The sequence below is a fragment of the Streptomyces purpureus genome (genome assembly GCF_014648195.1).
Taxonomy (GTDB): domain Bacteria; phylum Actinomycetota; class Actinomycetes; order Streptomycetales; family Streptomycetaceae; genus Streptomyces; species Streptomyces purpureus.
In genome coordinates, this window is record NZ_BMQQ01000008.1 from 69,738 (window position 1) to 117,983 (window position 48,246).

The following is a 48,246-nucleotide window of genomic DNA, read 5'->3' on the forward strand; positions in this document are numbered from 1 at the left end:
TCCGGTCTTGGGTACGCGTGGCCTGGTCCCTGCCCGGTCCTGGGCACGGTCGTGGCCCGGTCCCTGCCCGGTCCTGGGCCGGCCCGGGACCCGATCTCTCCCTTCCGGCGGGGTCCCAAGAGCCGTCCGGGGCCGTAGCCTTACTCCGGAGTCAGGACGGTCGCGCAGGCGCCCGTCCGCGCCGCTCAGCACGCAACGACGTACGACCTCAAGTCACTTCGACGACCGAGGAGCCGCACGTGTCCGTCGCCGCCGGAGCCCCCGGTCCGGACGGAACGCCGCCCGGCCAGCCGGAACGACCAACGGGCGGCCGGGGCGGACCTCCGGCCGGGCCTCCGGCCGGGCGCGCGGCCGGAACGGCGGGCTGGTTTCACGGTGGGTACCCGGCCGGACCGCCGGAACGACCCGCGGGCGGGCCGCCGGCCTCACCTCCGGCCGGACCGGCGAGCGAATCCCCCGCCAGGCGCCCGGCCGCGCCCGAACCCGGACCCCCGCCCGACGTTCCCGCCCCGCCCGAGCCGCGCCTGGTGCGAGTCGGCGGGCGGGTGCGGGAGGTGCACGTGCCCGCGCTCGTACCCCGGCCCCGGGGCGGCTCGCTCGCGGACATTCCCTTCCACAACGCGCGTGCCGACCCCGACGCGGTCGCCGTCGCCCGCCGCCAGGACGACGGTTCCTGGGCCGACATGAGCGCCGCCGAGTTCGCGGCCGACGTACGGGCCGTCGCCAAGGGCCTGATCGCCGAGGGGCTGCGGCCGGGCGACCGGCTCGCCATCATGGCCCGTACGAGCTACGCGTGGACCCTGCTCGACTTCGCCGCCTGGGCCGCCGGACTGGTCACCGTCCCCCTCTACCCCACCGCCTCCGCCTTCCAGGCCCGCTGGATCCTCCAGGACTCCGGCGCCGTCGCCTGCGCCGTCGAGGACGCCGAACAGGCCCGGCTGATCAGCGTCGAACGCCGCCAGCTCCCCGGCCTCGCCCATCTGTGGGTCTTCTCCACCGGCGCCCTGGACAGCCTGCGCCGCGCCGGCGCGCGGGTCCCGGACGCGGTCGTCGTCGCCCGGCGCGCCCTGCTCGGCCCCGAGCACCTCGCCACCCTCATCTACACCTCAGGCACCACCGGCCGGCCCAAGGGCTGCGCCCTGAGCCACGGTAACTTCCTCACCGAGGTCGACAACGCCGTCGCCCTGCTCCACCCCGCCTTCCGGGCGGTCAGCAAGGAGCCGGCCTCCACGCTGCTGTTCCTGCCGCTGGCGCACGTCTTCGGGCGGATGGTCGCCATCGGGTGCTTACGGGCCCGGGTCCGGCTCGGGCACGCGCCCTCGATCGAGACCGGTGACCTCCTCGCCGATCTCGCCGGTTTCCGGCCGACCTTCCTCGCCGCGATCCCGTACGTCCTGGAGAAGGTCTACAACACCGGCCGCGCCACCGCCGAACGCCTGGGCCGCGCCGCCTCCTTCGACCGCGCCGCGCGGGTCGCCCAGCGCTACGGGCGGCTGCGCGAGGCGGCCGGCCACGGCGAAGGTCCCGAACCCCCGCTCCCGCTGCGGGCCGCCCGCGCGCTGTACGACCCGCTGGTCTACCGCCGGATCCGCGCCGCCCTAGGCGGCCGGGTCCGGTACGTGATCTGCGGCGGATCGCCCCTCGGGCCGCGCCTGAGCACGTTCTTCGCGGGCGCGGGCATCGAGGTGTACGAGGGGTACGGCCTGACGGAGACCACCGCGGCCGCCACCGTCACCCCGCCCCTGCGGCCCCGCGCCGGCACGGTCGGCCTGCCGTTGCCCGGTACGGGCGTGAGGATCGCCGACGACGGTGAGGTGCTGCTGCGCGGCGGCCATGTCTTCGGCGGCTACTGGGACGCGCAGCGCGGCAAGGTCACCCCGCCCGCCCTGGAGGAGGGCTGGCTGGCCACCGGCGACCTGGGCGTGCTCGACGAGGAGGGCCACCTCACGATCACCGGCCGTAAGAAGGACATCGTCATCACCTCGGCCGGCAAGAACGTGCCGCCGGCCCCGCTGGAGGACTGGCTGCGGGCGCATCCGCTGGTCGCGCAGTGTCTGGTGGTCGGCGACAACCGCCCGTACGTCACCGCGCTGATCACGCTCGATCCGGACGGGCTGGCCCACTGGCGGCGGATGAAGCACAAGGAGCGGTTGTCGCCGGGGGAGTTGGTGACGGACGAGGACCTGCTGGCGGGGCTGCGGCGGGCGGTGGACGACGCCAACCGGCTGGTGTCGCGCGCGGAGGAGATCCGCCGGTTCACCGTCCTGACCGCCGATTTCACGGAGGTGGGCGGCTATATGACGCCGAGTCTGAAGTTGCGCAGGTCGGCGATCGTGCGGGACTTCGCCGCCGAGATCGAGGCGATGTACGAAGGCGGTGAGGACTGAGTGATGCATTTGGCGTGCGATGCCTCCATGCGCTTAGGTGTGCACGTCAAGTGATCATTGGAAGCAGAGGGGTTGACAGTGTTCAAGGCAGTACGGGGGATAGCGGTGGGTGCCGCGCTGGTGACGGCACTGACGGCGTGCGGCAGCGACGACGGCATGGACGCCTTCCGCGGCACCGACGAGCAGCCCCCGATCACGTTCACGCCGGACATGGTCCGCACGGCGCTCCCCAGCAAGGCCAGCGCCCCGAAGCCTTACGAGGCCGACGACATCGACATCACCACGGGCGAGCGGGCCGTGGAGACGTGCTCGGAGAGCACGGAGGCGAACTGCGGCGGGCTCTCCACGATCGGAGTGACCGAGTTCGACGTCGTGGACGAGAAGGGCGACAACGTCGGCGGCGAGGGGGACATCGACTTCGCCATCATCGCCTTCGCGACACCGGACGACGCCAAGGCGACCTTCAAGGCCATCGTCACCGAGGAGCGCAAGAAGGCCGGCGCCGGCTCCAAGGACCTGGAGATCGACGCGGGCGCGGAGGAGACCCAGGCGTTCACGGGCGAGGACGACACCGAGGTGATCATGCGCCTGGGCAGCCTGGTGATCAACATTCAGGGCGACGGCAAGTTCACCAAGGAGCCCGACTACAACGCCCTGGCGAAGCTCCAGATCGACCGCATCAAGAAGACCGCCGAGGGCAAGAACCCCGACGCGTGACCCAGTCCCCGAACCCCGGGGACAGGATGGGAGCCGGGGGCGCGGGCAGCGGTCCGCTACGGGAGCCCGTCCTCAGGCGCGTTCCAGGACGCCCCGGATGAAGGCCGCCTGGCCCGCGTGTTGAAGGTCCTCCGCCACCACGCTGATCAGGCGGACTCCCAGGGTCACCGGGGGTGACCAGGCCTCGTCGACGATGCGGTCGAGATCGGGGTCGGTCAGGGGCTGGACGTAGGTGAGGCTGCGGGCGTGGACCGCGTCGTAGTAGCCGAGCAGCAGGTCTGCGGAGGCGCGGACCTTGGCGACCTGCTTGGTGGAGTGGCCGTAGCCCGTCGCCTTCTTGGGGAAGGGGAGTTCGAATCTGCCCGCCCAGTCGTCGCTGAACCACAGCTGTTCCTCGTCGGCCACGTCGGAGACGTGGTCGTCCTGGATCCGGGTCAGGTGCCACACCAGCCAGGCGATCGAGTTGGCGTCCGGGTCGAGCCGGGTGGCCAGTTCGTCCGGGGACAGATCCTCGACGGCCGCGTGGACCGCCTCCTGGATGCGGCCGAACGCGTCCGTCAGCAGGTCAGCGGTCCTCATCGGCACTCCTCGTCAGCGCTCTTCTCACGGCGGATCTCCTCCCAGTGGGCCACCGAACAGGCGCCGACGGGAGCCGAACGGCCGGGAAAGGCCCTGACGACCGGGTGCTTTCACCTGGGCGGCGCAGACCCCGTACCGCCCCCGGCCCGCTCCGCCCGCCACCGTGCCACCGTCGCCTCCACGTCGAACGGCGTGACGTTCAGCGGCGGTCCCGGCGGCGGGCGCCGCAGGGCCGCCTCGATCTTCGCGTTCACCGTCGTGAGGATGTGCCGTACGCGCGCCTCCGTACCGGCCCGCGCGATCTCCTCCACCGCGTCCTCGGCCTCCTTGCGCAGGGCCAGCGCGGGCGGCAGCACGGCCACGCCCTCGCGGTGCAGCTTGCCCTTGATCCACCACAGCTCGTCGTAGGGCGCGGTGTCGTCGGCGAGCGGTTTGCCGAAGCCCGGCAGCCGCCGGAAGTCGCCGCGTTGCTCCGCCTCGCGGATCTGCTTGTCCACGAATGACTCGAAGCTCACGCCGGGGGGTTTGCGCTCGGTCATACGTTCCAGCGTAGAGGTCGCGGCGGCGGGCGGCCGGGACGAAGCTGGAAGGGGTGCCCTGTCGACACCAGAGGAAGGGGTACGCCATGACGGCAACCTCACGCGCCGACGCTCCGATCGAGGTCGAAGGCGACGGTGTGGAAGTCCGAATGAAGGAACTCGGCGGAGACATGTGCGTCGCGTTCATCACCCTGCCCAAGGGCACGGACATGGCGCCCGCGCTCAAGGGCCTGCCCGACGACCGCTGCCAGTGCCCGCACTGGGCCTACATCGTCTCGGGCAAGGTGAAGATGACGACGGCGTCCGGCGAGCAGGTCTACGAGACGGGGCAGGCGGCCTACTGGGCGCCCGGCCACGTTCCGGAGGCGCTGGAGGACAGCGAGTTCATCGACTTCTCGCCGACGGTGGAGTTCCAGCGGGTGATGGACCACATCAAGGCCCAGGGCTGACCGGGGTCGGGCGAGGGCTCGGCGGGGGGCGTGCGCCCGTACGGGGTCCCGCCGTACGGGCCCGCCCGCCCCGTCCGGTCAGCAGTCGCCGTTCGTGGGCTCGCCCGCGAACCGGTCGGCCAGCCAGTTCTGGACCGCCGACGCCTCCGTGATCACCCCGGAGACGTGTTCACCGAGCGCGATCGTGCGCCAGCGCACGTTCGCGCCCCGGCCGCACCAGTCCGCGCGCAGCCGCTTGCCCTGCGCGTACGGGATCAGCTCGTCGCCCAGCGCGTGGTACAGGTACACCGGGTGGTCCGGGGTGCGCGTGCCCAGGTCGGACTCGTGCAGCCGCCGCTGCCACTGCGGGGTTTCGAGTGGGTTGCGGACCGTCAGGTCGGAGATCTTCTTGAAGGATCCGACGATCGTGTCGGCGGCGACGCAGTTGTCGCGGAAGAAGCCGACGAGTGCCTTGCCGGCCGGGTTCAGGTACGAGTCCAGGTTCAGCTCGGGGAAGGCCGCGTCCTGCCCGGCCGCCGCCATGAAGAGCAGCCCGGAGCCGTACGAGCCGTCGTGCACAGGCGCCAGCCCGTCGAGGCGGGCCGGCACGCCGCCGGTTGCCGTGCCCTTCACCGCCAGCTCCGGGGCGTACGAGCCGTGCAGCTCCGCCGCCCAGCCGGCGGCCTGACCGCCCTGCGAGTAGCCCATGATCCCGACGGGGGAGTCCGCCGAGAGGCCCGCCTGGGGCAGCCGGATCGCGGCCCGCGCGGCGTCGAGGACGGCGTGCCCGGCGGAGCGGCCGGCGGTGTAGGTGTGCTCGCCGGGGGTGCCGAGGCCCTCGTAGTCGGTGACGACGACGGCCCAGCCGCGCCAGGTGAGCTGCTGGATGAGGTTGGCCTCCGCGGTGGTGCCCTTGGGGAAGCCGTTGCTCGGGGCGCAGGAGTCGCCGAGGCCGACGGTGCCCACGGCGTAGGTGACCAGGGGGCGCGGGCCGGTGCGGCCGTCCTGGGGGACGACCACGGTCCCCGAGACGGTGTTGGGGGCGCCGGTGGCGCTCGTCGAGCGGTAGTGGATCTTCCAGGCCTTGGTGGGAGTGGGCTGGCCGGGCAGCGGATGGAAGGCGGACTCCCGCACGGAGACGAGCTCGCCGGGCCGGCCGGTCTCCTCGGCGGTGGCGGTGGCCGACGGCAGGACGAGCGAGAGGGCGAGCGCGGCCAGACAGGCCGGCACCCGGGTGCGTACACGCATTGCGGCTCTCCCAACGGACGTGGGGGCGGGGATGGGGAGACCGTAGTGACTGACCGGTAGATACGGCGCTGACCGGGATGCTCAGCTTCACTGACCGGGGTACGCACCCTCCCCGACCGCGGTACGCACGGGACGGATCCCGGCCATCCGCGCCGCCCGCCCGCGGCCGCTGCGTACGCTGGCGTCATGGCTGAACCACCGTACGTACGCAACGACATGAGCGGCCGTGTCGAAGGCCATGTCGTGCAGGCGGGCGCCATCCACGGTGACGTGGTCTTCCCGCCGCCGAGTCCCGTCGGCCCCGAGCAGGCGGCTCTGCAGCGGCGTATGGATGAGCGGGCGCGGCGGCTCCTGGACGCCGAGGACGCCGAACGTGCCGCGGCCGCGCACCAGCGGGAGCGACTGCTCAGGATGACCCGGATCCGGAAGGTGGTCTGCGCCTGGATGACCGCGGTGTGCCTGGTGGCCGTCGGGCTCGGGCTGCTGGAGGTGGTCCCGGCGGGGCTGCTCTGGGTCCTGCTCGGCGGCCTGTACGGCGCCATCGGCCTGGCCGGATGGGTGCACAACGGCCTGCTGCTGAGGCGACTCACCCGGGGGCGCTGAACCCCGCCATCCGCCGGCCGACGAGGCCGCCGCCGGGCCTCACCTCCCCCGGTACGCCCCCGGCGTCGTCCCCGTCCAGCGCCGGAACGCCCGGTGGAAGGACGTGTCCTCGGAGAAGCCGAGCCGGGCCGCGATCGACGCGATCGGTTCGCGGCCCTCCGCCAGCCCGGCGATCGCCGCGTCCCGCCGGACCGCGTCCTTGAGCCGCTGGTACGAGGTGCCCTCCTCCTGGAGCCGGCGGCGCAGCGTCGCCGGGCTGACCGCGAGCCGGGCCGCGAGGTCGCCGAGCGACGGCAGCCGGGGCGAGGCCCGCAGCGCCTGGGCCAGCGCCCGGTGGGCCTGTTCGCCCGTGGTCGTGCCGTACGCGCGGCGGCTCAGCAGCTCGAACGGCGAGCGCCGCAGCATCCCGGCCAGCTCCTCCTCGTCCCGTACCAGCGGCGCCGCCAGCCAGTGCGCCTCGAAGGCGGCCCCGGTGACCGGCGCGCCGAAGTGGACCGGGCAGCCGAACAGCTCCTCGTACTCGTCCTTGTGCGGCGGTGGCGGATAGCCGAACCCGGCGCGCAGCAGCGGGATCCGCCGGCCCACCAGCCAGCTGCACAGCCGGTGCCAGATGATGACCAGGCACTCCGCGAGGAACCGGTCCTCGTCCCGCCCGAGGTCGCTGCGCACGACGAACAGCGCCTGCGAGCCCTGCTGTTCCAGGCCCAGGTCGGGGCCGCCGGGGAACAGCCGGTAGAAGTCGGTGCCGCGGGCGATCGCCGCGCCGAGGTCCCGGCAGCCCAGCGAGGCGTGGCACATCATCGCGAACGTGCCGGGCCGGCTGGGCGCGGAGCCGAGGCCGAGGAACTCGTCCTCCGTGGCGCGGTACAACGCCCGGAACAGCAGCGCGAACTGATCGGGGGTCACCCGTGCCCGGTCGTCGCCCAGGAGCAGCGGGGGAATGCCGGCGGCCTGGAGCAGTGGCGCCGTGTCCAAGCCTCGCCGCCGGGCCCCGCGCAGCACGGCCCGCACACGGTGCACGGTGATCGTCCGCCTGGCCATGGTCATCGACGGTAGCGGGGTTGAGCGCGGAGGTCAGCGGGGGTGACGTCTCCGGTCAGGGCGGGGGCGGGCTGGGGTTGCGGGCCAGCCAGGCCTGGAGCTCACGGTGCCGGAACTGGTACGCCGGACCGGACAGCCGCAGCAGCCCGGCCTCGCAGGCCCAGTCCATGAACTCGCCGAGCCGCAGCGGGAGCCGGGGCGCGGCGCAGAACAGGAAGACGGCGTACCGCCGGGAGGCCGCCCCGACCGCGAGGGCCAGCCCCACCAGTGCGGCCGCGCCCAGACAGACGCCCACGGCTGCCCCGTGGAAGGCCGTGCTCAGCACGCCGAGCCCCACACCGTAGGGCAGTGCCACGGCAAGGGCGTTGCGGGTGTCGTCACGGATCAGATCACGGGGTCCTGACATCTCCGAGGGGCTTTGGCTCAGCTCGGCGCCCAGGGCGAGCAGCGCGCCGCAGACCGTGCCCGGCACGATCCCGACCAGCAGGGTTGTTCTGAGGGAGAGCTCCAGATCGCCGTTCAGCGCGTCCGCGAGAACGGAGAGGACGCCGACGAAGGCGCCGCCTGCGGCGCCCACAAGGAGCCCGATGAGGACCTGGCCGAGCCCCTCGGCGGTGCGCAGCCGCTTCCAGGAGGTGCGCCGAGGTGACTCGGTGGCCGGACCGGAGCGGCCCCATGCCACCGCGAAGGCCGCGAGGGCGGTGAACACCAGGACGCGCGTGGCGAGGTGGGGGATCTTGATGTCCATGGTCAGGTGCCAGAAGGTGTCCGGGGTCAGGGCGATGCGCAGCGCCAGCATCGGCCCCATCAAGACGAGCATGGTCATCAGCCCGTCCATGATCCGTACGTCCCTGCGGCCCTCCAGCGGCCACAGCCGGTGCAGCACGAGGTCTGTGCCCATCGCCGCGCCCGGCCCGGCGGTGGCCGGGTCCGGCAGCGTCGCCTTGTTCAGATGCGCGAGCCAGCGGTGCACCCGCTGCGCCGTGTATCCCCGCGGGTTCGGCGCCAGGTCGGTCGCCGCGGGGATGAGCCGGGCCAGCAGGTGGTCGTCGAGGTCCGCCGGGGTGGCGTGCTGCAGCAGCTCGCCCGGGTCGCCGTGGCGGCGGTAGACGACGGCGGTCAGCGAGAGCCGCCACGGCGTCGACAGCGACTGGGCGAGCGTCCCGGCCGGGTCGGTCCGCAGGTGCCGGAGCAGGGGCCGCCAGCGGGCCGAGCCCGCGCTGCGGCGCTCCAGGTACGCGGCGGCGTCCTCGCGGCCGACGGCGTCCACCCGGATCTCGGCGGCGGTGCGCAGCCGGTCCTCCTCCGGCAGGGCGTCGTAGTGGGCGCTGCGGCAGGTCACGACGAGCGGGCCGCGGTCGGTGGCGTCCTGGTAGGCGTTGAGCCGGTCCAGGGCCGCCCGGGCGCGGGGCGCGGCCGGGTCGGGCAGCGGGTGCCCGTCGGCGTCCAGGAGGGCGGTGCCGGCGTGGCTGAGGGTGGTGTCCATCTCGTCGAGCCCGTCGAGGACCGGCAGGACCATGCCGTGGTCGATGAGCTGGCGGGCCCGTTTGGGATGCCAGTCGAGGGCGTGTACGAGATGGTCGGCGACGAAGTCCTTCAGGCGGGGCAGGGCGTGCGTGTCCCACTCGGCGAGGGAGAGCCGCACGGGTACGGGATCGGTGTCGGCCCGGCTCTTGAGCAGGCCGAGGATCAGCTCCAGGGCGAGCACGGTCTTTCCGGCGCCGGGTGCCCCGGTGACGACGAGGCGCGCGGGCCGGGTGCCGCGGTAGAAGGCGGTGATGTCCGGCAGCGGCGCGCCGGCCGCGCCGTCCGGTTTCGTGTAGAGCCGGCCGGCCGGTGTGGGGGCGAGCGCCGCGGCGGGGTCGGCGTTCGCATGCAGGCTGTAGTGCAGATTGATCCGCTCGACCTCGCCGCCCACGAGCCGTTTCCACTGCTCGGCCTCAGCGGCCCGGATCTGCCCGGCGAGGGTGGTGGCCGCGGAGCGGGCGGCGGCGGCCGCGTCGGCGGGCTGGCCGAGGGTGGCCAGGGTGGCGCGGAGGCTGATGAGGGCGACGACCAGACCGGTGAGCCCGATCGGCACGCCGATCAGGGTGGCGACGTCCGTCGCGGACTGGCCGGCTTTCAGATGCGAGGCGACCCAGACGGTCGCCCCGACGACGGCCGCGGTGCCGACCACGACCAACCACACGGATAACCGGCGCGACCGGCGTGCCCCCATCACCCCCCGGATCATCCAGCGCCCGGCGTGTCTCCCGCAACCGAGGCCCCACAACGCAAGGCGGGCCACCCGAAAATCCCGTAGAACAAAAGGCAGGAGCCCCATTCCACGCACGAGGCGTGGACGGGGCTCCTTGGGTACTGCTATCAGCTGACGATCGCCGACCCGGGCACCTTAGGCCGGGGTGACGTTCTCCGCCTGCGGACCCTTCGGGCCCTGCGTGACGTCGAAGTTCACGACCTGGTTCTCCTCGAGGGAGCGGAACCCGGACGCGTTGATCGCGGAGTAGTGGACGAAGACATCCGGGCCGCCGCCGTCCTGGGCGATGAAGCCGAAGCCCTTTTCAGCGTTGAACCACTTGACGGTTCCGGTAGCCATAAGCCCTCCTTGGGCCAAAGGGTTGCCCTGCTCCAGAACCTGAAACAAGTCTGAAAACTACAAAAGCCTGCGGGTCACATGCTCCGCAGGCTCTGTACTGCAAGGGAAACCAAACTGCAACTTGCGTCGAGCGTAGCACGCAGGGTGTCGGAAGCGGTAGAGGGAAAGATCACGTCACTCGCACGTTTGATGCGACCCCGATGTGCTGACGAAGATCGGGCGAACGCGCCACAACCGCGGATCGCAGGCCCCCCAAGGACGGCGGGGCCCTCACGGAGGTCTAGCCTCACGATGTGGACAAATCTTTCACCGCCGGCGAAGCCAGGACCCGGCCCAGGGTCGGCCACATCCAGTTCCTGAACTGCCTGCCGCTCTACTGGGGCCTCGCCCGCACCGGGACGCTGCTCGACCTGGAGCTGACCAAGGACTCCCCGGAGAAGCTGAGCGAGCGGCTGATCGCCGGAGATCTCGACATCGGCCCGGTCACCCTCGTGGAGTACCTGCGCAACTCCGACGATCTCGTGGCCTTCCCCGACATCGCGGTCGGCTGCGACGGCCCGGTCATGTCCTGCGTGATCGTCTCCCAGCGCCCGCTGGAGGACCTGGACCGGGCGCGCATCGCGCTGGGCTCCACCTCGCGCACGTCCGTACGCCTCGCGCAGCTGCTGCTCGCCGAGCGGTACGGCGTGACGCCCGACTACTACACGTGCCCGCCCGACCTCGGCCTGATGATGCAGGAGGCCGAGGCGGCCGTGCTGATCGGGGACGCGGCGCTGCGCGCCTCGCTGCACGACGCGCCCCGGCTCGGCCTCCAGGTCCATGACCTGGGGCTGATGTGGAAGGAGTGGACGGGGCTGCCGTTCGTCTTCGCCGTGTGGGCCGCCCGCAAGGACTACCTGGCGCGCGAGCCGGAGGTCGTGGGGAAGGTCCACGAGGCGTTCCTCGCCTCACGGGACCTGTCCCTGGAGGAGGTCACCAAGGTCTCCGAGCAGGCGGCCCGCTGGGAGTCCTTCGACGCCGAGCTGCTGGAGCGCTACTTCACCACCCTGGACTTCCGCTTCGGCGCCGAGCAGCTCGCCGGCGTACGGGAGTTCGCCCGCCGGACCGGTCCGACGACGGGCTACCCCGCCGACGTACGGGTCGAACTGCTCGGCGCCCACGGCACCATCAGCGGCGCGCGCTGACCTCGGCTACGACGCCGGGATCGGGGCCTGCATCTGCTTGCTGATCCACTCGATCGAGCCGTCGCCCATGCCCTTCACATACGTGCGGGCGTTGTGGGAGCCGTCCTGGATGACCTGGAGGCGGGTCTTCACCGGGCCCTTGGTGTAGTTCTTCATGAACTTCCTCAGATTGGCCACGCCGCCTTCCTTCGTGCCGATCTGGAAGGCCACGTACACGTCCTTGTCCTTGCCGCCCGGGGTGGCGGCGAGCGCCTTGGCCAGCTTCTCCGGGTTGTTGGCCTGCTTCTCGGCCTCATGGCCCGCCCAGAGCGGCGAGTCCGGCACGGTGTCCGGGCCCGAGGCGATGACGGCCTTGAACTTGTCCGGGTGCTTCAGCACGGACTTGAGGCCCACGAAGCCGCCGGACGACGAGCCCATGAAGGCCCAGCCGTCCCGCGATGCGAACGTACGGAAATTCGCTCGTACGAAATCCGGGACGTCCTCGGCCATCCAGGTGCCCATTTTCGGCTGCCCCGGAATATCACTGCCGTCGTAGTAGTGGTCGGCGTCCGGGTTGAGAACAGGCATCACGACGATGAACGGAAGGCTCTTTCCCTCCTCCGACCACCGGCTGATGCTGCTCTGCAGCTTCAGGTCCGTGCCCATCCAGTAGTTGTTGGGATAGCCGTTTCCGCCCGGCAGGGCGATCAGGACGGGGAATCCGCTGTTCGCGTACTTCGGGTCGAAATACTGCTTGGGCGCCCAGACCCACACCTTGCCCGTGAAGCCGGACTTCTCGCCGCGCAGGGTCGTGACACCGATCTTGGTGCCGTCGTCGAGGGTGTTCTGGGTACGGAACTCGGCCTTGGGGCCGGTGGGCATCACCGTCTTGGCGGCGGCCTCCTTCGCCTTGCCCGTCGGGGGCTTGCCGGGCGCGGGCGGCGAGACGCTCGGGCCGTCGAAGGAGACGGGGTCCCCCTCGCCCGAACAGCCCGAGACCAGCACGACAGAGCCGAGGGCGACGGTGGCTATGAGGGCCTTGGTGAGGCGTTTCATGGCAGTGACTCCGAGTCGGGGTTCCAGGACAAGGGGGGTGATTACGGAACCGAAGAGTGGTGGCGGCCGGGATCGGTTGGTCCGGCCGGGCGACCAATCCCCGTGATCCGCCCCACGCGGGGGCTCTACGCTGCTGAACTGACTCAGGAGCGGGAGCAGGGGGACACACATGCAGCCGCTGGAAGCCGGCGAACCGCGGACCATCGGCGCCTACAGGCTGCTCGGCAGGCTCGGGGCGGGCGGCATGGGCCGCGTCTACCTCGCCCGCAGCGAAGGCGGCCGTACGGTCGCCGTGAAGGTCGTCCATCCGCATTTCGCGCTGGACGAGCAGTTCCGGGCCCGGTTCCGCCGCGAGGTGGCCGCCGCCCGGCGCGTCGGCGGCGCCTGGACCGCGCCCGTGCTCGACGCCGACCCGGACGCGCCCGTGCCCTGGGTCGCCACCGGCTATGTCGCCGGACCGCCGCTGAGCCAGGCCGTCACCGAGCACGGCCCGCTGCCGGAGGTGACGGTACGGGCCCTGGGCGCCGGGCTCGCCGAGGCACTGACCGCCGTCCACGCCCTCGGGCTCGTCCACCGCGACGTGAAACCGTCCAACGTGCTGCTGGCCCTGGACGGCCCCCGGCTCATCGACTTCGGAATCGCCCGCGCCACCGAGGGCACCGCCTCGCTCACCTCCACCGGGGTCTCCGTCGGCTCCCCCGGCTACATGGCCCCCGAGCAGATCCTCGGCACCGACGCGACCGCCGCCGCCGACGTCTTCTCGCTCGGCGCGGTCCTCGCCTACGCCGCGACCGGCGGCGCCCCCTTCCCCGGCGACTCCTCCGCGGCCCTGCTCTACAAGGTCGTCCACGAGGAACCGGAGCTCGGGGATGCCGGACTGCTCGACGGCGCGCTGCGGGAGCTGGTGGTGCGCTGCCTCGCCAAGGACCCGGCCGCGCGGCCCGCGACCGAGGAGATCGCCCGCGTCCTCGCGCCCGGCGGCGCCGCCGCCGCGATCCAGGGCGGCTGGCTGCCCGGACCGCTGGTGGAACAGGTCAGCCTGGCCGCCGTCCGCCTCCTCGACCTGGAACCGGCCGCGACCGAACCGGGCGCCTCCGGGCCGGTGCCGTTCACCAGCCCCGCGATCGGCGTCTTCGGCCCGCCCCTCGAACCCGCGGACCCGTACACCTCCGGGCAGTACGCCTCCGGGCCGCCGACGGCCGGCGGGTCGGCCACCGGGCCGTACGTGACCGATCCGGGGCCGTACGGGCCCGTCCCGGCGCCCCGTACCGGCGCGGACACCACCCAGGGACCCGGCCGGGTCTCGGTCTCCCTCACCACCAGCTCCGAACGCGGGCCCCGCAAGAGCCGCCGGCTCAGCTGCACCGTCGCGCTCGCCGTCGCCGGGTCGATGGCGGCGGTGACGCTCGGCGGCCTGTTCCTCTTCGACCTGCTGCCGGGTGGCCGGGACGCGAGCAACGCGGGCGGCTCGGGCTCGACCCGGCCCCCGGCCGCCACGCAGAGCGACCCCGCCGAGAAGCCCGGCGCCGTACCCGCCGCGTACATCGGCACGTGGAAGGGGCCGTTCAAGGTGACCCTCGCGGGCAGCGAGCTCCAGGCGGGCACCTTCACCGTCGTCCTCACCCGCGGCAGCACGGGACAGAAGGTCGGCACGGTCAACCAGTTCGACGCGCTCGGCAACTTCTCCTGCGAGGACAACCTCGTGCTGCGCGAGGTCACCGAACGGGAGCTGGTCGCCGAGGGCACCGCCAGCGACAAGGCGGGCAACACCTGCACCGGCGACAAGCACACCGTGAAGCTGAAGCTGGCGAGCGGCAAGCTCACCTACACCTCCGACGAAGCACGGGCCGGCAACCCGCGGGCGACACTGGAACGGTCCCGGTGAGGGGGCCCGAAAAGGACCGTAGGGGCTGGCGTAGGCTGGTTCGGACCGTCCGCAGACCCGCCGAAAGGTACATCCGGTGACCGAGAAGGCCGACCTTCAGTCCGTCCTTGACCGCGCCGCCGAGGGTGGGCGGATCACCCCCGAAGAGGCCCTCGACCTCTACCGCCACGCCCCGCTGCACGCCCTGGGCGCGGCCGCCGACGCCGTACGCCGCCGCCGGTACGCCGGTACGGAGCACATCGCGACGTACATCATCGAGCGGAACATCAACTACACCAACGTCTGTGTGACGGCCTGCAAGTTCTGCGCCTTCTACGCGGCCCCCAAGGACACGAAGAAGGGCTGGAGCCGCGACCTCGACGACATCCTGCGCCGCTGCGCGGAGACCGTCGAGCTGGGCGGCACCCAGATCATGTTCCAGGGCGGCCACCACCCCGACTACGGCGTCGAGTACTACGAAGAGCACTTCTCCGCCATCAAGAAGGCCTTCCCGCAGCTGGTCATCCACTCCCTCGGCGCGTCCGAGGTCGAGCACATGGCCCGGATCTCCGGCGTCTCCGCCGAGGAGGCCATCAGACGGATCCACGCGGCGGGCCTCGACTCCTTCGCCGGCGCGGGCGCCGAACTCCTGCCGGAGCGGCCGCGCAAGGCGATCGCCCCGCTCAAGGAGTCCGGCGAGCGCTGGCTGGAGATCATGGAGATCGCCCACAAGCTGGGCGTGGAGTCCACCTCCACGATGCTGATGGGCACCGGCGAGACCAACGCCGAGCGGATCGAGCACATCGCGATGATCCGTGACGTGCAGGACCGGACGGGCGGCTTCCGGGCCTTCATCCCGTACACGTACCAGCCTGAGAACAACCACCTCAAGGGCCGCACGCAGGCCACGGTCTTCGAGTACCTGCGGATGATCGCGATCGCCCGGCTCTTCCTGGACAACGTCGCCCACATCCAGGGCTCCTGGCTGACCGTCGGCAAGGAGGCCGGCCAGCTGGCGCTGCACTACGGCGCCGACGACCTGGGCTCGATCATGCTGGAGGAGAACGTCGTCTCCTCGGCCGGCGCCAAGCACCGCTCCAACCGCCAGGAGATCATCGACCTGATCCGCAAGGCGGACCGTGTCCCGGCGCAGCGCACGACCACGTACGAGCACATCGCCGTCCACGACGACCCGGCGAACGACCCGGTCGACGAGCGCGTCGTCTCGCACATCTCCTCCACCGCGATCGAGGGCGGCACGGCGCACCCGGAGCTGAAGCTCCTCAGCGCCAACTGACGCCGCCTTGCTGACACTTCACACGGCGGACCTGCTGCTGCCGGTGGGTGGCGAGCCGGTGCCCGGCGGGGCGGTCCTGGTGGACGGCGACCGGATCGCGGCCTTCGGGCCCCGCGAGGAGCTGACGGCCGGCCACCCGGCGGCCCGGGTCCGGGCGTGGCCCGGTGTGCTCACCCCGGGCCTGCGCCAGTGGCACGCCGTCTGGCTGCTCAGGCGCTGCTACTTCCCCGACCCGCGCGAGGCCGGCGAGCTCGGCACCGAGATGCTGCGGCCGGAGTCCCTCGGGGACCTGGCGGCGGAGCTGGAGCGGGACCCGGGCCGCCGGGCGGGCAGTGTGCGGCGGGGACTTCAGCAGATGCTGCGGCACGGCACGACGGCGGTCGCGATCAGAGCCGGCGACCCGCTCCTCGCGGCGCCGGCGGCCCGCCTGGGCCTGGAGGCGGTCTCCTATGTCGGCGGCCCGGGCATCCTCCTGGACGGCCCGAGCCTGGACCCGTTCGTCGAGGGCCACGACCTGGCCGGCTCGGTCCACCGCCCGCTGACCCCCGGCGGGCGCGCCGACTTCGCGGTCTTCGACGCACCCGACGAGGCGGCCCTGCTGGAGCGGGGCGCGGCCTGCTGTATGGCGACGGTACTGGCGGGGCGGCTGGTGCACCGCAGGCGGTGACCTGGGCGTCGCGCGCTGCGAGGCGGCGCGTCCGCACCCCGGCGGGCCGCCGGGCCGCGCTTCTCGCCCGCCGGACGGCGGTCCCGGACTCGACGGGCCGCCAGGCGGCGTATCCCGGCACCCCGCCTGGCCGGCGGGGCCTTGCAACTGCACGCGGCGGGCCGCCGGGCAGGGCATCCCGCAGGCGGCGCGTCCGCACCGGCCGCGCCGCCGGGCTCCCGCGCGCCGTGCTCAGCCTCCGACGACCGAGGTGTCCTTCTTCTGGACCGGGTGCTCGTCCGCGTACGTGAGCAGGTCCGTGAAGCGCCGGTCGCGGACGACCGTCAGGAGCGCTTCGGTGGTGACCGGGCTGGAGACGGCCGGCTGGGTCTTCGTCGGCTCGGCCGCGGTCACCGACAGTGAGGCCCGGCTGCGGCCGTGGCGGAGGCCGACCTCATAGCCGTACGTGTCCGGCCCCATCATCATTTTCAGGGCCCGCGCGGTACGCCCGCCGCCGAGGTCCACCATCGAGCACGTCAACCGCTTGTCCTGGACGCTCGGGCAGGGCTGCGGCTCGTCGTCGGCGGGCGCCACGGACAGGAACAGCGGGAAGGTCCGTCCGCCCGCGGTGATGCGGTACTGCCGCACATGGTCCGCCACCGGCCGGACGTCCGTGACGGAGTCCGGCAGCAGCTCGTCGAGGAGGGCCGCCGCCCGCTGCTGGAAGTCGGCCAGACGCTGCCGCTCCGCGTCGGGCACCCGCGCCGGCGGCTGCTGGCCCGGCGTCGGTTCCAGGGTGACCGGTGTGCGGTACGCGGAGGGGGAGGGCGAGGGCGGCGCGGCGGGGATCGGGACCTGGGAGGCCGTACCGGGCAGCAGGGTCAGCCCGAGCGCCGTCGCCGTCACGACGGCGAAGCTGCCCGCGACCACGGCCAGGCGGGCACGGGCGACGCGCCTGCGGCCCTGGCGGATCGCGAGCGGTACGAGGTCGGGCAGGGGCGGCAGGTCGTCGGTCGTGCGGTCCATGGCGCTCTTGACGATCGTTTCGTCGTCCACGGTGGGCCTCAGCTTCCGGTGGCGTGGTGGTCGGTGGCGTAGAGATGGGCTTCGCCGAGGCGGTCGCGCAGCCGGGCGAGCGAGCGGGAGCACTGGCTCTTGACCGTCGACTCGCTGCAGCGCAGGAGTGAGGCGACGGTCTCCACGCTCAGGTCCTCCCAGTACCGCAGGACGACCATCGCGCGGGCCCGGGGAGGCAGCTCCGCGAGCGCGGCGAGCAGGGTGACCCGCAGATCGGCGTGGGCCGCCAGGGGGGCCGGCCCGAGCCCGCCGGTCCTGGTGAACGCCAGCAGGTCGCGCAGCCCGCGCCGCCGCTCCGCGAGGAACGTACGGGTCAGTACCGTCTTCGCGTACGCGTGCGGATGATCGGCCGCCGCCACCTTCCGCCAGTGCTGGAACAGCTTGGCGAGGGTGGTCTGGGTGAGATCGCGGGCGGTCTCCGCGTCGCCGCAGAGCAGATACGCCGTGCGGTAGAGCCGCTGCTGACCGGCGCGGGCGAACTCCTCGAATCCGTCCGAGCCGTGCGGTGCCGGCATCGCGCCCCCTTCTGTGTCCATCTCTTGGTGTCCGACGTCAGGCCTGACTGTCACCCCTCCTTGAGTCCCGGGCGCGGGAAAAGGTTGAAAGGCGATTTCGGCGGAGAGGGCTCCCGGGAGTCCCCCGGGGGCGGCTGCCACAATGGCCGGGTGACCCGAGCATCCCTGGACAAGCAGCCGCACGAAGTCGCCTCGATGTTCGACGACGTCGCGGCCAAGTACGACCTCACCAACGATGTCATCTCGCTCGGCCAGGCCCGGCGGTGGCGCAAGGAGGTCGCCAAGGCGGTCGGTGCCCGGCCGGCCGAGAAGGTCCTGGACCTGGCGGCGGGTACGGGTACGTCCTCCCTGCCGTTCGCGGCGACCGGGGCGTACGTCGTGCCGTGCGACTTCTCCCTCGGCATGCTCCGGGAGGGCAAGAAGCGCCACGCGTGGCTGCCGCTGACCGCAGGCGACGCCACGAAGCTGCCCTTCCGGGACGGTGTCTTCGACGCGGTGACGATCTCCTTCGGCCTGCGCAACGTCCAGGACACCGAAGGCGCGCTGCGCGAGCTGTACCGGGTGACCAAGCCCGGCGGGCGCGTGGTGATCTGCGAGTTCTCGCACCCGACGTGGGCGCCGTTCCGGACGGTGTACGAGGAGTACCTGATGCGGGCGCTGCCGCCGGTGGCCCGTACGGTCTGCTCCAACCCGGACGCCTACGTCTACCTCGCCGAGTCCATCCAGTCCTGGCCGGACCAGCCGTCGCTGGCCGGGCTGCTGGGCAAGGCCGGCTGGTCGAAGGTGGCCTGGCGCAACCTGACCGGCGGGGTCGTCGCCCTGCACCGGGGCTTCAAGGACGCGTAGTGGACTACCAGTCGGTGCTGGAGCGGATCGCGCAGGACGTCGCCCCGCTGATCGGCAGCGGTACCCCCGCCGCGTACATCCCGGCCCTCGCCGACGTCGACCCGCGGCAGTTCGGGATGGCGCTGGCCGACCTGGACGGCACGGTGTACGGGGTCGGGGACTGGCAGGTGCCGTTCTCGACCCAGTCGATCACCAAGGTCTTCGCGCTCGCCCTCGCCCTGGCCGAGGGCGGCGACAGCGTGTGGGACCGGGTGGGCCGGGAGCCCTCCGGCAACCCCTTCAACTCGCTGGTGCAGCTGGAGTACGAGAACGGCATCCCGCGTAATCCGTTCATCAACGCCGGCGCGCTCGTCGTCACCGACCGGCTCCAGACCCTGACCGGCGACGCCAGCAGCGAACTGCTGACCTTCCTCCAGCAGGAGAGCGGCAACCCCGACGTCGGCTTCGACGCCGAGGTCGCCGCCTCCGAGCACGACCACGGCGACCGCAACGCCGCCGTCGCCCACTTCATGGCCTCGTACGGCAACATCGACAACCCCGTGCCCGCGCTCCTCGACCACTACTTCTGGCAGTGCTCGATCGAGATGAGCTGCGCCGACCTCGCCCTGGCCGCCCGGTTCCTGTCCCGGCACGGGCTGCGCGCCGACGGCTCACGGCTGCTGACCCGCAGCGAGGCCAAGCAGATCAACGCCGTGATGCTGACCTGCGGGACGTACGACGCGGCAGGGGAGTTCGCCTACCGCGTCGGACTGCCCGGCAAGAGCGGCGTCGGCGGCGGGATCGTCGCCGTCGTGCCCGGCACCTGCACACTCGCCGTGTGGAGCCCGGGCCTTGACGCGCGCGGGAACTCCGTGGCGGGCGTCGCGGCGCTGGACCGTTTCACCACCCTCACCGGCCTGTCCGTCTTCTGACCAGTTGTCCCAGAGGTCCAGGACTTGCCCTAGAGGTCCAGGACGTACCGCCGGGCCGGATTCCCGCCCGGGGTGCGCACTTCCTCCGCGAGCCGCATGCCGAGGCGCTCCGCCACCGCCACCGAGCGGGCGTTGCGGGCGTCGATCATCGCGCAGACCCGGGTCAGACCGGCCGCCCGGACCCGCTCGACGGTCGCGGTGGCGGCCGCCGTCGCGTACCCCCGGCCCCAGTGGGCCCGCCCCAGCCGCCAGCCGATCTCGATCTCGCCGACCGGGCCCCAGGCCTTCTCCTCGGGCCAGGGCTGGGCGCCGGTGAAGCCGACGACCTCGCCGTCGTCGTCGAGCAGCGTCCACAGGCAGAAGCCCAACCGGGCGTCGTGCAGCCGCTGTCGGGCGGTGAACTCCTCGTAGACGGAGAGCTCGGCCGGGCCGCCATGGAACTCCATGACGTCCGGGTCGTCGAAGACGCGGTGCCAGGCGTGGGCGTCCTCGTCGGTGGGCACACGCAGCCGCACGGCGGGCAGCGGCCGGGAAGGTGAAGTCGTCGTGCTGGTCATCAGGCGGCCCTTCCGATTCATGATCTCTCTCGCTGCATAGACTGCACATGTTCCGTGCCGATTGGGCACCCCTTATCGAGCCTTCGGGAGACCCGACGTGACCGAGCCCCTCTCCGAACACACCGCGGATGTGATCGTCGTCGGGGCAGGCCCGGCCGGCTCCACGACCGCGTACTACCTCGCCAAGGCCGGGCTCGACGTCCTGCTCCTGGAGAAGACGGCCTTCCCCCGCGAGAAGGTCTGCGGCGACGGACTGACCCCGCGCGCCACCAAGCAGCTCGTGGCGATGGGCATCGACATCTCCGAAGAGGCCGGCTGGCTGCGGAACAAGGGCCTGCGGATCATCGGCGGCGGCGTCCGCCTCCAGCTGGACTGGCCCGACCTCGCCTCGTACCCGGACTACGGCCTGGTCCGCAAGCGCGACGACTTCGACGAGCAGCTGGCCCGGCAGGCCCAGAAGGCCGGCGCGCGGCTGTACGAGCAGTGCAACGTGGGCGCGCCGATCGTCGACGACCGCACCGGCCGGATCACCGGCGTGAAGGCCAAGCTCGGCGACGAGAAGCGGGAAGTGACCTTCCACGCGCCGCTCGTGGTCGCCGCCGACGGCAACTCCACGCGGCTGTCCCTCGCCATGGGCCTGCACCGCCGCGAGGACCGGCCGATGGGCGTGGCCGTGCGGACGTACTTCACCAGCCCCCGCCACGACGACGACTACCTGGAATCCTGGCTGGAGCTGTGGGACCGGCGCGGCCCGCAGGACCGGCTCCTGCCCGGCTACGGCTGGATCTTCGGCATGGGCGACGGCACGTCCAACGTCGGCCTCGGCATCCTCAACTCCTCCTCCGCCTTCCGCGAGCTGGACTGGCGCGAGGTCCTCAAGGCGTGGTGCGCCTCCATGCCGGAGGACTGGGGCTTCACCCCGGACAACATGACGACGTCGATCCGCGGCGCGGCCCTGCCGATGGCGTTCAACCGCCAGCCGCACTACACCAAGGGCCTGCTCCTCGTCGGCGACGCGGGCGGCCTGGTCAACCCGTTCAACGGCGAGGGCATCGCGTACGCCATGGAGTCCGGCCAGATCGCGGCCGACGTCATCGTCCAGGCGCACGCCCGGGCCACCCCGGCCCAGCGCGAACTGGCGCTGCACAACTACCCGAAGATCCTCAAGGACACCTACGGCGGGTACTACACGCTGGGACGCGCCTTTGTGAAGATCATCGGTAACCCGAAGATCATGAAGATCGCGACGCAGCGCGGCCTGACCCACCCGGTCCTGATGAAGTTCACGCTGAAGATGCTCGCCAACCTGACCGACCCGACCGGCGGTGACGCGATGGACCGCATCATCAACGGCCTCTCGAAGGTCGCCCCGAAGGCCTGAGCGGCCCCCGGAAGCTCTGCCGGTAGTGCGTCGGGGAGACCCCGACGCTGCGGGTGAAGTGGTGGCGCAGGTTCGCCGCAGTGCCGAGCCCGCTGAGTCCGCCGATCCGCTCCACGGGCAGATCGGTGGACTCCAGCAGCGCCTGGGCCCGTGCCACCCGCTGCTGGAGCAGCCACTGGAGCGGGGTGGTGCCGGTGGCCTCGTGGAGCCGGCGGTGGAAGGTGCGGGTGCTCAGCCGCGCCCGGCGGGCCAGCTCCTCCACGGTCAGCGGCTCGTCGAGGTGCTCGGTGGCCCACTGCAGGACCGGCCCGAGGCTGTCGTCGTCGCTGGGCGGCAGCGGCGCCTCGATGAACTGCGCCTGCCCGCCGGTGCGGTGTGCGGGGACGACCATGCTGCGGGCCAGCTGGTTGGCGACGGACGCGCCGAGATCGCGGCGGACCAGGTGCAGGCAAAGGTCGAGGGCGGCGGTGGCGCCGGCGCTGGTGAGCACGTTGTCCTCGTCGGTGTAGAGCACCGAGTCGTCCACGATCACCTTCGGGTACCGGGCGGCCAGTTGGGCCGTGTGCTGCCAGTGGGCGGTGGCCCGGCGCCCGTCCAGGAGCCCGGCGGCGGCCAGCGCGAAGGCGCCTGTGCACAGCGACACCATCCGGGCCCCGGCCGCGGCGGCCTCGCGCAGCGCCGCCACGAGCTCCGCGGGCACCTCGCGGCCCTCCTCGACGACGGAGTCCGGGACGGACGGCACGATGACCGTGTCCGCGCCGACGAGACCGTCCAGGCCGTGTTCCGTACGCAGGAAGAAGCCGGGCCCTGCGGCCGGTGCGCCCATGCCGCACAGGCGCAGCTCGTACCAGGGGTCGGCCAGCGGGTGCGGGATGCCGAACACGGCACACGCGATCGACAGTTCGTACATCTCCCAGAGGGACATTCCGGGCGCGGCACCCTTGTCCTGGACGACGGCGACGGCGACGGTTCCAGCGCTCATGCCCCGACCCTACGGCAGGAATTTTGCGTGGATGGGCAGTCCTGCCACTGTCGTCGCCCCCCGCCCCCTGAGAACGTGGATCTTGCGCAAGGAACCACTGGATAAAGGGAGTCAAGGGACATGGCACGCGAAAAGGTCACCGTCATCGGACTGGGGCAGATGGGATCGGCGCTCGCCGCGGCCTTCCTCGACGCCGGGCACCCCACCACCGTCTGGAACCGCACGCCCGGCAAGGCCGACGCGCTCGTCGAGCGGGGCGCCGTACGCGCCGAGACGGTCGCCGTGGCCGTCGCCGCGAGCGAGCTGGTCGTCGTCTGCGTCCTCGACTACCCGGCCGTACGCGACCTGCTGGCCCCGGTCGTCGCCGCGCTGCCCGGCCGGGCGGTGGTCAATCTGACCACCGGCTCGCCCGAGCAGGCCCGCGAGGAGGCCGCCTGGGCGGCCGGCCACGGCTTCGCCTACCTGGACGGCGCCGTCATGACGACCCCGCCCGGCATCGGCGACAGCGCCAACATGATCCTCTACAGCGGCGCCCCCGAGGTGCTGGCCGCGCACCGCGACGCCCTGGCCGTGCTCGGCGACCCGGTCGACCTCGGCGCCGACGCGGGTCTGGCCTCGCTCTACGACGCCGGACTCCTCGGCCTGATGTGGTCGGTCTTCGGCGGCTGGCTGCACGCCACCGCCCTGGTCGGCGCGGACGGCGTGTCCGCAAAGGAGTTCACGGAGGTCGCCAACCGCTGGCTGCGGACAGTCTCGTGGTTCATGACCGGGTACGCGGACCAGATCGACACCGGCGTCTACCCGGGCGACGACGCCACCATCGACGTTCAGGTCGCCGCCATCGGGCATCTGCTGCACGCGGGCGAGGACCGGGGCATCGACCCGCGCCTGCCCCGGCTGCACCTGGAGCTGATGAAGGGCGCGGTGGCGGCCGGGCACGGCGGCGACAGCTACGCCCGCCTGATCGAGACGTTCCGCGGCCGGTAGCCGGCACGCGCGAAGGGCCGTCACTCCCCCGAGGAGTGACGGCCCTTCGTCATGGTGTGAGGGGCCGGGTCAGAGGACCCGGACCGCGCCGGAGGGGCGGTCGTAGTCGAGCGAGCGCTCGACGACACCGGTGCTCGGGTTCTGCGCGCCGACGAACTTGCCGCCGCCCACGTAGATCGCCACGTGGTACGAGTTGCTGCGGCTGCCCCAGTAGAGGATGTCGCCCGGCTGGAGGTTGTCCAGCGAGACCGACTGGCCGCGGCTGGACTGGCTGCCGGAGACGCGCGGCAGGTCGATGCCGGCCTGGCGGTAGGCGGCCTGGACGAGCCCGGAGCAGTCCCACGAGTTGGGGCCGGTGCTGCCCATCACGTACGCGTCGCCGACCTGGGCGCGGGCGAACGCCACCACGGCGGCGGCGGAGCCGGAGGCCACGGTCTCGTTGACGGAGTTGTCGGAGGAGGAGCCGGAGGACGCGGAGAGCGTCGTGCGGCCGGAGGACCGGGAGGCGCGCTCCTGCGCCTCGGCGCGGGCCTTCTCCTCGGCCTTCTTCTCGGCCTCGGCCTTGCGGTCGGCCTCGGCCTTGGCCTTCTTGGCCTCGGCGGCGGCCTTGGCGGCGGCGGCGTTCTCCTGGGCGAGCAGGTCCTGGTCCAGGGCGACCTGCTGGGTCGCCTCGGCCGACGCGGCCACGGAGGCGACGACGGTGCTCGCCGCGTCCTGGTCGAAGCCGAGGACAGGCATCTCGATGGTCTCGGTCACCGGCTCGGCATTCGCCGGCCCGGCAGCACCGGCCACCGCGATGGTGCTGAGGACGCCACCGGCAACTCCGGCCCGGAGCGCGAGCTTCGAGGCGCTGCGGCGGGGCTTCCGGTGGCTGGGTATGTGAGCGGTGTGGGACATGAGAACAACCGCTATCAGGGCGGCGCGGTTCCCTTCAAGAAACGTGTGTTGCGCCACAGTTACGTCCGGAACCGTCTAATCCGCTTCTCTGGCGCCCTTATTGACGCCGTAACGGGCAATCCGGGCACACCTCTTCAGGGCCTTGATCACGGGTTTTCCGCGAAAGGTCCGAATTGAGCCGCGCTTATCACCGCTTCACGCCGATGGCCAAGCCCTCTTCTTGAAGGGGGTGGGCGCACGTGGCGCAGGTCACAGAATGGCCACGGCCGGACCCGGCCGGCCCGCGCTCCGGGGTCTCGTGAACGCGCGCACGCGTCCACTCCCGTCCGCCAGTCCCCTCGCATGAGTGAGGGCAGCCCTCTATCACTCGACGGGCGCCCATGCGAATTTGCCTGTAGTCCACATCTCTTGCTAGGGCAAGACCGCTCCGACCAGCGGTAACACCCCCGAATGTCACGTCTGGTAAGTGCTTGGGTACTTCACGTATGAAGATCACCGCTCACCCGGCTTCATGATCCTTCGTCGGGTGGTGGAGATCACAAACTACGTCCGGTACCCCGTGTCGCAGATCACAGACCGACAGGCATAGGATGCACGGCGTCGGGCTTGTGAACTGCCTCACATGTGCACGATCTCCGAGGTGGCACGCGACATGCCCGGTGCGGTCCAACGGTCAAGGACGACTGGAAGGAGCGAGGAGCGTGAATGCGTACGCGCCCGTCCTCGTGCTCGGTGCCCTCGGCGCAGGGTTTGCGATCTTCTCCGTGGTCATGGCCACGCTTATCGGTCCGAAGCGGTACAACCGGGCCAAGCTCGAGGCCTATGAGTGCGGTATCGAGCCGACACCCACACCGGCCGGAGGCGGCCGCTTTCCGATCAAGTACTACCTGACGGCGATGCTCTTCATCGTCTTCGACATCGAGATCGTCTTCCTCTATCCCTGGGCCGTCACCTTCGACGCCCTGGGGCTTTTCGGGCTCGTGGAGATGTTGCTCTTCGTGCTCACCGTCTTCGTCGCCTACGCGTACGTGTGGCGGCGCGGCGGCCTGGAATGGGACTGAGGGGCTGAGAGGCACACTCATGGGACTCGAAGAGAAACTGCCGAGCGGCTTTCTGCTGACGACGGTCGAACAAGCCGCGGGCTGGGTGCGCAAGGCGTCCGTCTTCCCCGCGACCTTCGGCCTCGCCTGCTGCGCCATCGAGATGATGACCACCGGCGCCGGCCGGTACGACCTGGCGCGCTTCGGCATGGAGGTCTTCCGCGGCTCACCGCGCCAGGCCGACCTGATGATCGTGGCGGGCCGGGTGAGCCAGAAGATGGCGCCCGTCCTGCGCCAGGTCTACGACCAGATGCCCAGCCCTAAGTGGGTGATCTCCATGGGGGTTTGCGCATCTTCCGGCGGAATGTTCAACAATTACGCAATTGTGCAGGGTGTTGATCATATTGTGCCTGTTGACATCTATTTGCCGGGCTGCCCGCCGCGCCCGGAGATGCTGATCGACGCGATTCTCAAGCTCCACGAGAAGATCCAGGGCTCCAAGCTCGGCGTGAACGCCAGGGAAGCGGCCCGGGAGGCCGAGGAGGCGGCGCTCAAGGCCCTGCCGACGATCGAGATGAAGGGGCTGCTCCGGTGAGCGACGCACGCGCGGCCGCCGGGCCGCAGATGACGACGAATGCCGCGCCTCTGCGCCGCGCGGGCGGAGATGGGGGCGCCTCCCAGGCGCCAGCCCTGGGGGAGAACGAGGTGGCGCGATGAGTGACGAGACGCCCAATCCCGAGAAGGACCTCAGCGCGCAGAACCTTCCCGGTCAGCGAGGGGACCATGGTGAGGAGGTCCGCCTCCAGCGGGGGATGTTCGGCGCCAACAACGGCGGCGACACCTCCGGCTACGGCGGCCTCGTCCGTTCCGTACGGCTGCCCGGGCCCGCCGTCCGTCCGTACGGCGGCTGGTTCGACGAGGTCGCCGACGAGCTCGAGGGCGCCCTCGAGGAGCAGGGGCTCGTCCCCGAGAACGCGATCGAGAAGACGGTCGTCGACCGCGGCGAGATCACCTTCCACATCGCGCGCGAGCACCTCGTGCGGGTCGCCCGGACCCTGCGGGACGACCCGGCCCTCCGCTTCGAGCTGTGTACGGGCGTCTCCGGCGTCCACTACCTCGGCGACAAGGGCCGCGAGCTGCACGCCGTCTACCACCTGCGCTCGATCACGCACGGCCGGCTGATCCGGCTGGAGGTCGCCGCCCCGGACAGCGACCCGCACGTCCCCTCGCTCGTCGAGGTCTATCCGACCAACGACTGGCACGAGCGGGAGACCTACGACTTCTTCGGCCTGATCTTCGACGGCCACCCGGCCCTCACGCGGATCATGATGCCGGACGACTGGCAGGGCTTCCCGCAGCGCAAGGACTACCCCCTCGGCGGGATCCCCGTCGAGTACAAGGGCGCCCAGATCCCGGCTCCGGACCAGCGGAGGTCGTACTCGTGACCACTCCTTCTGCTTCTTCCCGCGAGACGACCGAGGGGACCGTCTACACGGTCACCGGCGGCGACTGGGACGAGGTCGTCCAGTCCGCGGCCAAGGCCGACGACGAGCGGATCGTCGTCAACATGGGACCGCAGCACCCGTCCACGCACGGTGTGCTCCGGCTCATCCTGGAGATCGACGGCGAGACCGTCACCGAGGCCCGCTGCGGTATCGGCTACCTCCACACCGGCATCGAGAAGAATCTCGAGTTCCGCAACTGGACGCAGGGCACCACCTTCGTCACGCGCATGGACTACCTCACCTCGTTCTACAACGAGACGGCGTACTGCCTGGGCGTGGAGAAGCTGCTCGGCATCACCGACCAGGTCCCCGACCGCGCCTCGGTGATCCGGGTCCTGCTGATGGAGCTCAACCGGCTCTCCTCGCACCTGGTGGCCATCGCCACCGGCGGCATGGAGCTCGGCGCCACCACGATCATGATCTACGGCTTCCGGGACCGCGAGTTGATCCTGGACCTGTACGAACTGATCACCGGCCTGCGGATGAACCACGCCTTCATCCGCCCCGGCGGCCTCGCCCAGGACCTCCCGCCCGGCGCGGTCGACGCGGTGCGCGAGTTCGTGAAGACCATGAAGAAGAACCTGCCGGAGTACGACAAGCTCGCCACCGGCAACCCCATCTTCAAGGCCCGTATGCAGCACGTCGGCTACCTCGACCTCACCGGCTGCATGGCGCTGGGCGCCACCGGACCGATCCTGCGCGCGGCGGGCCTCCCGCACGACCTGCGCAAGACCGACCCGTACTGCGGCTACGAGGACTACGAGTTCGACGTGCCCACCGCCGACAGCTGCGACGCCTACGGCCGCTTCCTCGTCCGCCTGGAGGAGATGCGCCAGTCGCTGCGGATCGTCGAGCAGTGCCTGGACCGGCTGGAGCCCGGCCCGGTCATGGTCGCCGACAAGAAGATCGCCTGGCCCGCGCAGCTCGCGCTCGGCCCGGACGGCCTCGGCAACTCCCTCGACCACATCAAGAAGATCATGGGCACCTCCATGGAGGCCCTGATCCACCACTTCAAGCTGGTCACCGAGGGCTTCCGGGTCCCGCCCGGCCAGGCGTACACGGCCGTCGAGTCGCCCAAGGGCGAGCTCGGCGTGCATGTCGTCTCCGACGGCGGCACCCGCCCCTACCGGGTCCACTTCCGCGACCCGTCCTTCACCAACCTTCAGGCCATGGCGGCGATGTGCGAGGGCGGCCAGGTCGCCGACGTCATCGTCGCCGTCGCCTCCATCGACCCCGTGATGGGAGGCGTCGACCGATGACGGACGGACACACCAGTCTCGGGATGCCCCAGCTGCCCGCACCCGACTTCCCCGCGGACGTCCGAGCGCGGCTGGAGGCCGACGCCAAGGACGTCATCGCCCGCTACCCCTCCAGCCGCTCCGCGCTGCTGCCGCTGCTGCACCTGGTGCAGTCCGAGGAGGGGTACGTCTCCCGGACCGGCATCCGCTTCTGCGCCGAGATGCTGGACCTCACCACGGCCGAGGTCACCGCCGTCGTCACCTTCTACACGATGTACCGGCGCAAGCCCTCCGGCGACTACCAGGTCGGGGTCTGCACCAACACGCTCTGCGCGGTCATGGGCGGCGACGCCATCTTCGAGGAGCTCAAGGAGCACCTCGGCGTCGGAAACGACGAGACGACCACCGACGGCAAGGTCACCCTCGAACACATCGAGTGCAACGCGGCCTGCGACTTCGCCCCCGTGGTGATGGTCAACTGGGAGTTCTTCGACAACCAGACCCCCGAGTCCGCCAAGCGGCTCGTCGACGACCTGCGCGCGGGCCGGCCCGTCGAACCCACCCGCGGCGCCCCCCTGTGCACGTACAAGCAGACCGCGCGGATCCTGGCCGGCTTCCCCGACGAGCGCCCCGGCGCCGTCGAGGCGACCGGCGGCGCCGGTCCCGCCTCCCTGGTCGGGCTGAGGCTCGCCAAGGGCGAACCCCTCGCACCCCGGGTCGTGCACCCGCGCGCCGAGGCCCGCGACAGCGAACCACGCGACAACGGAACCGAGGTGGGGGAGGAATGACGTTGGCAGCCGAGATCAACAACAGCAGCCCGGAGAAGCTGCTGGCCCCGGTCCTCTCCGCGTTCTGGGACCAGCCGGACTCCTGGACCCTCGACACCTACCACCGCCACGACGGCTACGAGGGCCTGAAGAAGGCCCTCGCCATGAGCCCGGACGAGGTGATCGCCTACGTCAAGGACTCCGGCCTGCGCGGCCGCGGCGGCGCCGGCTTCCCCACCGGAATGAAGTGGCAGTTCATTCCCCAGGGCGACGGCAAGCCGCACTACCTCGTCGTCAACGCCGACGAGTCCGAGCCGGGCACCTGCAAGGACATCCCGCTCCTCTTCGCCAACCCGCACTCCCTCATCGAGGGGATCGTGATCGCCTGCTACGCGATCCGCTCCCAGCACGCCTTCGTCTACCTGCGCGGCGAGGTCGTCCCCGTGCTGCGGCGCCTGCACGAGGCCGTACGCGAGGCGTACGAAGCCGGCTACCTCGGCAAGGACATCCTCGGCAGCGGTCTCGACCTCGAAGTGACCGTGCACGCGGGCGCGGGCGCGTACATCTGCGGCGAGGAGACCGCACTGCTCGACTCGCTGGAAGGCCGGCGCGGCCAGCCCCGGCTGCGTCCCCCCTTCCCCGCGGTCGCCGGTCTGTACGCCTGCCCCACGGTGGTGAACAACGTCGAGTCCATCGCGTCGGTTCCCGCGATCCTCAGCCGGGGCAAGGAATGGTTCCGGTCGATGGGCAGCGAGAAGTCCCCCGGCTTCACGCTCTACTCGCTCAGCGGCCATGTCGCCCACCCCGGCCAGTACGAGGGCCCGCTCGGTATCACCCTGCGCCAGCTCCTCGACATGAGCGGCGGGATGCGCCCCGGCCACCGGCTGAAGTTCTGGACTCCCGGCGGCTCCTCCACCCCGATGTTCACCGACGAACACCTCGACGTCCCGCTCGACTACGAGGGCGTCGGCGCCGCCGGCTCCATGCTCGGCACCAAGGCCCTCCAGTGCTTCGACGAGACCACCTGTGTCGTACGGGCCGTCACCCGCTGGACCGAGTTCTACGCCCACGAGTCCTGCGGCAAGTGCACCCCCTGCCGTGAAGGCACCTACTGGCTGGTGCAGTTGCTGCGCGACATCGAGGCCGGCCGGGGACACATGTCCGACCTCGACAAGCTCAACGACATCGCCGACAACATCAACGGCAAGTCGTTCTGCGCCCTCGGTGACGGCGCCGCGTCCCCGATCTTCTCCTCGCTGAAGTACTTCCGCGAGGAGTACGAGCAGCACATCTCCGGGCGTGGCTGCCCCTTCGATCCCGCCAAGTCGACCGCCTGGGCCGACACCCATGTGGAGGTGAACGCATGACCGTCACCACGTCCGGTCCCGCCGGCGGCGGCGCGGCGGCGGCGAAGCCCGAGGACCTCGTCACGCTGACCATCGACGGCATCGAGACCACCGTCCCCAAGGGGACGCTGGTCATCCGCGCCGCCGAACAGCTCGGCATCGAGATCCCCCGCTTCTGCGACCACCCGCTCCTCGACCCGGCCGGCGCCTGCCGCCAGTGCATCGTCGAGGTCGAGGGCCAGCGCAAGCCGATGGCCTCCTGCACCATCACCTGCACCGACGGCATGGTGGTCAAGTCGCAGCTGACCTCCCCGGTCGCCGAGAAGGCCCAGCACGGCGTGATGGAGCTGCTGCTCATCAACCACCCGCTGGACTGCCCCGTCTGCGACAAGGGCGGCGAGTGCCCGCTGCAGAACCAGGCCCTCTCCCACGGCCAGGCCGAGTCCCGCTTCGACGGCCGCAAGCGTACGTTCGAGAAGCCGGTGCCGATCTCCACCCAGGTGCTGCTCGACCGCGAGCGGTGCGTGCTGTGCGCGCGCTGCACCCGCTTCTCCAACCAGATCGCCGGCGACCCGATGATCGAACTCCTGGAGCGGGGCGCGCTCCAGCAGGTCGGCACCGGCGAGGGCGACCCGTTCGAGTCGTACTTCTCCGGCAACACCATCCAGATCTGTCCGGTCGGCGCCCTGACCTCGGCGGCGTACCGCTTCCGCTCCCGCCCCTTCGACCTGGTCTCCTCGCCCAGCGTCTGCGAGCACTGCGCCGGCGGCTGCGCCACCCGCACCGACCACCGCCGCGGCAAGGTCATGCGCCGGCTCGCCGCCGAGGACCCGCAGGTCAACGAGGAGTGGATCTGCGACAAGGGCCGCTTCGGCTTCCGCTACGCGCAGCAGCGCGACCGGCTCACCACCCCGCTGGTCCGCGGCGCGGACGGCGTCCTGGCGCCGGCGAGCTGGCCCGAGGCGCTGGAGGCGGCCGCCCGCGGACTGATCCGCGGCCGCACCGGCGTGCTCACCGGCGGCCGGCTGACCGTCGAGGACTCCTACGCGTACGCCAAGTTCGCCCGGGTCGCCCTCGACACCAACGACGTCGACTTCCGGGCCCGGGTGCACTCCAGCGAGGAGGCCGACTTCCTCACGGCCCGGGTCGCCGGACACGGCCTCGACCTCGACGGCTCCGGAGTCACCTACACCTCCCTGGAGAACGCCCCGGCCGTTCTGCTCGCCGGGATCGAGTCCGAGGAGGAGGCGCCCGGCGTCTTCCTGCGGCTGCGCAAGGCCTGGCGCAAGAAGGGCCAGAAGACCTACGGTCTCGCCCCGTTCGCCAGCCGCGGCCTGGAGAAGGCGGGCGGCACTCTGCTGCCAGCCGCGCCCGGCACCGAGACCGAATGGCTGGACGCACTGGCCGCCGGCACCGGCCTGGAGGGCGCCGGAGCGGACGCCGCCGAGGCGCTGCGCCGGCCCGGCGCGGTCCTGGTCGTCGGCGAGCGGCTGGCCGGCGTGCCGGGCGCGCTCACCGCCGCCGTACGGGCCGCGAACGCGACCGGCGCCGCACTGGTGTGGATCCCGCGCCGGGCCGGCGAGCGTGGCGCGGCCTGGGCGGGCGCGCTCCCGTCGCTGCTGCCCGGCGGCCGCCCCGCCACCGACCCCCGCGCGCGTGAGGAGACCGCCACCGCCTGGCGGATCGCCGAACTCCCGCACCGCTACGGCCGCGACACCGGCCAGATCGTCGAGGCCGCGGCCACCGGCGAACTGGGCGCGCTGCTCGTCGCCGGTGTGGAGGTCGCGGACCTGCCCGACCCGGCACGCGCGCGTGAGGCGCTCGACGCGGCCTTCGTGGTCTCCCTGGAGCTGCGGCCCGGCGAGGTCACCGACCGCGCCGACGTGGTCCTGCCGGTCGCCGCGGTCGCCGAGAAGTCCGGCACGTTCCTCAACTGGGAGGGAAGGGCCCGGCTCTTCGAGGCCGCGCTCAAGCCCGAGCACATGACCCGCCCGCTCGCCCCGTCCGACGCCCGGGTGCTGCACATGCTCGCCGACGCCATGGACGTCCACTTCGGGCTGCCGGACCTCAGGTCCCTGCGCCAGGAGATGGACCGGCTCGGCGCCTGGGGCGGCGAACGGGCCGCCGAGCCCGTGGAGCCCGGCCAGCAGCCGCCCCGCCCCGGCGAAGGCGAGGCGGTCCTCGCCGGCCACCGGCTCCTGCTCGACCAGGGCCGCCTTCAGGAGGGCGACACCGCCCTGGCCGGCACCCGGCACGCCGCGACCGCCCGGCTCTCCGCCACCACCGCCGCCGAGACCGGCGTCAAGGACGGCGACACCCTCGCGGTCAGCGGCCCGGCCGGCTCGGTCGAACTGCCGCTCCAGGTCACCGAGATGCCCGACCGGGTGGTCTGGCTCCCGCTGAACTCGGTCGGCGGCGGCGTGCTGTCCGACCTCGGGGCACGCCCCGGCGACGTGGTCCGGATCGGCGCGACGGCCACGACGGAGGTGGAGGCATGACCGCCCGCCTCCTGGCCACGGCCGCCCGCCGGACCCGTCCCGGCGGCGACGCACCCGTCCACGTCGTCAGCCCGGGCGCCGCCCCGGCCGCCCCCGTACCGGAGGTGCGCGCATGACCGCCCTCACCCACGTCGCCGAGATCCAGCGCAGCGTCCTCGCCGCGGAGGACCTCTCCATGTTCGGCCGCGACCCCTGGTGGCTCGTGCTGATCAAGGCGGTCTTCTGCTTCGCCTTCCTGATGGTGACCGTGCTCTTCTCCATCGTGTGGGAGCGCAAGGTCGTCGCCTGGATGCAGCTGCGCATCGGCCCCAACCGGCACGGCCCCTGGGGCCTCCTCCAGTCCCTCGCGGACGGCGTCAAGCTGATGCTGAAGGAGGACGTGATCGTCAAGCGCGCGGACAAGGTGGTGTACGTCCTCGCCCCGATCGTCGCCGCGATCCCCGCCTTCATGGCCATCGCGGTGATCCCGTTCGGCCCGGCCGGCAACGAGGTCTCGATCTTCGGCCACCGCACCACGATGCAGCTCACCGACCTGCCGATCGCGATGCTCTACGTCCTCGCGGTCGCCTCCGTCGGCATCTACGGCATCGTGCTTGCCGGCTGGTCGTCCGGCTCGACGTACCCGCTCCTGGGCGGCCTGCGCTCCTGCGCCCAGATGATCTCGTACGAGATCGCGATGGGCGCAGCGTTCGCCTCGGTCTTCCTCTACTCCGGGTCGATGTCGACCTCGGCCATCGTCGAGGCGCAGCAGGAACGCTGGTTCATCCTGCTGCTGCCGGTCTCCTTCATCATCTACATCGTCACGATGGTCGGGGAGACCAACCGCGCCCCGTTCGACATGCCGGAGTCCGAGGGCGACCTCGTCGGCGGCTTCAACACCGAGTACAGCTCCATCAAGTTCGCGATGTTCATGCTGGCCGAGTACGTCAACATGGTCACCGTCTCCGCCGTCTCGGTCACCCTCTTCCTCGGCGGCTGGCGCGCCCCGTACCCCGTCTCCACCTTCTGGGAGGGCGCGAACCACGGCTGGTGGCCGATGCTCTGGTTCGTCCTCAAGGTCCAGCTGCTGCTGTTCTTCTTCATCTGGCTGCGCGGCACCCTGCCCCGGGTCCGCTACGACCAGCTGATGAAGCTGGGCTGGAAGGTCCTCATCCCGGTCTCCCTGGTCTGGCTGATGCTGGTGGCGACCGTACGGGCGCTGCGTAACGAGAACTACGCCTTCCAGGAGATCGTGCTGTACGTCGCCGGAGCCGTCCTCACGGTCCTGGTGATCTCCTTCGTCGCCGATCTCTTCCGCGACAAGAAGGCCAAGAAGGCCGCGCCCGCGGACACCCCGCCGGCCGCCTTCGACCCGATGGCAGGCGGCTTCCCCGTACCGCCGCTGCCCGGTCAGAGCCTGCCGCCGGTCCCGCGCCGGCGACCGCGCCACCAGCGCGAGCTGATTGTCAGTGGCGCCCCCGATGCTGCTACTGCGAGTGACGGAAAGGAGACGGACGGTGTCTGATTTCCAGAACCCGGTTGCCGGCTTCGGCGTGACCTTCAAGGCCATGTTCAAGAAGCGGCTGACCGAGCAGTACCCGGAGCAGCAGAAGACGACGGCCCCGCGATTCCACGGCCGGCATCAGCTCAACCGGCACCCGGACGGGCTCGAGAAGTGCATCGGCTGCGAGCTGTGCGCCTGGGCCTGCCCGGCGGACGCCATCTACGTGGAGGGCGCGGACAACACCGACGAGGAGCGCTACTCCCCGGGGGAGCGCTACGGCCGGGTGTACCAGATCAACTACGCCCGCTGCATCCTGTGCGGACTGTGCATCGAGGCCTGCCCCACGCGCGCGCTGACGATGACGAACGACTTCGACCTCGCCGACAGCTCCCGCGAGAACCTCATCTACACCAAGGAGCAGCTGCTCGCCGGTCTCGACGACAACATGGTCGACACCCCGCACGCGATCTACCCCGGCATGGACGAGCAGGACTACTACCGGGGGCTGGTCACCGAGGCCGCGCCCGGCACGGTCCAGCAGGTCGCGACGGACAAGGGCGAGAAGGGCGAGGAGGTCGACGCATGAGCGCGATCACCCTCGCCGCCTCCGCCACCTCGACCGGCGAGGCCGTGCAGTTCTGGATCCTGGGGACCGTCGCCGTCGTCGGCGCCCTGTGCACGATCCTGATGCGCAAGGCGGTGCACAGCGCCCTCTGCCTCGCCGCGACCATGATCATCCTGGCGGTCTTCTACCTGGCCAACGGCGCGTACTTCCTCGGCGTCGTACAGATCATCGTCTACACCGGCGCGATCATGATGCTCTTCCTCTTCGTGGTCATGCTGGTCGGTGTCACCGCCGCCGACTCCCTGAAGGAGACCCTCAAGGGGCAGCGCTGGTGGGCGGCGGCCTGTGCGCTCGGCTTCGGCATCCTGCTCGCCGCCGGTATCGGCAACGCCTCGCTGACCACCTTCAACGGCCTGGGCGTGGCCAACGCCGGCGGCAACGTCGAGGGGATCGCCCGCCGGATCTTCACCACGTACGTCTTCGCGTTCGAGATCACCGGCGCCCTGCTGATCACCGCCGCGGTCGGCGCGATGGTGCTCACCCACCGGGAGCGCACCGAGCGGGCCCGGACCCAGCGCGAGCTGTCCCAGCAGCGCGTACGCGACGGCAAGCAGGTGCCGCCGCTGCCCGCGCCCGGTGTCTACGCCCGGCACAACGCCGTGGACGTCGCCGGTCTGCTGCCCGACGGCACCCCCGCCGACCTGACCGTGATGGACACCCTGCGCAAGCACGGCCAGATCCGGGACGTGTCCAGCGAGGCGCTCGAAGACCTCAAGGCACTGGAGCGGCGCTCGCGCGAGCGCCTCGGCCGGGACCGGGACGAAGAGGAGGCCTCGCGGTGAATCCGGTCAACTACCTGTACCTCGCGGCTCTGTTGTTCACCATCGGCGCGGCCGGGGTCCTGATCAGGCGCAACGCGATCGTGGTCTTCATGTGCGTCGAGCTGATGCTCAACGCCTGCAACCTCGCGTTCGTCGCCTTCTCCCGGATGCACGGCAATCTCGACGGCCAGATCATCGCCTTCTTCACGATGGTCGTCGCCGCCGCCGAGGTCGTGGTCGGGCTCGCGATCATCGTGTCGCTGTTCCGTGCCCGCCACTCGGCCTCGGTCGACGACGCCAGCCTGATGAAGCTGTGAGGGGCTGAACCGTGGAAAACGCTGAGAACCTGATCGCGCTGCTCGTCGCGGCGCCTCTCCTCGGAGCCGTCGTCCTTCTGTGCGGCGGACGGCGGCTGGACAAGGCCGGGCACTGGATCGGCACGCTGCTCGCGGCGGCCTCCTTCGTCATCGGCCTCGTCCTCTTCGCCGACATGCTCGGCCGCGGCGCCGAGGAGCGGACGCTGCGCTCGACGCTCTACAGCTGGATCCCGGTCGAGGGCTTCCAGGCGGACATCGCCTTCCAGCTCGACCAGCTGTCGATGACCTTCGTCCTGCTGATCACCGGCGTGGGCTCGCTGATCCATCTGTACTCGGTCGGGTACATGGAGCACGACGAGCGCCGGCGCCGCTTCTTCGGCTATCTGAACCTCTTCCTCGCGGCGATGCTGCTCCTGGTCCTCGCCGACAACTACCTGCTGCTGTACGTCGGGTGGGAGGGCGTCGGTCTCGCCTCGTACCTGCTCATCGGCTTCTGGCAGCACAAGCCCTCGGCGGCGACCGCCGCGAAGAAGGCCTTCCTGGTCAACCGGGTCGGCGACATGGGCCTCTCCATCGCGATCATGCTGATGTTCACCACCTTCGGGACCTTCGCCTTCGGGCCGGTCCTGGAGGCCACGGGCGACACATCCGAAGGCATGCTGACCGCGATCGGCCTGATGCTGCTGCTCGCCGCCTGCGGCAAGTCGGCCCAGGTGCCGCTGCAGTCCTGGCTCGGGGACGCGATGGAGGGCCCGACCCCGGTCTCGGCCCTCATCCACGCCGCCACGATGGTCACCGCCGGCGTGTATCTGATCACCCGCTCCGGGGCGATCTTCAACGCCGCCCCCGACGCGCAGCTCGCGGTCGTGGTGGTCGGCGCGGTCACGCTCCTGTTCGGTGCGATCGTCGGTTGCGCCAAGGACGACATCAAGAAGGCGCTGGCCGGCTCGACGATGTCGCAGATCGGCTACATGATCCTGGCCGCCGGGCTCGGCCCGATCGGCTACGCCTTCGCGATCATGCACCTGGTGACCCACGGCTTCTTCAAGGCCGGGCTCTTCCTCGGCGCCGGTTCGGTCATGCACGGCATGAACGACGAGGTCGACATGAGGAAGTACGGGGCCTTGAGGAAGTACATGCCGATCACCTTCGCCACCTTCGGCCTCGGATACCTCGCGATCATCGGCTTCCCCGGCCTGTCCGGCTTCTTCTCCAAGGACAAGATCATCGAGGCGGCGTTCGCCAAGGGCGGTACCGAGGGCTGGATCCTCGGCGCGGTCACGCTGCTCGGCGCGGCCATCACCGCGTACTACATGACCCGCGTGATGATCCTGACGTTCTTCGGCGAGAAGCGCTGGCAGCCCGCCCCGGACCCGGCCACGGCGCCGGGCGTCGAGCCCGGCGTCGAGGCGAAGCCCGGTGAGATGCCGCACCCGCACGAGTCGCCGAAGTCCATGACCATCCCGATGATCCTGCTGGCCTTCGGGTCGGTGTTCGCGGGCGGCTTCTTCGGCATCGGCGACCGGTTCGTGAACTGGCTCGCGCCGGTGACCGAATTCGAGCACGGCCACCCGCCGATCGGCGCCGCGGCCATCACCTCCGCCACGGTCGCGGTCATGGTGATCGGCGTCTCCATCGCCTACCTCCAGTACGGGCGCAGGCCCGTCCCGGTCACCGCCCCGCGCGGCTCGCTGCTCACCCGGGCCGCCCGACGCGACCTGCTCCAGGACGACTTCAACCACATCGTCCTGGTCCGCGGCGGCGAGCACCTCACCCGCTCCCTGGTGTACGTCGACCACTCCCTGGTCGACGGGGTGGTCAACGGCACCGCGGCCTCGGTCGGGGGCCTCTCCGGCCGGCTGCGCAAGCTGCAGAACGGCTACGCCCGCAGTTACGCGGTCTCGATGTTCGGAGGTACTGCGGTGCTGATCGCCGCGACCCTGCTGATGAGGGCGGTGTAACTGTCATGTCCTTCCCGCTCCTTACGGTGACGGCCGCGGTCCCGGCGGTCGGTGCGATCCTCACCGCCGCCGTCCCCGCCGCCCGCCGTACCGCCGCCAAGTGGCTGGCGCTGTTCTTCTCACTCGCCACCCTGGTCCTCGCCGCGGCCGTCACCGTACGGTTCGAGCCCGGCGGCGACCGGTACCAGCTCACCGAATCCCACGCCTGGATCAAGGAGTTCGGAGTCCGGTACGAGCTCGGGGTCGACGGCATCGGGGTGGCGCTCATCGCGCTGACCGCGCTGCTGATCCCGTTCGTGATCCTGGCCGGCTGGCACGACGCCGACCCCCTGGAGACGAAGAGCAGCCGCTGGCGGCCGACCCAGGGCTTCTTCGCCCTGATCCTGATGGTCGAGGCGATGGTGATCCTCTCCTTCGAGGCCACCGACGTCTTCCTCTTCTACATCCTCTTCGAGGCCATGCTCATCCCGATGTACTTCCTCATCGGCGGCTTCGGGGACCGGGCCCACGCGGGCTCGGACGAGAACGCGGCGGCCCAGCGGTCGTACGCGGCGGTCAAGTTCCTGCTCTACAACCTGGTCGGCGGCCTGATCATGCTGGCCGCGGTGATCGGCCTGTACGTCGTCGCGGGGAACTTCTCCCTCACCGAGATCGCCGAGGCCCGGGCCAACGGGCAGCTGGAGATGGCGACCAGCACGGAGCGGTGGCTGTTCCTCGGCTTCTTCTTCGCCTTCGCGGTGAAGGCGCCGCTGTGGCCGCTGCACACCTGGCTGCCCAACGCCATGGGCGAGGCGACCGCGCCGGTCGCCGTGCTCATCACGGCCGTGGTCGACAAGGTCGGCACGTTCGCGATGCTCCGCTTCTGCCTCCAGCTCTTCCCCGAGGCCAGCACGTGGGCCACGCCCGCGATCATCGTGCTCGCGCTGATCAGCATCGTCTACGGCGCGCTGCTCGCGGTCGGCCAGCGGGACATCAAGCGGCTGATCGCCTACGCCTCGATCTCCCACTTCGGCTTCATCATCCTGGGCATCTTCGCGATGACCAGCCAGGGCCAGAGCGGCGCGACGCTCTACATGGTCAACCACGGCATCTCGACGGCCGCGCTGATGCTGGTCGCCGGGTTCCTGATCTCGCGGCGCGGCTCGCGGCTCATCGCCGACTACGGCGGGGTGCAGAAGGTCGCGCCGGTGCTCGCCGGCACGTTCCTGATCGGCGGTCTGGCGACGCTGTCGCTGCCCGGACTGGCGCCGTTCGTCAGCGAGTTCCTCGTCCTGGTCGGCACGTACGCCCGCTACCCGGTCGCCGGAATCGTCGCCACCACGGGCATCGTCCTCGCCGCTCTCTACACGCTGGTGCTCTACCAGCGGACGATGACCGGCCCGGTGAAGGAGGAGGTGCGGTCCCTGCCGGACCTGCGGCCGCGTGAGCTGACCGTGATCGTCCCGCTGATCGCCCTGCTGATCTTCCTCGGTGTCTATCCCAAGCCGCTGACGGACATCGTCAATCCGGCCGTGCGGCACACCATGTCCGACGTACAGCAGAAGGACCCCCGGCCCGAGGTGGAGGCGGCCAAGTGAGCGCAACAGCTGTCCACAGCCTGTGGACGACAGCCGCCGAACCGATCGGCAAGATCACCGCACCGAAGATCGAGTACGCCCAGCTGGCACCCGTCCTCATCGTCGTCGGCGCGGCCGTCCTCAGCGTCCTCGTCGAGGCCCTCGTGCCGCGCCGCGGGCGCTACCACACCCAGGTCTTCCTGACCGTGGTCGCCCTGGCCGCCGGCTTCGCCGCCGTCGTGGGCCTCGCGGCCGGGGGGTACGGCTCCACCAAGGCGCAGATCGCCGCGATGGGCGCCATCGCCGTCGACGGGCCCGCGCTCTTCCTCCAGGGCACGATCCTGCTGGCCTCGATCGTCGCCGTCTTCACCTTCGCCGAGCGCCGCCTCGACCCGGCCCACCACGGCCACCGCGTCGACTCCTTCGCCGCCGAGGCCGCCGCCGTACCGGGCAGCGAACAGGAGAAGGCCGCCGTCAAGGCCGGGTTCACCACCACCGAGGTGTTCCCGCTGGTGCTCTTCGCCGTCGCGGGCATGCTCGTCTTCCCCGCGGCCAACGACCTCCTGACGCTCTTCATCGCCCTGGAGGTCTTCTCGCTGCCGCTCTACGTGCTGTGCGCCGTCGCCCGCCGCAAGCGGATGATGTCGCAGGAGGCCGCGGTCAAGTACTTCCTCCTCGGCGCCTTCTCGTCGGCGTTCCTTCTCTTCGGCATCGCCCTGCTCTACGGCTACGCCGGCTCCGTCTCGTACGCCAGGATCGCCGACGTCGTCGACGGAAACGTCACCGCGATGGACCCGGCGCTCGCCGCCACCATGGGCAACGACGCGCTGCTGCTCATCGGCTTCGCGATGGTGCTGATGGGCCTGCTGTTCAAGGTGGGCGCGGTGCCGTTCCACATGTGGACCCCGGACGTCTACCAGGGCGCCCCGACCCCGGTGACCGGCTTCATGGCCGCCGCCACCAAGGTCGCCGCGTTCGGCGCCATGCTGCGCCTGCTGTACGTGGTGCTGCCGGGCCTCACCTGGGACTGGCGCCCGGTCATGTGGGCCGTCGCCATCGTCACCATGCTGGGCGGCGCGATCGTCGCCATCACCCAGACCGACATCAAGCGGCTGCTCGCCTACTCCTCCATCGCCCACGCCGGCTTCCTGCTCGCCGGTGTCATCGCGGCCACCCCCGACGGGGTCTCGTCGGTGCTGTTCTACCTGGGCGCCTACTCCTTCGTGACGATCGGCGCGTTCGCGGTCGTCACGCTCGTACGGGACGCGGGCGGCGAGGCCACGCACCTGTCCAAGTGGGCCGGGCTCGGCCGGCGTTCGCCGCTGGTCGCGGCGGTCTTCGCGGTGTTCCTGCTCGCCTTCGCCGGTATCCCGCTGACCTCCGGCTTCGCAGGAAAGTTCGCGGTCTTCAAGGCCGCGGCGGAGGGCGGCGCCGGGGGCCTGGTGGTGGTCGGTGTCCTCTCCTCGGCGGTCGCCGCGTTCTTCTACATCCGGGTCATCGTGCTGATGTTCTTCAGCGAGCCGAAGGTGGACGGCCCGACGGTCGCCGTGCCGTCGCCTCTGACGATGACGACCATCGGGGTGGGGGTGGCGGTGACCCTGGTGCTCGGTCTCGCGCCGCAGTACTTCCTCGATCTGGCGGGCCAGGCGAGCGTCTTCGTCCGCTGACCCCCGCCGCCCGCACGCACAGGGCCCGGCTCCCCGAGGGGGCCGGGCCCTGGCGCATGCCGGTCCGGGACTCAGCCGGCGGCCGGTGTGATCCGGCCGGTCACCTCGCCCAGCGCGACCTTGGTGCCGTCCGGGCCGGGCGCCCAGGCGGTGAGGGTGACCTCGTCGCCGTCCTCCAGGAACGTCCGCTTGCCGGTGGGCAGTTCGAGGGCGTCACGGCCGTTCCACGTCAGCTCCAGCAGCGATCCGCGCTGGTGCACGTCCGGGCCGGAGACCGTGCCGGAGCCGTACAGGTCGCCCGTGCGCAGCGATGCGCCGTTGACCGTCATATGGGCGAGCTGCTGCGCGGCGGTCCAGTACATCGTGGAGAACGGCGGCTCGGAGACCACCTCGCCGTTGATCCGGACGGTGATCCGCAGGTCGAGGCCGCCGGGCTCGTCGTCGCCGGAGTCGTCCAGGTACGGCAGCAGCGGGAAGTCGCGCACCGGCGGGTCGATGCGGGCGGCGTCCAGGGCCTCCAGCGGGGTCACCCACGCGGAGACGGAGGTGGCGAAGGACTTGCCGAGGAACGGGCCGAGCGGCACGTACTCCCAGGCCTGGATGTCCCGCGCGGACCAGTCGTTGAGCAGCGTCAGCCCGAAGACGTGGTCGCGGAAGTCGCCGAGGGCGACCGGCCTGCCCAGCTCGGAGGGGGTGCCGACGAGGAAGCCGACCTCCGCCTCGATGTCGAGCTTGACCGACGGGCCGAAGACCGGCGCCGGGTCCGTGGGGGCCTTGCGCTGGCCCGAGGGGCGTACGACCTCGGTGCCGGAGACCACGACCGTACCGGCGCGGCCGTGGTAACCGATCGGCAGATGCTTCCAGTTGGGGGTGAGCGGCTCGCCGTCGGGGCGGAAGATGTGGCCCACGTTGGTGGCGTGGTGCTCGCTCGCGTAGAAGTCGACGTAGTCGGCGACCTCGTACGGCAGGTGCAGGGTGACCGCGTCCAGCGGGTGCAGCAGCGGCTCTATGTCCGGGCGGTGCGCGGGCACCGTCACCCACGCGGTGAGCGCGCGGCGCACGTCGCGCCAGGCGGTGCGCCCGGCGGCCAGCAGCGGGTTGAGGCTGGGCTGTGCGAGCAGTGTGGCGTAGGGGGAGCCCAGGGCGTGCGCCGCGGCCCCCGCGTCCAGCACCCAGTCGCCGATGCGGACGCCGAGCCGGCGCCGTCCCGGCTCGTCGGCGGTGGAGAAGACGCCGTACGGAAGGTTGTGCGGGCCGAAGGGGTCGCCCTCGGCCAGGTCGAGCGGGCTCTGCTCGGACATCGGTGCCTGCCTCGCTTTCCACGGGTGTGGGGGACACGTTACGTCGGCCGCACCGGGTGGCGGCAGAGCCCCTCCAAGTGGGTCGCCTCACCCCGCCGTGCGGGCAATCCGCTTCTCCCAGGTGCGGTGGAAGACCACCTCCCTGCCCTCCTTGCACACCAGTTCGTCCGAGGTGAGGAAGGCGTCGGCGGTGCAGGCGATCTCCGAGCGGGTCTCGATCGTCACGTCCCAGGCCAGCTCGGGGCGGTGCAGCCTGATCGTCCACTCGGAACGGGTACGGGCGGAGAGCGGGTCGTCCTCCTGGATCGTGTACGACTCCACGGCGTCCTCGGTGTATTCGAGGCCGTCCGGATGGAGGCGGGTGCCGCCGTACCCCGGGTCGGCCTCCAGGCGCCACAGGCCCTTCGCCACGTCCCGGACGATCAGCCGCTCGGGGCGTGGCTCGTCGAGGGTGGCCGGGTGGCTGACGCCGAGCGGTGCGGACTGCTCGGGCTGCTCGAAGGTGATCGCGGGCTCCTGGCCGGGTGCGGACCGGACGGGCAGCGTCAGCGCGCAGGCGGTCGGGTCGAGGGTGAATCCGTCGGCGTCCGGGCGGGGCCAGATCCAGGGCCAGTACGCGGAGGAGAGGGCGAGCCGGATGCGGTGACCGGCCGGGAAGGAGTGGCCGATGCCGTTCAGATCGAAGGCGATCTCCTCGCTCTCGCCGGGCCGGCACGGCTCGGTCCGGTCCGGTCCGTGGCGGGTGGCGAGGTTCAGGGCGCCCCGGGTGACCAGCGTGGAGGAGCCGTCCGGTGCCACGTCGCAGAGCCGGGCGACGACCTGCCCCGTCCGGGCGTGGGGCGTGAGCGCCAGGCGCACGCGCGGGCGGCCGAGGATGTCGACGGGCGCGCCCTCGGGGACGGGGAAGTCGAAGCAGGCCGAGAGGGCGTCCTCGGTGCGCTGGTCCGGGGGGAGGTCGGCGTCGTTGCCGAGGGGGAGGAAACGGCCCGCGTCCAGACCGGCCCGCTGCGGGGAGCGGACGCGGACGGGCGGGCCCTGGAGCGCGTAGGTGAGCGGGGTGACGTGGGGGGAGGGCCAGGCGTCGTCGCCGACCCAGCGGCCGGGCAGCTCGTCGTAGACCGTCGCGGGCGGGTGGGAGTCGCTGATCCAGGACCGCAGGAGCGGCTCGGACATGATCCCCGTGTCGCGGCCCTTGAGATGGTGGTCCCACCACCTGAGCGTCTCCTGGAGGAATCCGATCGCGGGTCCCGGCAGCCCGTGGTCCGGGTACTGATGGGACCAGGGTCCGATCAGTCCCCGTACCCGCTCGTGGGGGAGGTGCTCGACGAGCCGCAGGACGGTGTCGCGGTACGGGTCGTGCCAGCCGCCCACGGCGAGGACGGCGGCCCGGACCGTGGAGTGGTCCTCGCGGAGGCTGCCGTGCTGCCAGTAGGCGTCGCGGGTCTGGTGGGCGAGCCAGGTGTGGATGAGCGGGTCCACGGCGGCGAGCCGTGTCAGCCATGTCTCGCGCCAGCCGGGTCCGGCGTACTGCGGGTCCGGGGGCCGGGCGGTGAACGCGAGCATGGTCGCCGCCCACGCGTGCATGTCCATGGCGAGGACCGAGCCGCCCAGGTAGTGGACGTCGTTGTCGTAGCGGTCGTCGGTCGGGCAGACCGTGACGACGGCCTTCAGCGGCTCGGGGGCGAGCGCGGCGATCCGGAGCGCGTTGGAGCCGCCCCAGGAGATCCCGAACATGCCCACCTCGCCGCTGCACCAGGACTGCCCGGCGAGCCAGTTCACCACCGCGACCCCGTCGGCCAGCTCCAGGGCGTCGTACACGTCGCCCGGCCTGCCGCCGCTGTTGCCGTGGCCGCGGACGTCGACGCGGACGGAGACGTAGCCGTGGCCCGCGTACCAAGGGTGGCGCTGCCAGTCGCGGGGCGCGGTCCAGTCGCTGAGCCGGTGGGGGAGGTACTCCAGGAGCGCCGGGACGGGCTCCTCGGTGGCCGGCCGCCAGACGCGGGCGTGGAGCAGGGTGCCGTCGGGCAGGGGGATGCGCAGGTCCTCGCGGGTGGTCTCGTACGGGAAGTCGGTGCGAATACGCATGGCGGGACCTCAGTGGACGGGCGTCGGCGCTGTTCGGGACATAAGCCTTACTCCTGGTCGTATGAGTTGATCACGAACATACCGGCGGAGGCGGGAAGGCGCCCATGGTGATCGAAAGGCGACCGGATACGCTGACTTGAGTGAATCCAGCGACACATCGACAATCCGTGTGATCGTCAGCAGACAGGAGATCCCCTCGTGACCGTCGTCGGGCCGTTCGGGCTGAGCGTGCGGGACCAGGCTCTTGAGGCCGATGTCCAGACCGGATTGGCAGCTGTCGAGGCAGGGCTGCTCGATGCCACCAAGAGTGGTGTCCCCTTCATCACCGAGGCCGCGCAGCACCTGCTGCGGGCCGGGGGCAAGCGCTTCCGTCCGCTGCTCGTGATGCTCGCCGCCCAGTTCGGCGACCCCTACGCGCCGGGTGTCGTGCCCTCGGCGGTGGTGGTCGAGCTGACCCACCTGGCGACGCTGTACCACGACGACGTGATGGACGAGGCGGACGTGCGACGGGGCGCGCCGAGCGCCAACAGCCGCTGGGGCAACTCCGTGGCGGTCCTGACGGGCGACTTCCTCTTCGCGCGGGCCTCGCACATCCTGGCGGATCTGGGCCCCGAGGCGGTCCGTATCCAGGCCGAGGCGTTCGAACGTCTGGTGACCGGCCAGATCCTGGAGACGGCCGGGCCGCGCGACGGCCGGGACCCGGTCGAGCACTACCTCGACGTCCTCGGCGGCAAGACGGGCTCGCTGGTCGCCGTCTCCTGCCGGTTCGGCGCGATGATGTCCGGCGCGGACGAGCGGATCGTCGACGTCCTCACCCAGTACGGGGAGCGGCTCGGCGTCGCCTTCCAGCTCGCCGACGACGTCCTGGACATCGCCTCCGACTCCCACGAGTCCGGCAAGACCCCGGGCACCGACCTGCGGGAGGGCATCCCGACGCTGCCGGTGCTCCATCTGCGGGCCCAGGCGGAGGCCCACGGCCGTCCCGAGGACGTGGCGCTCGTCGAGCTCGTGGACGGCGATCTGAGCGACGACGCCCGGCACGCGGAGGCCCTGCGCCGGCTGCGGGTGCACCCGGCCCTGGAGCAGGCCCGCCGGGACACCGTGCGGTACGCGGAGGAGGCGCGGGCGCTGCTGGCGCCGATGCCCGACGGGTACGCGAAGGCGGCCCTGGAGGAGCTCTGCGACGCGGTGGTGCACCGCGCGGGCTGACCCCGCACGAGTGGCATCGATGTGACGCAGGTCACATTGCCGGCCTGCGTCGACGGACGCTTCTCAGGGTCGGGTCATCCCGAAGCAGTACGTGAAGTTGCTTCCGGGGGCTGACGCTTCCGCCCGCCCGCTTTGGTCAGATGGATGTCATCGACCACGGAGGTAGGGCACACGATGGCACCGAACGACAGCACGCACACCACGGACGCGGGACGCCGCAAGGCAGCGCGGTACGTCGTCCCCGTCGCGGTGGCCTCGGTGGCCGCGGCGACCATCGGGCTCGTCCCGGCACTGGCCGCGTCCGGCGACCCCGAGCTGCCGAAGATCAGCGCACAGGAACTCATCGAGAAGATCGCCGCGTCGGACGTCCAGCAGCTCTCCGGCACGGTGAAGATCAGCACGGACCTGGGGCTGCCCTCGCTCGCCGGCCTCGGCGGCCTGGCCGGCGGCGGGGCAGGCTCCTCCTCGTCCGCGGCCCCGCAGGACAAGCTCACCGAACTGGCCTCCGGTACGCACACGCTGCGGGTGGCCGCCGACGGCCCTGACCGGCAGCGGGTGGCGCTGCTGGGCGAGGGCGACGAGTACAGCCTGATCCGCAACGGCGACGAGATCTGGGCGTACGACAGCAAGTCGAACGAGGTCTACCACGCCAAGGAGCCCGCGGGCACGGACAAGGGCGACTCGGGCAAGGGCGGCAAGGACGGCAACGGCGGCGCGGAGAAGGAGCTGCCCGGCAAGCTGCCCTCGACCCCCAAGGACCTCGCCGACGAGGCCCTGAAGGCCGTCGACGAGACGACGTCGGTGACCGTCGACGGCACGGCGCGGGTCGCCGGCCGCGACGCGTACCAGCTGGTGATCAAGCCCAAGCAGAGCGGCTCGACGATCGAGTCGATCAAGGTGGCGGTGGACGCCGAGAAGGGCGTGCCGCTGAAGTTCACCGTCAAGTCGACGGATGGCGGCAAGCCGGTGGTCGACGCCGGCTTCACCAAGATCGACTACGCCAGGCCGGCCGCCTCCACCTTCGACTTCACACCGCCCAAGGGCGCGAAGGTCACCGAGGAGGACGGCTCGAAGGCGGCCCGCGAGGCCGAGAAGGCCCCCGAGGGCCTGGCGGAGCTCACGGGCGGCGGGCTGAACGTCCTCGGTGAGGGCTGGACCACGATCGCCCGGATCAAGGCCCCGGGCGCCGAAGGCGCCGCCAAGATGCCGGAGAAGGGCGAACTCCCGCCGGAGGCGGGCGCGTTCCTGGACGCCCTCGGCGACAAGGTGAGCGGGAAGTTCGGCTCGGGCACGGTCTTCAAGACGCGCCTGGTCAACGCCCTCCTCACCGACGACGGCACCGTCTACGTCGGCGCGGTCACCAAGGACGCGCTGGTGAAGGCCGCCGACGCGGCCAAGTAGCCGTCGATCGGCAACGTGTTGAACGCGGGGCCCGGCCGCGCCTCCTCCGGCACGGCGGGGCCCCGCGGGTTTTTTGGTGGGCCTTCAGCCCGGAAGCCTCAGGGGGCTCAGGAGGCTCAGAAGGTGAGGCGGAAGGCGTTGATGTAGCCGGTGTCCTGGGCCGCCCTGTCCTGGACGCGCAGCTTCCAGGCCCCGTTCGCGGCCTCGCCGGAGGCGTTCACGGTGTACGTGGTCTGGACGTTGTCGGCCGAGTCGCCGGAGCTGAACGGCTTCAGCGGGTAGACGGTCCCGTCCGGCGCCACCAGGTCGACGACCAGGTCACCGCGCCAGGTGTGGATGATGTCGACGCCGACCTTGAGCGTGGCCGGGGCGTTGCCCGTACGCCCGGACACGTTGACCGTGGAGGTGACGGCCGCGCCGTTGTCCGGGATGGCGACGTCGGCGGTGTTCTCGTACGTCTCACCGGGCGGCTGCGTGGTGCCGGCCGAGAGCGACCAGATGGCGTGGGCGATCGCGTCGCTGTTGCGGTCCAGGGCGGTGTCGTTGATCTGCGCCGTGGTGTCGCACGAGGAGTGGTAGCAGCGGTCGAATGCCTGCCCGGCGGTGCCGCCCCACTTCTGGGCCTGGGCGCTGCTCTTCGTTCGGCTCGCGCCGGTGAACAGGCCTCCGACCGGGATGCCGACGTTCTTGAACGAGGCGTGGTCGGAGCGGCCGTCGCCCTCGGTCTCGATCTCGGTCGGAACGCCGATACCGGCGAAGTAGTCCTTGAAGGTCTTCTCGATCGTCGGGTCGTCGTCGTAGACGAAGTAGCCCGCGTTCGAGGAGCCGATCATGTCGAAGTTGAGGTAGCCGGAGATCTTCGACCGCTCGGTGGACGGCAGGTTGTTCACGTAGTACCTGGACCCGACCAGGCCCAGCTCCTCCGCGCCCCACCAGGCGAACCGCAGGTGCTTCGCGGGCTTGAACTGCGCGCGGGAGACGGCGAGCGCGGTCTCCAGGACGGCCGCCGAGCCGGAGGCGTTGTCGTTGATCCCGGGTCCTGAGGAGACCGAGTCGAGGTGGGCGCCGGCCATGACGATCTGGTTGGCGTCGCCGCCGGGCCAGTCGGCGATCAGGTTGTAGCCGGTCGCGCCGCTGGTGGTGAACTGCTGGACGGTGGTGGTGAATCC

General features: G+C 71.3%; 43 protein-coding genes. 28 read left to right on the forward strand and 15 right to left on the reverse strand.

The features are described from left to right. Nucleotides 1-527 precede the first annotated feature (527 nt). A complete protein-coding gene (locus IEZ01_RS12785) occupies nt 528-2,387 on the forward strand; it encodes an AMP-dependent synthetase/ligase (protein ID WP_229832909.1) in 1,860 nt (619 codons plus the stop codon). Nucleotides 2,388-2,465: 78 nt separating this feature from the next. Next, nucleotides 2,466-3,104, forward strand: coding sequence for a hypothetical protein (locus tag IEZ01_RS12790; protein ID WP_158685695.1), 639 nt, complete (start codon nt 2,466-2,468; stop codon nt 3,102-3,104). 72 nt (nt 3,105-3,176) lie between these two features. On the opposite strand, the gene IEZ01_RS12795 is transcribed toward IEZ01_RS12790, so the two are convergent. Continuing rightward, on the reverse strand, nt 3,177-3,683 hold the full coding sequence (locus IEZ01_RS12795; RefSeq protein ID WP_019888591.1) for a mycothiol transferase: 507 nt from the start codon (nt 3,681-3,683) through the stop codon (nt 3,177-3,179). Nucleotides 3,684-3,793: 110 nt separating this feature from the next. Continuing rightward, nucleotides 3,794-4,222, reverse strand: a complete 429-nt coding sequence (locus tag IEZ01_RS12800; RefSeq protein ID WP_019888593.1) for a DnaJ family domain-containing protein — start codon at nt 4,220-4,222, stop codon at nt 3,794-3,796. A gap of 86 nt (nt 4,223-4,308) precedes the next feature. Between IEZ01_RS12800 and IEZ01_RS12805 the strand changes: the two genes are divergently transcribed. Continuing rightward, the gene (locus tag IEZ01_RS12805) at nt 4,309-4,671 is read left to right on the forward strand and encodes a cupin domain-containing protein (RefSeq protein WP_019888600.1); all 363 of its coding nucleotides are present in this window, start codon (nt 4,309-4,311) and stop codon (nt 4,669-4,671) included. 78 nt (nt 4,672-4,749) lie between these two features. Here the strand turns inward: IEZ01_RS12805 and IEZ01_RS12810 are convergent, their stop codons facing one another. After that, a complete protein-coding gene (locus IEZ01_RS12810) occupies nt 4,750-5,898 on the reverse strand; it encodes a lipase family protein (protein ID WP_019888601.1) in 1,149 nt (382 codons plus the stop codon). A gap of 186 nt (nt 5,899-6,084) precedes the next feature. Between IEZ01_RS12810 and IEZ01_RS12815 the strand changes: the two genes are divergently transcribed. Next, the gene (locus IEZ01_RS12815) at nt 6,085-6,501 is read left to right on the forward strand and encodes a hypothetical protein (RefSeq protein WP_158685696.1); all 417 of its coding nucleotides are present in this window, start codon (nt 6,085-6,087) and stop codon (nt 6,499-6,501) included. Nucleotides 6,502-6,540: 39 nt separating this feature from the next. On the opposite strand, the gene IEZ01_RS12820 is transcribed toward IEZ01_RS12815, so the two are convergent. From IEZ01_RS12820 to IEZ01_RS12830, 3 genes are all read right to left on the reverse strand, one after another. Next, nucleotides 6,541-7,542: an AraC family transcriptional regulator gene (locus tag IEZ01_RS12820; protein ID WP_189201745.1), complete on the reverse strand. Its 1,002-nt coding sequence runs from the start codon at nt 7,540-7,542 to the stop codon at nt 6,541-6,543. 55 nt (nt 7,543-7,597) lie between these two features. Further along, complete coding sequence (locus tag IEZ01_RS12825; RefSeq protein ID WP_189201747.1) at nt 7,598-9,718, reverse strand: NACHT domain-containing protein; 2,121 nt, start codon at nt 9,716-9,718, stop codon at nt 7,598-7,600. 216 nt (nt 9,719-9,934) lie between these two features. Beyond that, a complete protein-coding gene (locus tag IEZ01_RS12830; protein ID WP_003967102.1) occupies nt 9,935-10,138 on the reverse strand; it encodes a cold-shock protein in 204 nt (67 codons plus the stop codon). A gap of 293 nt (nt 10,139-10,431) precedes the next feature. On the opposite strand from IEZ01_RS12830, the gene IEZ01_RS12835 reads away from it, so the two are divergent. Next, complete coding sequence (locus IEZ01_RS12835; protein ID WP_019888604.1) at nt 10,432-11,322, forward strand: menaquinone biosynthetic enzyme MqnA/MqnD family protein; 891 nt, start codon at nt 10,432-10,434, stop codon at nt 11,320-11,322. Between the two features lie 6 nt (nt 11,323-11,328). On the opposite strand, the gene IEZ01_RS12840 is transcribed toward IEZ01_RS12835, so the two are convergent. After that, on the reverse strand, nt 11,329-12,357 hold the full coding sequence (locus IEZ01_RS12840; RefSeq protein ID WP_019888605.1) for an alpha/beta hydrolase: 1,029 nt from the start codon (nt 12,355-12,357) through the stop codon (nt 11,329-11,331). A gap of 169 nt (nt 12,358-12,526) precedes the next feature. Here IEZ01_RS12840 and IEZ01_RS12845 point away from each other — a divergent pair, with 169 nt between their 5' ends. The 3 genes from IEZ01_RS12845 (at nt 12,527) to IEZ01_RS12855 (ending at nt 16,185) form a co-directional block, all read left to right on the forward strand. Then, nucleotides 12,527-14,242, forward strand: a complete 1,716-nt coding sequence (locus IEZ01_RS12845; protein WP_019888606.1) for a serine/threonine-protein kinase — start codon at nt 12,527-12,529, stop codon at nt 14,240-14,242. 76 nt (nt 14,243-14,318) lie between these two features. Beyond that, complete coding sequence (gene mqnC, locus IEZ01_RS12850; protein WP_019888607.1) at nt 14,319-15,518, forward strand: cyclic dehypoxanthinyl futalosine synthase; 1,200 nt, start codon at nt 14,319-14,321, stop codon at nt 15,516-15,518. 7 nt (nt 15,519-15,525) lie between these two features. Next, the gene (locus IEZ01_RS12855) at nt 15,526-16,185 is read left to right on the forward strand and encodes an imidazolonepropionase-like domain-containing protein (RefSeq protein ID WP_189201749.1); all 660 of its coding nucleotides are present in this window, start codon (nt 15,526-15,528) and stop codon (nt 16,183-16,185) included. A gap of 231 nt (nt 16,186-16,416) precedes the next feature. On the opposite strand, the gene IEZ01_RS12860 is transcribed toward IEZ01_RS12855, so the two are convergent. Further along, nucleotides 16,417-17,220 (reverse strand): hypothetical protein, encoded by an 804-nt coding sequence (locus tag IEZ01_RS12860; protein WP_189201751.1) that lies wholly within the window; start codon nt 17,218-17,220, stop codon nt 16,417-16,419. Between the two features lie 8 nt (nt 17,221-17,228). Then, entirely contained in the window at nt 17,229-17,756 is a 528-nt protein-coding gene (locus IEZ01_RS12865; protein ID WP_019888610.1) for a SigE family RNA polymerase sigma factor, read from the reverse strand. A 150-nt stretch (nt 17,757-17,906) separates the two neighbouring features. On the opposite strand from IEZ01_RS12865, the gene IEZ01_RS12870 reads away from it, so the two are divergent. After that, on the forward strand, nt 17,907-18,602 hold the full coding sequence (locus IEZ01_RS12870; RefSeq protein WP_028797838.1) for a demethylmenaquinone methyltransferase: 696 nt from the start codon (nt 17,907-17,909) through the stop codon (nt 18,600-18,602). Next, entirely contained in the window at nt 18,602-19,513 is a 912-nt protein-coding gene (locus IEZ01_RS12875) for a glutaminase (protein WP_019888612.1), read from the forward strand. Before IEZ01_RS12870 ends, IEZ01_RS12875 begins: the two co-directional genes overlap by 1 nt. A gap of 29 nt (nt 19,514-19,542) precedes the next feature. Here IEZ01_RS12875 and IEZ01_RS12880 read toward each other — a convergent pair whose 3' ends face one another. Beyond that, a complete protein-coding gene (locus IEZ01_RS12880; RefSeq protein WP_229832911.1) occupies nt 19,543-20,070 on the reverse strand; it encodes a GNAT family N-acetyltransferase in 528 nt (175 codons plus the stop codon). A gap of 97 nt (nt 20,071-20,167) precedes the next feature. Here IEZ01_RS12880 and IEZ01_RS12885 point away from each other — a divergent pair, with 97 nt between their 5' ends. Continuing rightward, nucleotides 20,168-21,451, forward strand: coding sequence for a geranylgeranyl reductase family protein (locus IEZ01_RS12885; RefSeq protein WP_019888615.1), 1,284 nt, complete (start codon nt 20,168-20,170; stop codon nt 21,449-21,451). Here the strand turns inward: IEZ01_RS12885 and IEZ01_RS12890 are convergent. Beyond that, the gene (locus IEZ01_RS12890; protein WP_019888616.1) at nt 21,417-22,433 is read right to left on the reverse strand and encodes a GlxA family transcriptional regulator; all 1,017 of its coding nucleotides are present in this window, start codon (nt 22,431-22,433) and stop codon (nt 21,417-21,419) included. The genes IEZ01_RS12885 and IEZ01_RS12890 overlap by 35 nt on opposite strands. 120 nt (nt 22,434-22,553) lie before the next feature. On the opposite strand from IEZ01_RS12890, the gene IEZ01_RS12895 reads away from it, so the two are divergent. Beyond that, entirely contained in the window at nt 22,554-23,420 is an 867-nt protein-coding gene (locus IEZ01_RS12895) for an NAD(P)-dependent oxidoreductase (protein ID WP_019888617.1), read from the forward strand. A gap of 69 nt (nt 23,421-23,489) precedes the next feature. Here the strand turns inward: IEZ01_RS12895 and IEZ01_RS12900 are convergent, their stop codons facing one another. Further along, a complete protein-coding gene (locus tag IEZ01_RS12900) occupies nt 23,490-24,317 on the reverse strand; it encodes a C40 family peptidase (RefSeq protein ID WP_019888618.1) in 828 nt (275 codons plus the stop codon). A gap of 701 nt (nt 24,318-25,018) precedes the next feature. On the opposite strand from IEZ01_RS12900, the gene IEZ01_RS12905 reads away from it, so the two are divergent. From IEZ01_RS12905 to nuoN, 14 genes are all read left to right on the forward strand, one after another. Next, the gene (locus IEZ01_RS12905) at nt 25,019-25,378 is read left to right on the forward strand and encodes an NADH-quinone oxidoreductase subunit A (protein WP_019888619.1); all 360 of its coding nucleotides are present in this window, start codon (nt 25,019-25,021) and stop codon (nt 25,376-25,378) included. A 19-nt stretch (nt 25,379-25,397) separates the two neighbouring features. Beyond that, nucleotides 25,398-25,952: a NuoB/complex I 20 kDa subunit family protein gene (locus tag IEZ01_RS12910; protein WP_019888620.1), complete on the forward strand. Its 555-nt coding sequence runs from the start codon at nt 25,398-25,400 to the stop codon at nt 25,950-25,952. A gap of 118 nt (nt 25,953-26,070) precedes the next feature. Beyond that, the gene (locus tag IEZ01_RS12915; protein WP_189201755.1) at nt 26,071-26,802 is read left to right on the forward strand and encodes an NADH-quinone oxidoreductase subunit C; all 732 of its coding nucleotides are present in this window, start codon (nt 26,071-26,073) and stop codon (nt 26,800-26,802) included. Continuing rightward, a complete protein-coding gene (locus tag IEZ01_RS12920) occupies nt 26,799-28,121 on the forward strand; it encodes an NADH-quinone oxidoreductase subunit D (RefSeq protein WP_019888622.1) in 1,323 nt (440 codons plus the stop codon). The genes IEZ01_RS12915 and IEZ01_RS12920 overlap by 4 nt, the downstream gene beginning before the upstream one ends. Next, complete coding sequence (gene nuoE, locus IEZ01_RS12925) at nt 28,118-28,888, forward strand: NADH-quinone oxidoreductase subunit NuoE (RefSeq protein WP_019888623.1); 771 nt, start codon at nt 28,118-28,120, stop codon at nt 28,886-28,888. The genes IEZ01_RS12920 and nuoE overlap by 4 nt, the downstream gene beginning before the upstream one ends. Next, nucleotides 28,885-30,234 (forward strand): NADH-quinone oxidoreductase subunit NuoF, encoded by a 1,350-nt coding sequence (gene nuoF, locus IEZ01_RS12930; RefSeq protein WP_028797839.1) that lies wholly within the window; start codon nt 28,885-28,887, stop codon nt 30,232-30,234. Before nuoE ends, nuoF begins: the two co-directional genes overlap by 4 nt. Continuing rightward, a complete protein-coding gene (locus tag IEZ01_RS12935; protein WP_019888625.1) occupies nt 30,231-32,711 on the forward strand; it encodes an NADH-quinone oxidoreductase subunit G in 2,481 nt (826 codons plus the stop codon). The genes nuoF and IEZ01_RS12935 overlap by 4 nt, the downstream gene beginning before the upstream one ends. A gap of 112 nt (nt 32,712-32,823) precedes the next feature. Continuing rightward, a complete protein-coding gene (nuoH, locus tag IEZ01_RS12940) occupies nt 32,824-34,215 on the forward strand; it encodes an NADH-quinone oxidoreductase subunit NuoH (RefSeq protein ID WP_189201757.1) in 1,392 nt (463 codons plus the stop codon). Next, the gene (gene nuoI, locus IEZ01_RS12945) at nt 34,172-34,780 is read left to right on the forward strand and encodes an NADH-quinone oxidoreductase subunit NuoI (RefSeq protein WP_189201759.1); all 609 of its coding nucleotides are present in this window, start codon (nt 34,172-34,174) and stop codon (nt 34,778-34,780) included. Before nuoH ends, nuoI begins: the two co-directional genes overlap by 44 nt. Further along, nucleotides 34,777-35,601 carry an NADH-quinone oxidoreductase subunit J gene (locus IEZ01_RS12950; protein ID WP_189201761.1) on the forward strand — a complete coding sequence of 275 codons (825 nt, stop codon included), beginning with the start codon at nt 34,777-34,779 and terminating at the stop codon, nt 35,599-35,601. The genes nuoI and IEZ01_RS12950 overlap by 4 nt, the downstream gene beginning before the upstream one ends. Further along, a complete protein-coding gene (nuoK, locus tag IEZ01_RS12955) occupies nt 35,598-35,897 on the forward strand; it encodes an NADH-quinone oxidoreductase subunit NuoK (protein WP_019888630.1) in 300 nt (99 codons plus the stop codon). The genes IEZ01_RS12950 and nuoK overlap by 4 nt, the downstream gene beginning before the upstream one ends. 11 nt (nt 35,898-35,908) lie before the next feature. Then, a complete protein-coding gene (gene nuoL / locus IEZ01_RS12960) occupies nt 35,909-37,858 on the forward strand; it encodes an NADH-quinone oxidoreductase subunit L (RefSeq protein ID WP_189201763.1) in 1,950 nt (649 codons plus the stop codon). A 5-nt stretch (nt 37,859-37,863) separates the two neighbouring features. Next, nucleotides 37,864-39,435, forward strand: coding sequence for an NADH-quinone oxidoreductase subunit M (locus IEZ01_RS12965; RefSeq protein ID WP_019888632.1), 1,572 nt, complete (start codon nt 37,864-37,866; stop codon nt 39,433-39,435). After that, the gene (gene nuoN / locus IEZ01_RS12970) at nt 39,432-41,081 is read left to right on the forward strand and encodes an NADH-quinone oxidoreductase subunit NuoN (protein ID WP_019888634.1); all 1,650 of its coding nucleotides are present in this window, start codon (nt 39,432-39,434) and stop codon (nt 41,079-41,081) included. Before IEZ01_RS12965 ends, nuoN begins: the two co-directional genes overlap by 4 nt. A gap of 71 nt (nt 41,082-41,152) precedes the next feature. Here nuoN and fahA read toward each other — a convergent pair whose 3' ends face one another. Beyond that, a complete protein-coding gene (fahA, locus tag IEZ01_RS12975) occupies nt 41,153-42,382 on the reverse strand; it encodes a fumarylacetoacetase (protein WP_189201765.1) in 1,230 nt (409 codons plus the stop codon). An 87-nt stretch (nt 42,383-42,469) separates the two neighbouring features. Continuing rightward, nucleotides 42,470-44,467 (reverse strand): CocE/NonD family hydrolase, encoded by a 1,998-nt coding sequence (locus IEZ01_RS12980; RefSeq protein WP_189201767.1) that lies wholly within the window; start codon nt 44,465-44,467, stop codon nt 42,470-42,472. 198 nt (nt 44,468-44,665) lie between these two features. Here IEZ01_RS12980 and IEZ01_RS12985 point away from each other — a divergent pair, with 198 nt between their 5' ends. Both IEZ01_RS12985 and IEZ01_RS12990 read left to right on the forward strand, forming a co-directional pair. Beyond that, nucleotides 44,666-45,676 carry a polyprenyl synthetase family protein gene (locus IEZ01_RS12985; RefSeq protein WP_189201770.1) on the forward strand — a complete coding sequence of 337 codons (1,011 nt, stop codon included), beginning with the start codon at nt 44,666-44,668 and terminating at the stop codon, nt 45,674-45,676. Nucleotides 45,677-45,850: 174 nt separating this feature from the next. Further along, complete coding sequence (locus tag IEZ01_RS12990; RefSeq protein WP_189201772.1) at nt 45,851-47,077, forward strand: LolA family protein; 1,227 nt, start codon at nt 45,851-45,853, stop codon at nt 47,075-47,077. A 116-nt stretch (nt 47,078-47,193) separates the two neighbouring features. Here the strand turns inward: IEZ01_RS12990 and IEZ01_RS12995 are convergent. Beyond that, nucleotides 47,194-48,246, reverse strand: a 1,053-nt coding sequence (locus IEZ01_RS12995; protein WP_229832913.1) for a M28 family peptidase, incomplete at its 5' end; no start/stop codon positions are given.

Coding starts and splice junctions, on each gene's coding strand:
- nuoF (WP_028797839.1), top strand. CDS start 28,885: ATGACGTTGGCAGCCGAGATCAACAACAGCAGCCCGGAGAAGCTGCTG.
- IEZ01_RS12910 (WP_019888620.1), top strand. CDS start 25,398: ATGGGACTCGAAGAGAAACTGCCGAGCGGCTTTCTGCTGACGACGGTC.
- fahA (WP_189201765.1), bottom strand. CDS start 42,382: ATGTCCGAGCAGAGCCCGCTCGACCTGGCCGAGGGCGACCCCTTCGGC.
- IEZ01_RS12845 (WP_019888606.1), top strand. CDS start 12,527: ATGCAGCCGCTGGAAGCCGGCGAACCGCGGACCATCGGCGCCTACAGG.
- IEZ01_RS12795 (WP_019888591.1), bottom strand. CDS start 3,683: ATGAGGACCGCTGACCTGCTGACGGACGCGTTCGGCCGCATCCAGGAG.
- IEZ01_RS12865 (WP_019888610.1), bottom strand. CDS start 17,756: ATGCCGGCACCGCACGGCTCGGACGGATTCGAGGAGTTCGCCCGCGCC.
- IEZ01_RS12980 (WP_189201767.1), bottom strand. CDS start 44,467: ATGCGTATTCGCACCGACTTCCCGTACGAGACCACCCGCGAGGACCTG.
- nuoH (WP_189201757.1), top strand. CDS start 32,824: ATGACCGCCCTCACCCACGTCGCCGAGATCCAGCGCAGCGTCCTCGCC.
- IEZ01_RS12880 (WP_229832911.1), bottom strand. CDS start 20,070: ATGACCAGCACGACGACTTCACCTTCCCGGCCGCTGCCCGCCGTGCGG.
- IEZ01_RS12815 (WP_158685696.1), top strand. CDS start 6,085: ATGGCTGAACCACCGTACGTACGCAACGACATGAGCGGCCGTGTCGAA.
- IEZ01_RS12840 (WP_019888605.1), bottom strand. CDS start 12,357: ATGAAACGCCTCACCAAGGCCCTCATAGCCACCGTCGCCCTCGGCTCT.
- nuoE (WP_019888623.1), top strand. CDS start 28,118: ATGACGGACGGACACACCAGTCTCGGGATGCCCCAGCTGCCCGCACCC.
- IEZ01_RS12830 (WP_003967102.1), bottom strand. CDS start 10,138: ATGGCTACCGGAACCGTCAAGTGGTTCAACGCTGAAAAGGGCTTCGGC.
- IEZ01_RS12890 (WP_019888616.1), bottom strand. CDS start 22,433: ATGAGCGCTGGAACCGTCGCCGTCGCCGTCGTCCAGGACAAGGGTGCC.
- IEZ01_RS12990 (WP_189201772.1), top strand. CDS start 45,851: ATGGCACCGAACGACAGCACGCACACCACGGACGCGGGACGCCGCAAG.
- IEZ01_RS12805 (WP_019888600.1), top strand. CDS start 4,309: ATGACGGCAACCTCACGCGCCGACGCTCCGATCGAGGTCGAAGGCGAC.
- IEZ01_RS12935 (WP_019888625.1), top strand. CDS start 30,231: ATGACCGTCACCACGTCCGGTCCCGCCGGCGGCGGCGCGGCGGCGGCG.
- nuoI (WP_189201759.1), top strand. CDS start 34,172: ATGCTGCTACTGCGAGTGACGGAAAGGAGACGGACGGTGTCTGATTTC.
- IEZ01_RS12900 (WP_019888618.1), bottom strand. CDS start 24,317: ATGTCCCACACCGCTCACATACCCAGCCACCGGAAGCCCCGCCGCAGC.
- IEZ01_RS12950 (WP_189201761.1), top strand. CDS start 34,777: ATGAGCGCGATCACCCTCGCCGCCTCCGCCACCTCGACCGGCGAGGCC.
- IEZ01_RS12895 (WP_019888617.1), top strand. CDS start 22,554: ATGGCACGCGAAAAGGTCACCGTCATCGGACTGGGGCAGATGGGATCG.
- IEZ01_RS12820 (WP_189201745.1), bottom strand. CDS start 7,542: ATGGCCAGGCGGACGATCACCGTGCACCGTGTGCGGGCCGTGCTGCGC.
- IEZ01_RS12800 (WP_019888593.1), bottom strand. CDS start 4,222: ATGACCGAGCGCAAACCCCCCGGCGTGAGCTTCGAGTCATTCGTGGAC.
- IEZ01_RS12810 (WP_019888601.1), bottom strand. CDS start 5,898: ATGCGTGTACGCACCCGGGTGCCGGCCTGTCTGGCCGCGCTCGCCCTC.
- IEZ01_RS12965 (WP_019888632.1), top strand. CDS start 37,864: ATGTCCTTCCCGCTCCTTACGGTGACGGCCGCGGTCCCGGCGGTCGGT.
- IEZ01_RS12915 (WP_189201755.1), top strand. CDS start 26,071: ATGAGTGACGAGACGCCCAATCCCGAGAAGGACCTCAGCGCGCAGAAC.